The sequence below is a fragment of the Vibrio sp. 10N.247.311.51 genome, assembly GCF_041467855.1.
GTDB lineage: Bacteria > Pseudomonadota > Gammaproteobacteria > Enterobacterales > Vibrionaceae > Vibrio > Vibrio coralliirubri.
In genome coordinates this window covers 56,716-113,877 of the sequence record NZ_JBFSVK010000016.1, presented here as the reverse complement: position 1 = coordinate 113,877, position 57,162 = coordinate 56,716, and the positions used below count along the sequence as shown (strand labels likewise).

The 57,162-nt window shown below is 44.7% G+C and carries 58 protein-coding genes and 1 tRNA gene (2 of these 59 cut by a window edge); 13 read left to right on the top strand and 46 right to left on the bottom strand.

The window, feature by feature from the left end; translation table 11 throughout:
- The 3 genes from AB6E85_RS15490 to fabB all read right to left on the bottom strand — a co-directional run.
- A protein-coding gene (locus tag AB6E85_RS15490; RefSeq protein ID WP_372143164.1) for an aspartate-semialdehyde dehydrogenase crosses the window boundary here: on the bottom strand, window positions 1-696 show its 5' portion. 318 nt of this gene lie to the left of the window's left edge; only the first 696 of its 1,014 coding nucleotides appear in the window; the start codon lies at window positions 694-696; the stop codon falls past the left edge of the window.
- 12 nt (window positions 697-708) lie between these two features.
- The gene (locus AB6E85_RS15485; protein ID WP_048611503.1) at window positions 709-1,842 is read right to left on the bottom strand and encodes a 4-phosphoerythronate dehydrogenase; all 1,134 of its coding nucleotides are present in this window, start codon (window positions 1,840-1,842) and stop codon (window positions 709-711) included.
- A gap of 483 nt (window positions 1,843-2,325) precedes the next feature.
- Window positions 2,326-3,537 carry a beta-ketoacyl-ACP synthase I gene (gene fabB / locus AB6E85_RS15480; protein ID WP_372143163.1) on the bottom strand — a complete coding sequence of 404 codons (1,212 nt, stop codon included), beginning with the start codon at window positions 3,535-3,537 and terminating at the stop codon, window positions 2,326-2,328.
- 128 nt (window positions 3,538-3,665) lie between these two features.
- Between fabB and mnmC the strand changes: the two genes are divergently transcribed.
- Window positions 3,666-5,744, top strand: coding sequence for a bifunctional tRNA (5-methylaminomethyl-2-thiouridine)(34)-methyltransferase MnmD/FAD-dependent 5-carboxymethylaminomethyl-2-thiouridine(34) oxidoreductase MnmC (gene mnmC / locus AB6E85_RS15475; RefSeq protein WP_372143162.1), 2,079 nt, complete (start codon window positions 3,666-3,668; stop codon window positions 5,742-5,744).
- Between the two features lie 178 nt (window positions 5,745-5,922).
- Here the strand turns inward: mnmC and AB6E85_RS15470 are convergent, their stop codons facing one another.
- The 3 genes from AB6E85_RS15470 to AB6E85_RS15460 form a co-directional block, all read right to left on the bottom strand.
- Window positions 5,923-6,444 (bottom strand): NADPH-dependent FMN reductase, encoded by a 522-nt coding sequence (locus AB6E85_RS15470; protein ID WP_017070306.1) that lies wholly within the window; start codon window positions 6,442-6,444, stop codon window positions 5,923-5,925.
- A 176-nt stretch (window positions 6,445-6,620) separates the two neighbouring features.
- The gene (locus AB6E85_RS15465; protein WP_017063425.1) at window positions 6,621-6,884 is read right to left on the bottom strand and encodes a YfcL family protein; all 264 of its coding nucleotides are present in this window, start codon (window positions 6,882-6,884) and stop codon (window positions 6,621-6,623) included.
- Between the two features lie 9 nt (window positions 6,885-6,893).
- Window positions 6,894-7,424 carry an elongation factor P hydroxylase gene (locus AB6E85_RS15460; RefSeq protein ID WP_048611495.1) on the bottom strand — a complete coding sequence of 177 codons (531 nt, stop codon included), beginning with the start codon at window positions 7,422-7,424 and terminating at the stop codon, window positions 6,894-6,896.
- Between the two features lie 299 nt (window positions 7,425-7,723).
- On the opposite strand from AB6E85_RS15460, the gene AB6E85_RS15455 reads away from it, so the two are divergent.
- Complete coding sequence (locus AB6E85_RS15455; protein WP_004734183.1) at window positions 7,724-8,347, top strand: trimeric intracellular cation channel family protein; 624 nt, start codon at window positions 7,724-7,726, stop codon at window positions 8,345-8,347.
- Window positions 8,348-8,460: 113 nt separating this feature from the next.
- Here the strand turns inward: AB6E85_RS15455 and aroC are convergent, their stop codons facing one another.
- From aroC to AB6E85_RS15410, 9 genes are all read right to left on the bottom strand, one after another.
- The gene (aroC, locus tag AB6E85_RS15450) at window positions 8,461-9,546 is read right to left on the bottom strand and encodes a chorismate synthase (RefSeq protein WP_004734182.1); all 1,086 of its coding nucleotides are present in this window, start codon (window positions 9,544-9,546) and stop codon (window positions 8,461-8,463) included.
- A 223-nt stretch (window positions 9,547-9,769) separates the two neighbouring features.
- A complete protein-coding gene (locus AB6E85_RS15445; RefSeq protein ID WP_372143161.1) occupies window positions 9,770-11,992 on the bottom strand; it encodes an Ig domain-containing protein in 2,223 nt (740 codons plus the stop codon).
- 166 nt (window positions 11,993-12,158) lie between these two features.
- Window positions 12,159-12,731, bottom strand: coding sequence for an ECF-type sigma factor (locus tag AB6E85_RS15440; RefSeq protein ID WP_228012695.1), 573 nt, complete (start codon window positions 12,729-12,731; stop codon window positions 12,159-12,161).
- Window positions 12,732-12,767: 36 nt separating this feature from the next.
- Window positions 12,768-14,117: a serine/threonine-protein kinase gene (locus AB6E85_RS15435; RefSeq protein ID WP_372143160.1), complete on the bottom strand. Its 1,350-nt coding sequence runs from the start codon at window positions 14,115-14,117 to the stop codon at window positions 12,768-12,770.
- Between the two features lie 137 nt (window positions 14,118-14,254).
- On the bottom strand, window positions 14,255-14,716 hold the full coding sequence (locus AB6E85_RS15430; protein ID WP_372143159.1) for an IucA/IucC family protein: 462 nt from the start codon (window positions 14,714-14,716) through the stop codon (window positions 14,255-14,257).
- Window positions 14,674-14,985, bottom strand: coding sequence for a hypothetical protein (locus AB6E85_RS15425; RefSeq protein ID WP_372143158.1), 312 nt, complete (start codon window positions 14,983-14,985; stop codon window positions 14,674-14,676). Before AB6E85_RS15425 ends, AB6E85_RS15430 begins: the two co-directional genes overlap by 43 nt.
- Window positions 14,986-15,017: 32 nt before the next feature.
- A complete protein-coding gene (locus tag AB6E85_RS15420) occupies window positions 15,018-15,593 on the bottom strand; it encodes a nitroreductase (RefSeq protein WP_372143157.1) in 576 nt (191 codons plus the stop codon).
- Window positions 15,580-15,882 carry an iron chelate uptake ABC transporter family permease subunit gene (locus tag AB6E85_RS15415; protein WP_372143156.1) on the bottom strand — a complete coding sequence of 101 codons (303 nt, stop codon included), beginning with the start codon at window positions 15,880-15,882 and terminating at the stop codon, window positions 15,580-15,582. The genes AB6E85_RS15420 and AB6E85_RS15415 overlap by 14 nt, the downstream gene beginning before the upstream one ends.
- Entirely contained in the window at window positions 15,882-16,442 is a 561-nt protein-coding gene (locus AB6E85_RS15410) for an iron chelate uptake ABC transporter family permease subunit (protein WP_372143155.1), read from the bottom strand. Before AB6E85_RS15410 ends, AB6E85_RS15415 begins: the two co-directional genes overlap by 1 nt.
- Window positions 16,443-16,469: 27 nt before the next feature.
- Between AB6E85_RS15410 and AB6E85_RS15405 the strand changes: the two genes are divergently transcribed.
- Window positions 16,470-17,078: an IucA/IucC family C-terminal-domain containing protein gene (locus AB6E85_RS15405; RefSeq protein ID WP_372143154.1), complete on the top strand. Its 609-nt coding sequence runs from the start codon at window positions 16,470-16,472 to the stop codon at window positions 17,076-17,078.
- A 207-nt stretch (window positions 17,079-17,285) separates the two neighbouring features.
- Here AB6E85_RS15405 and AB6E85_RS15400 read toward each other — a convergent pair.
- Window positions 17,286-17,362 (bottom strand) — tRNA-Arg (locus AB6E85_RS15400).
- A gap of 211 nt (window positions 17,363-17,573) precedes the next feature.
- Between AB6E85_RS15400 and folD the strand changes: the two genes are divergently transcribed.
- On the top strand, window positions 17,574-18,431 hold the full coding sequence (gene folD / locus AB6E85_RS15395; protein ID WP_017062367.1) for a bifunctional methylenetetrahydrofolate dehydrogenase/methenyltetrahydrofolate cyclohydrolase FolD: 858 nt from the start codon (window positions 17,574-17,576) through the stop codon (window positions 18,429-18,431).
- Between the two features lie 126 nt (window positions 18,432-18,557).
- On the opposite strand, the gene AB6E85_RS15390 is transcribed toward folD, so the two are convergent.
- The 5 genes from AB6E85_RS15390 to AB6E85_RS15370 form a co-directional block, all read right to left on the bottom strand.
- Complete coding sequence (locus AB6E85_RS15390) at window positions 18,558-20,372, bottom strand: cation:proton antiporter (RefSeq protein WP_372143153.1); 1,815 nt, start codon at window positions 20,370-20,372, stop codon at window positions 18,558-18,560.
- A gap of 164 nt (window positions 20,373-20,536) precedes the next feature.
- Window positions 20,537-21,736, bottom strand: a complete 1,200-nt coding sequence (locus AB6E85_RS15385) for a NupC/NupG family nucleoside CNT transporter (protein ID WP_019826134.1) — start codon at window positions 21,734-21,736, stop codon at window positions 20,537-20,539.
- Between the two features lie 205 nt (window positions 21,737-21,941).
- Window positions 21,942-22,862 (bottom strand): LysR family transcriptional regulator, encoded by a 921-nt coding sequence (locus AB6E85_RS15380; protein WP_080967320.1) that lies wholly within the window; start codon window positions 22,860-22,862, stop codon window positions 21,942-21,944.
- A gap of 135 nt (window positions 22,863-22,997) precedes the next feature.
- Entirely contained in the window at window positions 22,998-23,996 is a 999-nt protein-coding gene (locus tag AB6E85_RS15375) for a lytic transglycosylase domain-containing protein (protein WP_372143152.1), read from the bottom strand.
- Window positions 23,997-24,026: 30 nt separating this feature from the next.
- Complete coding sequence (locus tag AB6E85_RS15370; RefSeq protein ID WP_017079488.1) at window positions 24,027-24,317, bottom strand: YcgL domain-containing protein; 291 nt, start codon at window positions 24,315-24,317, stop codon at window positions 24,027-24,029.
- A 221-nt stretch (window positions 24,318-24,538) separates the two neighbouring features.
- On the opposite strand from AB6E85_RS15370, the gene minC reads away from it, so the two are divergent.
- The 3 genes from minC to minE are packed head-to-tail and all read left to right on the top strand — an operon-like array spanning window position 24,539 to window position 26,305.
- A complete protein-coding gene (minC, locus tag AB6E85_RS15365) occupies window positions 24,539-25,201 on the top strand; it encodes a septum site-determining protein MinC (protein WP_017063419.1) in 663 nt (220 codons plus the stop codon).
- A 21-nt stretch (window positions 25,202-25,222) separates the two neighbouring features.
- The gene (minD, locus tag AB6E85_RS15360) at window positions 25,223-26,035 is read left to right on the top strand and encodes a septum site-determining protein MinD (RefSeq protein ID WP_009848498.1); all 813 of its coding nucleotides are present in this window, start codon (window positions 25,223-25,225) and stop codon (window positions 26,033-26,035) included.
- Window positions 26,036-26,041: 6 nt separating this feature from the next.
- Window positions 26,042-26,305 (top strand): cell division topological specificity factor MinE, encoded by a 264-nt coding sequence (gene minE / locus AB6E85_RS15355; protein WP_010436847.1) that lies wholly within the window; start codon window positions 26,042-26,044, stop codon window positions 26,303-26,305.
- Window positions 26,306-26,436: 131 nt separating this feature from the next.
- Here minE and rnd read toward each other — a convergent pair whose 3' ends face one another.
- From rnd to AB6E85_RS15315, 8 genes are all read right to left on the bottom strand, one after another.
- Complete coding sequence (gene rnd, locus AB6E85_RS15350) at window positions 26,437-27,555, bottom strand: ribonuclease D (protein WP_048610438.1); 1,119 nt, start codon at window positions 27,553-27,555, stop codon at window positions 26,437-26,439.
- Between the two features lie 143 nt (window positions 27,556-27,698).
- Window positions 27,699-29,393: a long-chain-fatty-acid--CoA ligase FadD gene (gene fadD, locus AB6E85_RS15345; RefSeq protein ID WP_017062375.1), complete on the bottom strand. Its 1,695-nt coding sequence runs from the start codon at window positions 29,391-29,393 to the stop codon at window positions 27,699-27,701.
- A gap of 106 nt (window positions 29,394-29,499) precedes the next feature.
- Window positions 29,500-30,351, bottom strand: a complete 852-nt coding sequence (locus AB6E85_RS15340; RefSeq protein WP_372143168.1) for an alpha/beta fold hydrolase — start codon at window positions 30,349-30,351, stop codon at window positions 29,500-29,502.
- 49 nt (window positions 30,352-30,400) lie between these two features.
- On the bottom strand, window positions 30,401-30,961 hold the full coding sequence (locus tag AB6E85_RS15335; protein WP_050647371.1) for a Slp family lipoprotein: 561 nt from the start codon (window positions 30,959-30,961) through the stop codon (window positions 30,401-30,403).
- 35 nt (window positions 30,962-30,996) lie between these two features.
- The gene (locus AB6E85_RS15330) at window positions 30,997-31,302 is read right to left on the bottom strand and encodes a chromosome partitioning protein ParA (RefSeq protein WP_372143151.1); all 306 of its coding nucleotides are present in this window, start codon (window positions 31,300-31,302) and stop codon (window positions 30,997-30,999) included.
- Between the two features lie 72 nt (window positions 31,303-31,374).
- Window positions 31,375-32,076, bottom strand: coding sequence for a tRNA (adenosine(37)-N6)-threonylcarbamoyltransferase complex dimerization subunit type 1 TsaB (tsaB, locus tag AB6E85_RS15325; RefSeq protein WP_050052397.1), 702 nt, complete (start codon window positions 32,074-32,076; stop codon window positions 31,375-31,377).
- Between the two features lie 59 nt (window positions 32,077-32,135).
- Window positions 32,136-34,064: an ATP-dependent DNA helicase gene (locus AB6E85_RS15320; protein ID WP_048611472.1), complete on the bottom strand. Its 1,929-nt coding sequence runs from the start codon at window positions 34,062-34,064 to the stop codon at window positions 32,136-32,138.
- A gap of 160 nt (window positions 34,065-34,224) precedes the next feature.
- Window positions 34,225-34,425, bottom strand: a complete 201-nt coding sequence (locus tag AB6E85_RS15315) for a hypothetical protein (RefSeq protein ID WP_048610427.1) — start codon at window positions 34,423-34,425, stop codon at window positions 34,225-34,227.
- Between the two features lie 282 nt (window positions 34,426-34,707).
- Between AB6E85_RS15315 and purU the strand changes: the two genes are divergently transcribed.
- Window positions 34,708-35,541: a formyltetrahydrofolate deformylase gene (purU, locus tag AB6E85_RS15310; RefSeq protein ID WP_048615167.1), complete on the top strand. Its 834-nt coding sequence runs from the start codon at window positions 34,708-34,710 to the stop codon at window positions 35,539-35,541.
- Between the two features lie 316 nt (window positions 35,542-35,857).
- On the opposite strand, the gene AB6E85_RS15305 is transcribed toward purU, so the two are convergent.
- Window positions 35,858-36,454 (bottom strand): VOC family protein, encoded by a 597-nt coding sequence (locus AB6E85_RS15305; RefSeq protein ID WP_050643045.1) that lies wholly within the window; start codon window positions 36,452-36,454, stop codon window positions 35,858-35,860.
- Window positions 36,455-36,801: 347 nt separating this feature from the next.
- Between AB6E85_RS15305 and argS the strand changes: the two genes are divergently transcribed.
- Together argS and AB6E85_RS15295 are read left to right on the top strand one after the other, a co-directional pair.
- Entirely contained in the window at window positions 36,802-38,535 is a 1,734-nt protein-coding gene (argS, locus tag AB6E85_RS15300; RefSeq protein ID WP_017063415.1) for an arginine--tRNA ligase, read from the top strand.
- Between the two features lie 532 nt (window positions 38,536-39,067).
- Entirely contained in the window at window positions 39,068-39,496 is a 429-nt protein-coding gene (locus AB6E85_RS15295) for an HIT domain-containing protein (RefSeq protein ID WP_048610423.1), read from the top strand.
- Between the two features lie 133 nt (window positions 39,497-39,629).
- On the opposite strand, the gene AB6E85_RS15290 is transcribed toward AB6E85_RS15295, so the two are convergent.
- The 5 genes from AB6E85_RS15290 to AB6E85_RS15270 all read right to left on the bottom strand — a co-directional run bounded on the left by AB6E85_RS15290 (window position 39,630) and on the right by AB6E85_RS15270 (window position 44,238).
- Window positions 39,630-39,860: a FeoC-like transcriptional regulator gene (locus AB6E85_RS15290; RefSeq protein WP_017061938.1), complete on the bottom strand. Its 231-nt coding sequence runs from the start codon at window positions 39,858-39,860 to the stop codon at window positions 39,630-39,632.
- A complete protein-coding gene (gene feoB / locus AB6E85_RS15285; RefSeq protein ID WP_048610421.1) occupies window positions 39,857-42,130 on the bottom strand; it encodes a Fe(2+) transporter permease subunit FeoB in 2,274 nt (757 codons plus the stop codon). The genes AB6E85_RS15290 and feoB overlap by 4 nt, the downstream gene beginning before the upstream one ends.
- Window positions 42,131-42,352 (bottom strand): FeoA family protein, encoded by a 222-nt coding sequence (locus AB6E85_RS15280; RefSeq protein ID WP_004734203.1) that lies wholly within the window; start codon window positions 42,350-42,352, stop codon window positions 42,131-42,133.
- A 636-nt stretch (window positions 42,353-42,988) separates the two neighbouring features.
- Complete coding sequence (locus AB6E85_RS15275; RefSeq protein WP_017058875.1) at window positions 42,989-43,483, bottom strand: DUF2780 domain-containing protein; 495 nt, start codon at window positions 43,481-43,483, stop codon at window positions 42,989-42,991.
- A gap of 134 nt (window positions 43,484-43,617) precedes the next feature.
- Window positions 43,618-44,238: an FKBP-type peptidyl-prolyl cis-trans isomerase gene (locus tag AB6E85_RS15270; protein WP_008220519.1), complete on the bottom strand. Its 621-nt coding sequence runs from the start codon at window positions 44,236-44,238 to the stop codon at window positions 43,618-43,620.
- Between the two features lie 213 nt (window positions 44,239-44,451).
- Between AB6E85_RS15270 and AB6E85_RS15265 the strand changes: the two genes are divergently transcribed.
- Window positions 44,452-45,036: a LysM-like peptidoglycan-binding domain-containing protein gene (locus tag AB6E85_RS15265; RefSeq protein ID WP_048605967.1), complete on the top strand. Its 585-nt coding sequence runs from the start codon at window positions 44,452-44,454 to the stop codon at window positions 45,034-45,036.
- Between the two features lie 59 nt (window positions 45,037-45,095).
- Here AB6E85_RS15265 and AB6E85_RS15260 read toward each other — a convergent pair whose 3' ends face one another.
- The 11 genes from AB6E85_RS15260 to AB6E85_RS15210 form a co-directional block, all read right to left on the bottom strand.
- The gene (locus AB6E85_RS15260) at window positions 45,096-45,944 is read right to left on the bottom strand and encodes a DMT family transporter (RefSeq protein ID WP_333010885.1); all 849 of its coding nucleotides are present in this window, start codon (window positions 45,942-45,944) and stop codon (window positions 45,096-45,098) included.
- The gene (locus tag AB6E85_RS15255) at window positions 45,944-46,396 is read right to left on the bottom strand and encodes a GNAT family N-acetyltransferase (RefSeq protein ID WP_248402438.1); all 453 of its coding nucleotides are present in this window, start codon (window positions 46,394-46,396) and stop codon (window positions 45,944-45,946) included. Before AB6E85_RS15255 ends, AB6E85_RS15260 begins: the two co-directional genes overlap by 1 nt.
- Window positions 46,397-46,453: 57 nt before the next feature.
- Window positions 46,454-47,020: a Crp/Fnr family transcriptional regulator gene (locus AB6E85_RS15250; protein ID WP_048605962.1), complete on the bottom strand. Its 567-nt coding sequence runs from the start codon at window positions 47,018-47,020 to the stop codon at window positions 46,454-46,456.
- 71 nt (window positions 47,021-47,091) lie between these two features.
- Window positions 47,092-48,846 (bottom strand): lysophospholipid acyltransferase family protein, encoded by a 1,755-nt coding sequence (locus AB6E85_RS15245; protein ID WP_333010889.1) that lies wholly within the window; start codon window positions 48,844-48,846, stop codon window positions 47,092-47,094.
- A 12-nt stretch (window positions 48,847-48,858) separates the two neighbouring features.
- Complete coding sequence (locus tag AB6E85_RS15240) at window positions 48,859-49,302, bottom strand: hypothetical protein (RefSeq protein ID WP_017096575.1); 444 nt, start codon at window positions 49,300-49,302, stop codon at window positions 48,859-48,861.
- A 10-nt stretch (window positions 49,303-49,312) separates the two neighbouring features.
- Entirely contained in the window at window positions 49,313-49,750 is a 438-nt protein-coding gene (locus tag AB6E85_RS15235) for a YHS domain-containing (seleno)protein (RefSeq protein ID WP_248402442.1), read from the bottom strand.
- Between the two features lie 12 nt (window positions 49,751-49,762).
- Window positions 49,763-50,512 carry an NRDE family protein gene (locus AB6E85_RS15230; protein WP_122082847.1) on the bottom strand — a complete coding sequence of 250 codons (750 nt, stop codon included), beginning with the start codon at window positions 50,510-50,512 and terminating at the stop codon, window positions 49,763-49,765.
- Window positions 50,513-50,514: 2 nt separating this feature from the next.
- On the bottom strand, window positions 50,515-51,057 hold the full coding sequence (locus AB6E85_RS15225; protein WP_048618622.1) for a hypothetical protein: 543 nt from the start codon (window positions 51,055-51,057) through the stop codon (window positions 50,515-50,517).
- Between the two features lie 19 nt (window positions 51,058-51,076).
- Window positions 51,077-52,210, bottom strand: coding sequence for an ATP-grasp domain-containing protein (locus AB6E85_RS15220; RefSeq protein ID WP_248402443.1), 1,134 nt, complete (start codon window positions 52,208-52,210; stop codon window positions 51,077-51,079).
- Entirely contained in the window at window positions 52,207-52,794 is a 588-nt protein-coding gene (locus AB6E85_RS15215; RefSeq protein ID WP_193842473.1) for a DedA family protein, read from the bottom strand. The genes AB6E85_RS15220 and AB6E85_RS15215 overlap by 4 nt, the downstream gene beginning before the upstream one ends.
- A 284-nt stretch (window positions 52,795-53,078) precedes the next feature.
- Window positions 53,079-55,055, bottom strand: a complete 1,977-nt coding sequence (locus AB6E85_RS15210) for a bifunctional 2',3'-cyclic-nucleotide 2'-phosphodiesterase/3'-nucleotidase (RefSeq protein ID WP_048618628.1) — start codon at window positions 55,053-55,055, stop codon at window positions 53,079-53,081.
- Window positions 55,056-55,469: 414 nt separating this feature from the next.
- Between AB6E85_RS15210 and cysD the strand changes: the two genes are divergently transcribed.
- Window positions 55,470-56,414 (top strand): sulfate adenylyltransferase subunit CysD, encoded by a 945-nt coding sequence (gene cysD / locus AB6E85_RS15205; protein ID WP_258954156.1) that lies wholly within the window; start codon window positions 55,470-55,472, stop codon window positions 56,412-56,414.
- Between the two features lie 18 nt (window positions 56,415-56,432).
- Window positions 56,433-57,162: the 5' portion of a sulfate adenylyltransferase subunit CysN gene (cysN, locus tag AB6E85_RS15200; RefSeq protein WP_017058887.1), read on the top strand. 701 nt of this gene lie beyond the right edge of the window; the window shows 730 of its 1,431 coding nt (coding positions 1-730); it begins with the start codon at window positions 56,433-56,435; the stop codon falls past the right edge of the window.

Here is a 57,162-nt window from a genome sequence, read left to right as displayed (position 1 = left end):
CACTGTGATTGAAGAGTCAGCAAAGATTTTTTGAGTTTCCCAAACCATCTTCATCTCTTCACGCGTGTAGCCGTTCTCTGTAAATTCATCGATTTGAGGAATACAGTTGAAAGCGATCTGTTGTGAGAACGCTGAGTTTTCAGCTGGCATGCCGTTAAGAAGCTTAGCCGTTTGACCCGCTAGCTCATCGATACCTGGCTTACCTGCACCAGACACTGATTGGTAAGTTGAAACGTTAATACGCTCAAGGCCCACTTCATCGTGAATTGGTTTTAGTGCTACAACCATTTGGATAGTAGAACAGTTAGGGTTCGCAATGATGTTGCGATTACGGAATTCAGCAATCGCTTCAGGGTTTACTTCTGGCACAACCAAAGGAACATCGTATTCGTAGCGGAAGCGTGATGTGTTATCGATAACAACCACACCTTCATCCGCAGCAATTGGAGCCCAACGCTCAGAAAGCTCGCTACCAGCAGAGAAAAACGCAATATGTACTTGAGACCAATCGAAGTCTTCTACGTTTTGTACTTGTATTGTTTTGCCGTTAAAACGGGAAGTTTTGCCTTCACTACGTTCACTTGCTAGTAAGTGCAGTTCACCGACAGGGAATTTACGCTCTTTAAGTACTTCAAGAATGGTTTCACCAACCGCACCAGTAGCACCTAAAATAGCAATATTAAATTCTTGGCTCATTGTTTCTCTCTTTTATAAAGTTGGCTTTACCATAAAACCGAGTTTAGATAACGGCGTTAAATTACAAGATTCGTCGCCCGTTAACTCGACAGCACTGTACTCTCTGCGGTCCCAATATTCTTTACGCATCTTGTCAAAAGAACCCGGCGTAGCGATATTGCGACGGAATAAGGCGTCGTCTTTGCGCACATCATAGATCAACTGAGTCAAATTGTGCAGTGTTGCTTCATCCCAAGCTCTATCTAATTTCATTTGAGGTACAGGCGCTGTCGGCAATAAGTCGCTTGCATACGCACGCTGTTCAGTACCTAAAAACTCACAATAACTGTTGAAGATCATCGTGGTACCACGCGCTTTACCCTCTAAACCGTAGCCCGCTACGTGAGGAGTCGCAAAAGCAAGAAGTGGAAGAAGCTCAAAGTCGACTTCAGGTTCAAACTCAAACACATCAAGCACTGCGGTAAAACCATCGGCTTTTTGCAGGCGAGCTTTTAGCGCTTGGTTATCAACCACAGGACCGCGAGCTGCATTAATCAAGATTTGATCAGCACGTAAGTTGTTCAGCACTTGCTCATTGATCAAGTGATGCGTTGGAAACTCCCCCGTCTTAGTGATCGGTGTATGCAATGTAATAACGTCTGATTGCTCAAGCAGAGTCTCTAGCTCAGTAAATTCGCGAGTATCACCTTCTTGCTGTTTTAGAGGATCGTTCAGCAGAACTTTAATACCGATGCCTTCTAGGCACTTCGCTAAGTAACTGCCCACTTGACCACAGCCGATAATACCAACCGTTTTATCAAAAACAGAGAAGCCTTGTTGCTGCGCAAGCACCATCATCGCACTGAACGCGTACTCAGCAACACCCACCTTGTTACAGCCAGGCGCCGCAGTAAAGAAAATGCCACGCTCTTTCATCAATTCTTGGTCAACATGATCCATACCAGCCGTCGCAGTACCGACAAACTTCAGCTTATTGGCTTTGCTGATCAATGACTCGTTTACCTTAGTAACAGAGCGAATCATCAATGCGTCTACGTCAACTAGGTCGTCAGCTGTTAATGTGCGACCAGACTTCATTGTCACTTCCCCTAGCTGGCTAAAAAGCGCTTCAGCATAAGGCATATTTTCGTCGATTAAGATTTTCATTTGGCGAGTACTTTTGTTGGGGTCTATCGACCTAAATGTGAATTGAAATGATTGTGCAAAATTCCACACACGGTGTCGAGTAGCAATTGGAATACATTATAAATAAAGGGCTGAATCACTGAGTCTGCACAAACAACAGGCATAAGATTCCATACCCAAATATCAAACGGCTAAAACGAAAAATGCCCGATTGAATAAACAATCGGGCAAACATCCAGAACAAAAGGATCCTATCTCGCTCTCCAGGAGACAGAGTCTTGCGTCTGTTCAACCAGTACTAACCAAGGTCAGTACTGGTCAAGCTCTGGAAACCTTTCAATCTCTAAACCCAGATTTAAAAACTATGTTTAAAAAACACGTTTACAAACCTACGTCTAAAAACTTTGTTCTGATGGTCATTATTACTGGGTGACCTGTGCGTGTTGAATCTGCACTAGCGCAACCCTTTAACGATTAACCTTGTCTCTGTAACTCAAGCCTAAGTTAAGCTTGGTACTTTTTGATTACTAGCGTTGCGTTCGTACCGCCGAAACCAAAGCTGTTAGACATAACCGTTGTTAGCTCTTGATCACGAGCTTCAGTTACGATGTCTAGGCCAGCAGCAGCTTCGTCTAGGTTAGAAACGTTAATGCTTGGAGCGATAAAGCCGTTGTCTAGCATTAGCGTTGAGTAAATTGCTTCGTGTACGCCAGCAGCACCTAGAGCGTGACCTGTCATCGCTTTAGTTGCAGAAATTGCTGGGCTGTTGCCACCAAATACTTCTTGGATAGCGCCTAGCTCTTTCACGTCGCCAACTGGAGTTGAAGTACCGTGAGTGTTCACGTAATCAACGCCATCAACGTTTTGCATCGCCATCTTCATGCAACGAACCGCACCTTCACCAGAAGGAGCAACCATATCGTAGCCATCTGACGTTGCGCCGTAACCTACGATTTCACCGTAGATTTTTGCGCCACGAGCAACAGCGTGCTCAAGTTCTTCGATAACTAGCATGCCGCCGCCACCAGAGATAACGAAACCATCACGGTCTGTATCGTAGGTACGAGAAGCCAGTTCTGGCGTGTCGTTATACTTAGTAGAAAGTGCGCCCATTGCGTCGAACATCATAGTCAGAGACCAATCCAGTTCTTCACCGCCACCAGCGAATACAACGTCTTGCTTACCAAGTTGGATAAGCTCCATTGCGTGACCAATACAGTGTGCAGATGTCGCACATGCAGAGCTCATAGAGTAGTTCACACCACGGATTTTGAAAGGAGTTGCTAGACAAGCAGAAACCGTAGAAGCCATTGTACGTGGAACCATGTATGGACCAACGCGCTTCACGCCTTTCTCACGGATGATGTCTACCGCGTTTACTTGGTTTAGAGATGAAGCACCACCTGAACCCGCAACGATACCCGTGCGGTCATTAGATACTTGATCTTCAGTTAAACCAGAATCAGCAATTGCTTGCTCCATTGAAAGATAAGCGAATGCCGCTGCATCACCCATAAAGCGCATTTTTTTGCGATCGATATGGTCAGCAGGGTTCATTTTTAGGTTACCCCATACTTGAGAGCGCAAGCCATTTTCCTTGAACTGCTCTGAAGCGGTAATACCAGATTTACCCTCTTTCAGTGATGCTAAAACTTCTTCGACGTTGTTACCGATACTTGAAACAATACCCATACCGGTGATTACGACTCGTTTCATGTGACATTCCTATAATTCTAAATTCAGCTAGATGATAACTAAGAAGCCTAACAAAAGTGGTCAGCTTTCCTAGAAATTCGTACAATCCCTACCAACATATCGCTTCAAATCACAAAATGATAGATTTTATGACTTCAATTACTAATGCAGAACTGGAATGGAATGAGTCTGGCACGCCAGTTTCAGACCAATTTGACGACGTTTACTTCTCCAATGTTAACGGTTTAGAAGAAACTCGCTACGTCTTTTTAAAGCAAAACCACCTTCCAGAGCGTTGGCTTGAACATGAACAACGCCGCTTTGTGATTGCTGAAACCGGCTTTGGCACAGGTTTGAACTTTCTTGCAGTTTGGCAATGGTTCGATGCTTTTCTTAAAGATAACCCACAAGCGATGACCAAAGAGTTACATTTCATCAGTTTTGAAAAATATCCTTTAAATAATGAGGATCTCATCAAAGCACACCAATCGTGGCCAGAATTAGCCGAGTATGCGACGCAACTCCAAGAACACTACCCTATCGCTCTACCTGAGTGTCACCGCATTGTGCTGGGCGACGGTGCAATCACGCTTGATTTGTGGTTTGGCGATATTAAAGATTGCATGCCTAACGTACCAACCCCACGTGAAGGTTTGGTTGATGCTTGGTTCTTAGATGGTTTTGCTCCGAGCAAGAACCCTGAGATGTGGAATCAAAACCTGTTCAACGGCATGGCCAAGCTAGCAAAACAAGATTGTAGCTGCGCCACCTTCACCGCTGCTGGCTTTGTTCGCCGTGGCTTAATTGAAGCTGGCTTTGAAATGAAAAAGGTCAAAGGCTTTGGTACTAAGCGAGAAATGATTGCCGGCCGACTTGGCGAAAAGCAGGCTCATACCAACATCAAACCTTGGTATGGCCTTTCTAAACACAGTGAATCACAAGACATTGCGATTATTGGTGGTGGCGTAGCCAGTGCTGCATTAGCCAAAACGCTAAGCCGTCGTGGTAAAAATATCACCCTTTATTGTGAACACCCACAAGCTGCGGGCAATGCCTCGGGTAACAACCAAGGTGCGATTTACCCGTTGTTGAGTGAAGCGACCTCGAACGTGTCTCGCGTGTTTGGCCCAGGGTTACTGTTTGCTCGTCAATTTATTAATCAAGCGGCTCAGTCTATACAATTTGATCACAGCTGGTGTGGCGTGAACATCTTGATGTGGGATCAAGGCTCCACTAAAAAGCTCAACCGCATGTTGGAAGGCAACTTCCACACCGACCTAATTCAGCGTTTATCGCCAGAGCAAGCCAACGAAAAGATTGGCTTGCCGGTCGATAAAGAGAGTGTTTACTTTCCGCTGGGTGGTTGGTTAAGCCCTCTTCAACTGACTCAAGGCTTGATTGGCAAGTTAGAAGAGAACAGCCAAGTGTGCGCACACTATCAACATCAAGTAACGCAACTTGAGTGGCTCAAAGTTGAACAACAATGGTTACTGACGATTGAGACACCTCAAGGTGAGATGCAAACCAAGCACGACCAAGTAGTTGTCGCGAATGGGCACAAGTTCACTCAGTTTGAACAAACTCAGCCAGTACCACTGACTCCGGTTAAAGGCCAAGTGAGCCATATTCCGACCACGGAAAATCTCAGTAAACTAAAAACCGTATTGTGCTTTGATGGCTACCTGACGCCACAGAACCCAAACAATGGTCACCACTGTATTGGTGCGAACTACGACAAAACTAATATCGACCAAGAGTTTGATATTGAGGTTCAGCAGCACAATGGCGAGCGCCTACATGGGTCGCTACCAGACCAAGCATGGACAAAAGATGTCGACACCAGTGACAACTTAGCGCGCCAAGGTATCCGAAGCGTAAGCCGTGACCACCTTCCGTTTGTCGGAAACGTTGGTGACTTTGAAGCCATTAAGGAACAGTATCAAGATCTCCACAACTTCAACCCACAGCGTGACTCGGTTGAGGATGTTCAGACGGTAACAAGCTTCCCTAACCTTTATTGCTTTATCGGGCTAGGCTCACGTGGTTTGAGCTCTGCACCATTATTGGCTGAAGTATTAGCATCACAGATCTGTGGCGATCCGCTGCCCTTGCCTGTTGATGTGCTTGAGGCGATTCACCCAAGTCGAATGTGGGTACGCAGACTGCGTAAAGGCAAGGCATTAACGGCTGGATGGGTTGCTGACAAGCATTCTAAATCAAACCCGTAGTTTCTAGTCCAGCTATTCTGAACATCTGAACATCTGAAATTTCTGAATATCTGAATATCTGAATATCTGAATATCTGAAACTAAAAAGTTAAAAGCTAAAAAGCCCGAGCGACATTATGTCCCTCGGGCTTTTTGTTGTTCGTGTTGCTCTAAACTGATGCTCTAAACGAAGCTGTATTTACAGCTTAGCAACCGCGTCTTTAATCTGTAGAGCGATCTCTTCGTTGCTGATAGAACCAGATTCAAAATCAAAGTTATCGTAGAAGCTTGGTACTGAAACTGACGCTTGCACGTTGCCACCGAAGTAAGGTGCAGAACCTGTTGCTGCGCCAAGTACCGTTTGTGCGCCGCCAGGGCCCGGTGAAGTCGCTAGGTAAACCGCCGGCTTCTCGCCAAATACTGAACGCTCAATGCGTGTCGCCCAATCAAATAGGTTTTTATACGCTGCTGGGTAGTGACCATTGTGTTCTGCGAACGAGATAACAAACGCATCAGCTTCAGCTAGGTCGCGTAAGAATGCTTGAGCGCCTTCAGCTTGGCCGATCTCTTTTTCAGTGTCTTCACTGAACATAGGAACATTGTAATCGTTGATGTCTAGGACTTTAACTTCAGCACCTTCAATCAAGTTTGCTGCGTAAGTTGCTAGTGTTTTGTTGATTGAGGTAGAACTTGTGCTTGCGCCAAATGCGATAACTTTCATGATGTGACCTTTTCTGTAATTCCGTTAAGTGGGATTAGAATAACGTAGTAAGAAAATGTAACCATCACAAGAAATGAACGGACTCATTCAAAAATTTCGAACGAGTCTCAAATAAACCAGTTCGCTCAGCAAAATGGAAAGGAAGGGACTGAGCGGATAGTATTAATATATCGAGATTAAGCTTGGTTTTGTAGCTCAACCCAAAGGTCATTAACGATAGTGCGGTCTGCTGGTGTTAGTTCAGAGCGAGCGTCGTCTAGGCTCTGTTCAATACGAGCTTTTACTTCTGCCACATCTTCAATGCCTTCTTCTTCACATGAAGCCACAGAAAGAGAAATATGACCACGTAAGTAACCACCAGCAAACAGTTCATCGTCTGATGCGTTTTCAATGCGAGCATCAATTACTTCAAGTAGTTTTTCTTCAAATTCGATAATCATAATATTCTCTTATTTCACAATAAATTGGCTAGTACATAAAGGTTCTACATCGTAGAAGCTGCGTAATGCTTCAGAGAGCATTTTCACGCGAGGCGGAAGACCAGCTTCAAAGATACCCATGACTTCACTGTGTACTTTATTCATAAAGGCCAAACGATCTGGCTCAAAATCGCCGTGTAGATTGTCACAGCTGACATTAAAAGGAAAGCCCGCACTCATCGCAATGATCCATTCATACGCTTGTGGGCGAATTTCTACTTTTTCAAACTCAGCTTGAACCGCCTCAGTTCGACCATCAGGTTCATACCAATAGCCAAAATCTTCCAACAAACGACGTTCAGGCCCAGCAACACACCAGTGTGCTATTTCGTGAAGGGCTGACGCGTAAAAGCCGCGAGCAAAAACGATACGGTGATGAGAAATCTGTTCGTCGGCTGGCAGGTAAATAGGCTCGTCTGCACCCAGTTCGAGCTTGGTATTGTAGCTCTCGAAAAAGGTTTGATTGAAAATATCGATGATGTCTGAGTATTGGTGCGTCATAAAATCAAATTTAAGTAAAAAGAACTGGGGCATTTTGCGTTTTTTTCAGCGATCGGTAAAGCCCTATCACAAGCAATGGCATTGGGTTGACCCCAATACTTTACCGTGACAATCGATTGCAGATCCCAGATTACACTACTTTGAGGTGAATGATTAGTTTAGCTAATCTGAAATGCCTATTCACGGTACAAATATTCATTCGTCAATAAGCGTTTTTACTACTACACTCGCGCTTCATTTTTATATCCCTAAGGCCTATAAGACTCCAATTTATAGACCTATATTATAGAGCTACAGCAATGCTACTAAGTGTTTTGTATATCATTGGCATCACGGCAGAAGCCATGACCGGCGCTCTCAGTGCTGGCAAACAAAAAATGGATTGGTTTGGTGTAATGCTGGTTGCCAGTGCAACGGCAATTGGCGGCGGTACAGTACGAGATATCCTACTTGGCCATTACCCTTTAGGTTGGGTTGAGAACCCGCAGTATCTGGCAATCACCTGTATCGCAGGTGTTATCACTACAGGACTGGCTAAATGGGTAATCAAGCTCAAAGGGCTATTCATTCGTTTGGATGCACTAGGGCTTATCGTGTTCAGTATCATTGGTACTAAGGTAGCTATGACCATGGGTCTTCACCCTATGATCTGCATGGTATCTGCGCTAGTCACTGGCGTCTTTGGTGGTTTGCTGCGCGATCTTATCTGTCGTCAAACACCATTGGTATTGCATGAAGAGCTGTATGCGTCTGTCGCACTTGTCGCTTCAGGTTTATACCTAGGTTTGCTTGAGCTTGGCATCAACGACGTAACCGCGACGATTGTTACGCTTGTGGTTGGTTACTTGCTGCGCATGGCGGCCGTGCGATTCAAGTGGCGTTTACCTTCGTTCCAGCTTGATCCGGAAAGCTCGGTACATTAGATAATATATTCTCAATTACGCACAATATAAAAAGGGTTGCTTCATTACGAAGCAACCCTTTTTTGTTTCTATCAAAACAGTTTCAAATCTGTTCTGAATAAAACGAAGCAGAACTAGATTTTTGGCGTTTCAGTTGTCACACCAAAGTTTTGACCACGGTGACGTAGCAAGTGGTCAAGCAATACAATCGCTAACATTGCTTCTGCGATCGGCACAGCACGGATACCCACACATGGATCATGACGACCTTTAGTGATTAGCTGCGTTGCTTCACCGTCTTTAGTGATCGTGTCACCAGGAACGGTAATGCTTGATGTTGGTTTAAGCGCAATGCTTGCCACAATATCTTGGCCAGTAGAAATACCACCTAAGATACCGCCAGCGTGGTTGCTGCTGAAACCTTCCGGAGTTAATGGGTCACGGTGTTCACTACCGCGTTGATTAACCACATCAAAGCCATCACCAATCTCAACACCTTTCACCGCATTGATGCTCATTAGAGCGTGCGCGATGTCTGCATCTAGACGATCAAAGATTGGCTCACCAAGGCCTACAGGCACTTTAGTCGCAACCACTTGAATCTTCGCACCGATCGAGTTGCCTTCTTTTAGCAAGTCACGAATCAATTGGTCAAATTCCGGTACTTTGTCGGCATCTGGGCAGAAGAAAGCGTTGTTTTCAATCTCGTTCCAATCCACTTTATCAATTGAGATATCACCCATTTGAGAAAGGTAAGCTTGGATCTCAACACCAAATTCTTGTTTTAGGTATTTCTTCGCAATTGCACCTGCCGCTACACGCATTGCAGTTTCACGAGCTGAAGAACGACCACCACCTCGGTAATCACGCACACCGTACTTTTGATGGTACGTATAGTCAGCGTGTCCAGGGCGGAACTTGTCTTTAATTTCGGAATAGTCTTTAGAGCGTTGGTCTGTATTTTCAATCAATAGACCAATAGAAGTGCCCGTAGTTTGGCCTTCAAATACACCTGATAAGATTTTCACTTCATCCGCTTCACGACGAGCCGTTGTATAGCGAGAAGTACCAGGGCGACGACGATCCAAATCTCTTTGAAGGTCTGCTTCGGTAATTTCTAATCCTGGTGGGCACCCATCTACGATACATCCTAGTGCGATACCGTGACTTTCTCCGAACGTGGTCACGCGGAAATGTTGTCCGATACTGTTTCCTGCCATTACTTCCTCTAAATCAGCTATTGAGCAGAAGGTTTGATTCCTAAACCGACTGGCTAATAGCTTTACTTGTCTATTCTTCGTGAATTCATAGTGGCTTTATTACCAAATGATGTAAACCCCAAAAAACGAACAATTGTCAGTTTATCGAAAAATAAAAAAGGAAGCCCTATCGTGGGCTCCCTTTCAATCTATTAAGGTATGACTCAATAATGATAAACGTGAATTAGTTATTTTCGCCTTTCCACGTCATATTGAACTTAATTTCTTCTAGGTGTTGGAGTTCAGAAAACTGCATAATGCCGACAAAACTATACACATTCCCAACTTTTAAATTTTCATCAATATCAAAGTCGATACCTGCATAATTGACGCCATTTTCTTGTTTATCGTAACACTCGAAGCCGCCGTCCCAGCTATTGCCAGAATATGAATAAAAACGGTTACCTGACTCATCATAGCCACTGATGTAAAACTGTTTATAGAACTCTCTTAAGTCATCACAAGTAATATTATGCCCAGGGATATCAAAGAATATATCCGCATCATACTGGCCTTGATCACTTGAATTAGGTAACCCCATAGACATAGAAACATAGCCTAGCTCATACTGACCATCCTCAATACCTGGTAAGTACATTGGGAAATCATTGTCACCATCGTGAGTATCAGATTCAAGGTTGATACGAGCTTCAGCTAAAGACTTATTGCTGTACCAAGCAAGTCTTTGATGCTCTTCGTCTTCTTCAACAAATGACATCAACACCATTTTTGTACCTGAGCCCATTGTTGCATCAGCATCTTCAACAATTTTAAGGTGTATAATCTCTGATAGGATGCCGTCTTCTTCATCCTCCCAGCTCATTGTAAGTTCAACGATATCTTCTTTGATAACGTAAGAGCTTTCACTTTCTAAAGTATCCGCTTCACCACATGATTGCAGGTTATCTAAGCTGCGTTGATTAAAGTAAACTTTGCCATCACTTAAACGAATTGAATCACACCAGACTCTATCGATTTCATTAACACCGCTGTCTGTACCATCGTCTGAACCCCACTCTAAAAAGTGCCAAGTTTGGTTTTCTAACGGGTGACCATCTGCGGGTGGAGTGTAAGACTCATCGATAAGTGGGAAGCTTAACGTTGCCGAAACCCAATCACTATTTACGCCATCATTGACTGAGACAATCAGTGTTTCTGCACCCGCCGCAGCTGGACGCGGAATCAGGCCAGTAAAGCTCACTCTACCCTCATCATCCACTAAGGCATTAAAACCAGTGCGAGTGGCTGTCGATAGTGTAGTTTCTACTTTGTATTTAAGGTCATCTTCGTCGTTGAACAGCGTACTTACTTCCAGCGTATCCGTCAGCAACTCGCCTTCGGTTAGCATCCATGCATTCATCGTCGACTGCAGATTTGCAAGCTCGTCCTCATCCACAACTGGAGGCTCATTGTCAGTTAACACTGTCACTTCAAACGTCAGTGGATATGAACGTGCGTCGTACTCATCGGTTGCAAAGATATGGTAAACAAAGCTACCTGCCAGTTCTGGCTCGCCAGTGATGAGGCCCGTTAACGAGTCGATAGACAGGCCATTATTATCTTCAACATTACCATCACCATCAACTTCAACGGCTACCATAGTGAAAGTCATTTGATGACCTTCTGCATCCTCGAATTTGTTGCCAATATTGTTTGGTCGCCATGCTTCACCTAGCGTCAGTTTGACAGGTTCAGCAACTCCCACAACTTTAGGGCGCGTATTTGGCGTCACGCTAATGTCTCCACCACCCGATGGAATATCAATAATTGGCGAGTAATCATCAAGCGAGTCTCCAGCCTCAATCATCTCTTGTGTTGCCTCCGCCATCGCCTGTGCTAGTTTTAGCTTGGTGTCGATATCTTGGTCGGATTTATCAACCAGCACTTCACCAATCAAATTAAGTGCTTCTGCTTGCTCTGAGATATCTGCAATGTAGTCACCAAAGATAAGTGCTTGTGACACCTCAAGACCTTCGTCACCGGTAATCGCGGTAACCACTTGCTCCTCTGCCTCAGCCAAAGTGAGTTCAGAGTCTGCAGCTAGCAGTTTGTTCACCATATTAGTCATTGGGTTGATGATTGCGCCACTGCCCGCATTAGCCAGTGTGAAGCCGTCTTGAACCAGACCACGGTTGCTGTCTACAGTTTGCCCTTTGACCGCATCTATACATACTACAGCATTTCGATATTCCAAGCTTAAGTTTGCTTGGCCTTTATCGTCAGTCTTACCTTGAGGTAAGTCACACTCGCCATCTTGATTACTGTCTACCAATACATTAGCATTTGCTAAATAACCATCAATAGCCGTGATCGAAAACGTCGTTGGGTTGCTCGACGAATCGCTGTCTGAACCACACCCAACCAGAGCCATTGCAATTGACGCTGCGAGCAAGCCTTGCTTTTTCATTATTATTCCTTATTAAACCTATTCAATGAGTCTTCATACAGCCAACTTCAGTAGGCTGTAACAATTAAAACATCACTATTTTTAGAGGTTTACTTGGAACTCGCAAGGCACAGGGAATAATGGGAAACTCGTAAAATAAATTCTGATTTTTTCCAATTATGCGAAGTTAAGCCGCCAACTTATCATGGAGCCAACTCTTAGCAAATTTGAGGTCTTTATCAATCAGGCTGTTGCTGCAACCTAATAATTCACTGATCTCTTGATGCTTTAAACCAATGTAGTATTTTAGTTTTAATACATTGGATTGACGGGGGTAGTGATGAGTGAAGTCCATCAAGGATTTTTCTAGCTCTACACGCTTATCAAGAGATAAATACTCGATTGACAATGCGTTTTCAGCGAAGATTAAATTGTCTTCCTGGCGTTTATCAGCCTTCAACGCCCAAGAGTCGTTAATGAGAATATGCTGCATCGCTTTAACTGCCATTAAAAAAAAATCACGCGTACCTTCTATTTCACCTTTTCTTATAGACCCCACCTTTAAATACGCTTCATGAGTCAATATGGTCGCCGTACAGCTTGTATCATCAAGAGGCTTGTTAAATACCTTTGCGCTTTTATAACGACGTAATTGAGCCAACTCTTTGAGCCTAGAGTATGCCAATCGATACAGTTCAGCTTCAGACTCTTTACAACCATGTTGCCATTGAGAAATGAGTTCAGTAAGACCTTTTTGCATCTGCGGGTTGTTTGATTTCGACACAATTAATCACCTTTAAACAATCGGAGGATAAGTAACAACTAGAGACCCTATGGGTTCAATATCACCTGTTGCAATCCAAGAGTCGTATAATGTCTCATTAAACAACTCCCTATTAACTTCGGAGTTAATCCCTTCACCATAAACATCTACATCGACGACAATGTTATTTCGCGATCGAATAATTTCATCCCAATCCAGTAAAGAATTATTCAACGGATAAACCATCGATGTTGCGTCATATATGATCGAATCAAGCTGTAACTTCTGACTAATAATATTTTTAGCCTCGATTGAAAGAGCGACTAAGGCTGTAGTCAAAATTGCAATAAAAAAAGAGACATAAACAGTGCTGGCGGGATAACGTTGAATAAACTTAGTTGCCCTATAAACGCAATATTGGTTGCGATAATTTAATGGATAGCAGCACCTTACATTCTCTATATCACTGGCTAGGTCACGAACACTTTGATATCGACGAGTACGGTTCAAGTTGGTGGCATATTGATATACTCGGACTAAATCTCTAGGTGCTGTATCGTTTGGAAACATCTCTTGTAAAATTCGGCCTAAAGAGAAGACATCAGATCTTTCATCCAAGCTTTCACTTACAATTTGTTCTGGACTAGCATAAGTTCGACTTGCAGCGCGGAAAGAGTTACCCAAGGGCTCACTAGAACATCTAAGAGTTTGAGTTAAATTAAAATCGATAATCTTGGGAATCCCATGACTATTTATGAGTATATTTTCTGGCTTTAAGTCAGCATGTAGAACTTTCAGTTCATGCGCATACTCGATAGCAGAGCAAATATCTCGAAACAAAATGAGCTTTTGATCAAAAGAAAGGGGAGTGCTTGACAGGTATTCATCGAGTAAACAACCATCCACGTATTCCATTACAATATAAGCAAACCCTTTATGAAGGCCAGCGTCATAAACCTTAGTAATGTTAGAATGACTGAGATTTGCCATTATCTGAGCTTCAGTGAACAACGTTTCTTCACCTAAAATATCAAATGCTTCGGCGTTGAAAAACTTGACCGCGTAGTTATGTTCGAATAAATGATCACATCTAGAAGCAAAATAAACTACTCCAAAACCACCTTTACCTAACTCATGGCCAATCAAGTAGCGACCGTCAACGAGGTCATTTTCAAATGACTGAATCGTGAACGTTGAGGAAGATAAATGGACATCTAACAATTCACTCAAACATTGCTGATCATGAGCCACAAGTAGATCGGATACCCTTTGAGCGACTTCTGGGGAACCTTGGTTTAATTCCGAGAGCATTGAACGCCAATTTTTCGGATCCATATCAATCATTTGATAAAAAATTTTGGTACTACCGAGGTCTATATTCATTTTTGATGCCAGTAATAATCGCTACTCATATTATTATAATACAATATAAACCTGCTCACATAGCCTAGAAATGAATTGATACAGTTTTCGATGATTAGACACTAATAAACAATATATACATTGAAGGTGTCGATATTTCAGGTGTTAACGTATAGCACCTCAATAAGAAGATTAGATTGCCCTGAAATGCAAAAAACCTGACAATTTGCTTGTGCTTTTCGCCACTCTCTTGCTTGGAGCGGATGCATGGGAACTGGCATCCACTCTACATCTGGTAATGAAGAAGCACCTTGAGCGTGACAGCTCAGAAACATTTCTTTTAGTTCATATTTCAAACTCCCGGAAACGTATTCGCCAGCAAGCTTATCTTCTTTTACGGCAAACCATTCCACGGCGCATTCAGGTAAGTGCACTTCTTGCTCTAGTTGGTTCAGAGGCTCATTACACTTAGGTGCTGGATGCATACTGTGTCCACCACTAAGTGCCTGTTCTGATGTGATAAAACCTTGCAAATCATGTTTAGATTGACGCAAAGCCAATGCGGAAGATGCCCGCGTTACATTATCATTTGAGTTTTCAACACGTTGTAAAAACAGCATTTTTTATCTTTATCAACGTCAGGGAAGTAACGATCAACCAACAAAGAAGCAGCTCGAGAAAACGGTATTTGTGATAATTTATCTAGCTCTCGAAGCCGTACTTTTCCACTATATCGATGACGACCTGAGGCTGATACATAGGTAAGAGGAATCTCTAATTGCCCATGACTGTTCAAATCAACATGAATACTGTTGTCCTTAATTTGATAATCAGATGTTTCTAGCAGCAAGCTATTTAGGAAGTGCTGCATCGTAAGTAAATGCGTCATTTAACTCTATCTCTTAGGATTCATTTCATTATTTAATAGGTCGTCTGTGGCGACCATTTTGACGTCAGTGGTTTTGCGCACCATCTACGCTTTTTACGTGTTTCTGCAGGAGTACCTAGTACCAAGAAACCCACAGGAACATGACTCTCATTAAGGTGCAGATGTTCTTTCACATTTTGTAGATCCACGGCTTCCGTCGAATACCAAACGCTACCGTAACCACTGGCATCCGCTGCTAGGAGTATCATTTGGCATGCTGCAGCCGCCGAAAGGATCTGATCTTGTTGTGAGATCTCTTTGTGTGGTTTGATCTCTGCAGAGACCAACACCAGCATCGGAGCTTGGCGTAAATAACTTGATAGTCGTTTGACTTGCCCTTTATCTACATTCACATCAGACGCAACCCATGCGGCACTCAATAGTTCAACCAGAGCTTCAACTTGTTCATGCTCTATCACCAGAAAATGCCAAGGGTTAAGATTCACATGATCTGGAGTACTCATTGCGGTTTGCAATATGGTCTCTAAATCACACCCAGCCGGAGCTGGTAGAGATAACTCATGAACATGATAAGAGACACGTTGTTGAAGAAATTTAATCAATTCCATGACGTTGTTTTCGATATCCGATTAGTAGTAAAAGTAAGAAGTAAAGGCTTCCTAAAATAGACACGACCAAGCCAGCAGCTATTTCAGAAGGGGGCATAAGACTGCGTCCTATTCCGTCAACCCAAATTAAAAGAGACGCACCAGTAAGACCCGCGGCGGGGATCAGGTGAACATGACGATATAAACCCAATAGACGTGCGCAATGTGGCGCTAGCAAGCCAACAAAGCTAATCGCACCAACAGTTGATATTGCAACCGCCGTTAATAGAGCAGCAACCCCGAGCAGCACTAAGGGGTAAGAGCAACCCCCACGACTTGAGGAATCACTTCTCCTAAAGGCATGATGTCTAGGCTTCGTAGAATAGGAACCATAACAATGAGTGACAAAGCGAGCGTAATAGCCAAAGGCATAATGCTTTCAGCAGACGCGCCATAAGTTGTACCAGACAGCCACATGAGAGTGACCGTTGATGTTGTGCTACCGAAAGTCAACAAGATGTGAGTGGCAGTGCCAGTAAATGCAGAAATGACAATCCCAAACAGCGCGAGTTGAGAGACACTAAGTTGTGATTTGAGCCTCCAAAAAAGGAGTGCTATAACAGCGAGAGCACCGGTTAAACCGGCTAATACGATCATGTTGTGACTGGCTCCCGGGAAAACCACCAGCAGACAAGCGATCATTAAGACTGAACTGGTACTGACCCCTGAAATATCAGGGCTTGCTAACGGATTTCTGAATAGTGTTTGTAGCAAAGTCCCTCCGCAAGCCAATGCAAAGCCTGCAAGTCCTGCTAAAACAATCTGAGGTGCATTTGGGGTGAGCGTGCTGAGCACATCATTGCAGAACATAAACGTCCAATCACTATGGCAGCTTTGATGCAAGAAGACCTCAACGGAAAGCCTTTAATTGGCTCTCTAATCGATGCATCAGGTATCACTATTGAGCAGTGGCTAGAAAAACTGTTTAGCCATGTCGTCGTTCCACTCTACCATTTGATGTGCAAGTATGGCGTTGGTCTTGTTGCACATGGACAAAACATCACTCTAGTTCTAGAAGACAATATACCTTGTGGTTGTATTATCAAGGATTTCCATGGCGACTTAAGAATCGTCAATCAAGAATTTCCCGAGTTAAATTCGCTTGATGGATCTATCAAAGAAACCCTCACACGATTACCGCCACACTATTTGATCCACGACTTATTAACTGGTCACTTTGTTACGGTGTTAAGGTTTATTTCTCCGAAAATAGCGGCGTTGGGCTTCGAAGAGGTAGACTTCTATCGCTTATTACGTCGTGTCATTCAGGTGTATAAAGAACAACATTCACACCTTGAAGAGAGGTTTAATCAATTTGATTTGATGACTCCACAAATCGATAAAATTTGCATAAATCGAGTCAGATTTAAGATTGGTTATGGGGATACGAACGAAAGACCACTGCCCGACATTGGAAAGCCAATTAATAACCCACTCATGCAATAGCTTATGTTTTGGTAGCCAGAGGAGCTATCGCAAACTTTGAAGCGACAAGTTAAGATTTATTTGCCCACTTAATTGACCTCTGATCGTGGGCTTTTTTCACTTTGCCATACCGGTAGATTCATCGTTACTTGGCCATATACTTAACTACAAATGCCAGAAACGACAAAGGCCTGACAACTTAAAAAGTTATCAGGCCTTATAGAATAATGGCACGCCCTGAAGGATTCGAACCTTCGACCACCTCCTTAGAAGGGAGGTGCTCTATCCAGCTGAGCTAAGGGCGCGCTACAGGAACGAATTATACGAATTCGAATCAGTAAAGCAACGGCTTTATGTAACATTCTGATCTAAGTGGGTAAAAAAAGGCCAACAAACATATAAGTGTTGGAAAATAGACCAAAGCAAACGTTTGCTTGATGGTAATCAAAAAGATTTTCTGGAATAATGCGCCAAAAACATCAGCCACTAACTTGAATATCAATACTAAGGAAATTCATGACTGCTCAAAATATTGATGGAAAGCTAATTTCTCAAACGGTTCGCTCCGAAGTTGCTGCACGTGTAAAAGCTCGTACTGAAGCTGGATTACGCGCTCCGGGCCTAGCGGTTGTTTTAGTGGGTGAAGACCCTGCTTCTCAGGTTTACGTTGGAAGTAAGCGTAAAGCGTGTGAAGAAGTTGGCTTCGTATCTAAATCTTACGACTTGCCAGCCACTGCGACAGAAGACGAATTGTTAACACTGGTAGATCAACTGAACGACGATCCAGAGATCGACGGTATTCTTGTTCAACTGCCTCTACCAGCTGGCATTGATAGCACTCACGTTCTTGAGCGCATCACACCAGAGAAAGACGTTGATGGCTTCCACCCATACAATGTCGGCCGTTTGGCTCAGCGCATGCCTAAGCTTCGCTCTTGTACGCCAAAAGGCATCATCACGCTGCTTGACCGTTACAACATCGACTTACGTGGTAAACACGCGGTTGTGGTTGGCGCATCAAACATCGTAGGTCGCCCAATGACGCTAGAACTTCTTCTAGCAGGTTGTACGACGACAACATGTCACCGCTTCACCAAAGACCTTGAAGGCCACGTGCGTCAAGCAGACGTGGTTGTAGTTGCCGTAGGTAAGCCTAACTTCATTCCTGGCGCTTGGATTAAGAAAGGCGCTGTTGTGGTCGATGTTGGTATCAACCGTTTAGAATCTGGCAAACTAGTGGGTGACGTTGAATACGACGTAGCGAAAGAAAGCGCAAGCTTCATCACACCTGTACCGGGTGGTGTTGGCCCAATGACGGTGGCGAGCCTAATCGAAAACACCATGATCGCTTGTGAGCAATTTCACTCGAAGTAGTCCGCAGCGCATATAAATAAAATCCGAAAGCCGCAACGTGATGAACGTTGCGGCTTTTTTGATGCTTTGGTACTTAGCTATTCGTTTTTACAACGGGGTGACTCGCTTTTGATGAAGTGCTCGTTGCTACTTATCTGGAGTCTCGACTTTTTCCGTCTGTTCAGAAGGCGGTAATAAACTAATAAGCTCACACTCCGTTGATATGAGTTTTTCCAACTCAGATCCTTGTGTAATTAAACGGAAATCACCGCCATTAATCACCCCAAGAGGAATGGCTTTAGGATACAAAGCGTTAAACTCTTTTAAATCAAATGCCTCGGTCAAACCTGTACTTTTAATTTGGCTACCCTGAGCCATCAGTGAGTTAAGCTTAGAATAGGTAATCCCTTCCGAAAACAGACTTCTATTGCCATTGCGGCTCACTTGGTGCCTTTCATGTTTATTCTCTGAGGATTCAAGCTCAAACACCTTATTCTCACCAAACTCGTCTTGATAGTGCATGCTAACTAACGGGTTGGTTTGACGATAAGGCGACACGATCATCGCACGCCCTATTCCATCCAATTCCAGATTATTTTCAGCGTGGCTCGAAGCTGGGTTACCAAAATAAACATTCAAGTTTTCCATACGCGCTAAACGAATGCTCTCCCAGTTGGTATCGGCAAGCACACTGTTGATGTTGTGTGTGGCTAGCACTTTAGCAAACTGGCGTGAAAATTGAGTCGCACCAAAAAAGATAACGCCTTGCGCCTTCTCTTGAGTCACACCTAGCCTTCTCGCCCACCAACTCGCGGTAAGGCTCTGAATCACTACCGTACCAATGATGACCAAAAACACCATTGGCACCAGTAAATCTGCCCCGTCAATCAATTGCTTCTCTTGAAGTTTGATCGCAAACAGAGAAGAAACCGCGGCAGCCACGATCCCGCGCGGCGCCATCCAGCTCAAAAACCATTTTTCCGCAGAAGTAAGATCCGTACCGATCCCGCTGAACCACACGCTCAAAGGACGCGCCACCAGCATCACTATCGCTAACAGGCCAACCCCACCCCAACCTATCGAGAGGAAAGTTCCTGAATCGAGCCTGCTCGCTAACAGAATAAACAACGCAGAAATAAGCAACACGGTTAAGGTTTCTTTGAATTCGATGATGTCTTCGATATCCAAGCCCTTCACGTTGGCAAGCCAGATCCCCATGATGGTCACGGTTAATAAACCAGACTCTTCACTCAGATCATTGGAAAACGAGAACGCCGCCAACATTAGCGTCAGCACAGCCACATTACGTAAATAATGCGGTACCCAATGCCCTTGCAGCATCTTGGCAATCAAATGGCCACCGATGATCCCTAAGCCTAAACCTATAACTAACGTAAGGCCTAGAGCTGACAGAACGTGTCCGGTAGGGTCGGCAGAAGAAACAATGTACTCGTAGACGAGAACCGCAAACAGAGCGCCAATCGGATCAATCACTATCCCTTCCCATCGCAAGATACTGCCTAACGAAGATTTAGGCTGAATACTGCGAAGCATGGGCACGATCACGGTCGGGCCAGTTACCACGACTAATGCACCAAACAGTGCGGCTAACGGCCAACTGAAGTCCACAAAGTAGTATGCCCCCACCACGATACACGCCCATGTAATCAACATGCCGAAACTCACGAGGTGAGTCACCATCCGGCCATGGCCTCTGATTTCTTTGAAATTTAAGGTCAATGCTCCTTCAAACAAGATGATGGCAACACCTAAGGAGATCATAGGAAACAGCACATCACCGAAAATGGCATCGGGATTTAGAATATTCAGGCCAGGACCTAACAACAGGCCAACGATAAGGAGAGGAAGAATAGCGGGAAGACGTAAACGCCAGCCGAGCAGCTGACAAGCCAAAGACAAGAGTCCAATTAACGCCAAAGAAGAAGTAATCGACAAATCCATTTGTGCCCCTAAAAGGTTTGCACCACACCCTGTGGTACAAACTATTCAATGAAATAAGAAAGCCTACGTTCTTACACTATAGGCTCTCTTTTTCACGCTAACCGAATATTATTGTGATTAATCAGTCACTTTACTATAGGGGGAGTAAAGTCATGATCAGTTAGCTATAGAGAAAGTACAACACCAGCAATAGCGGCACTCATTAGGTTAGCAAACACACCTGCACAAATTGCTTTGAAGCCATATTGTGAGATGAAAGAGCGACGCTCTGGAACTAAGCTGCCCAAACCACCGATAAGAATCGCCATGGTAGAGATGTTAGCAAAGCCACATAGAGCAAAAGTTACGATCGCTTGTGAGTGCTCACTTAGCGCCTCTTTAGCATCCATTAGTTGGATGAAAGCCACGAACTCGTTCACGACAATCTTGTTACCGATCAATGAGCCCGCAACCACAGCCTCAGACCATGGTACACCGATCAGCCATGCAACGGGTGCAAACACATAACCTAGGATAAGTTCGAAGCTTAGGTTTACGCCAAACCAACCGCCAACGATACCTAGCAAGCCATTCAGCATTGCAATCACACTGATAAAGGCAAGAAGTGTTGCACCCACCGCAACGGCAATACGAAGTCCAGACATAGCCCCATCTGCCATTGCCTCAACGACGTTTGTTGCTCGTGGAATTTCTACATCAGACTCAATATTTTCTTGAGCGTCATCTGGGCTGCCAGGTACTAAGATTTTAGCCATCAATAGACCGGCTGGTGCAGACATGAATGCCGCAGCGATCAGGAAGTTTAGGTCAACGCCAAGCGATGCATAACCCACTAGCGTACCACCAGCTACAGACGCCAAACCACACACCATCACAGCAAACAGTTGTGAATCTGTCATGTGTTTTAAGTAAGGCTTAACCACCAATGGCGCTTCAATCATGCCGACAAAGATGTTGGCAGTCGCAGACAGTGATTCCGCACGACCTGTGCCCAAGAACTTCTGCAGTGCACCACCAATAAGGTTGATCACCTTTGGCATAAAGCCGATGTGGTACAAACCTGAAATCAGTGCAGAGAAAAAGATAATGATGCCAAGAACATTAATCGCGAAAACAAATCCGTTATTCGTTAGGCCACCAAATAGGAAGTTAATCCCCTCTTGACCGTAGTTGATCAAGCTAGATACCGCACCCGTGGCTGCATTCAACGCTTCTTTACCCATTGGTACATACAGAACCAACAGCGCGAATGAGATTTGTAATAAGAAAGCCAAAGAGACTGTTCTTAGTGGAATATTTTTTCTGTCCGTAGATAGTAACCAAGCGGCAACTAAAATAGTGATAATTCCAAGTAGCGAAGCCATGTGCGTCAACCTAAAAGTTGTAGATAGGAAAGGCGACGCATTCTATAGAGGAAATCGTTTGCGGCAAGCTGAGGTTGTTAACGTGATGTTGGGGTAATCAAGATTTAACTATGAGTATAATTAAGCTATTGAATTTTAATAACTAACTTTGATTAAAAAGCATACTTTTTCCATATGGAAATTATATTTATAGATTAGGAAACAGTTAGCGATGCAGTTCAACACAAGTTTTGAGGTTTTTGTCCCAATACGTCGGCGACCCTATATGATCTTTAATGAACTCAATCACCGCTGAAAGCTTCTTCGGCATGTTCTTTCTGCTTGGGTAAACAGCATAGAATGGCATCAGCTGACTGGCTCTCCACTCTGGTAATACTTGAATCAACTTGCCCGTTCTAAACTCTTCTTTGACTAAGTAGGTGGCTAAGTAAGCCACGCCCCACCCTGATACGGCTGCGTCTCGAACTGCCTCAGCCAAATCAACTGAGTAATCACCCGCGACTTTGACACTGAGGTTTTCTTGTCCGTTATCAAACGCCCACGATGTGTAATCTCGCTCTCGGCTGCGATAGATAAGGCAATTGTGGTCAATCAGATCAGAAGGCACATGTGGCGTCCCGGCCTTAATCAGGTAATCGGGCGATGCGGCCACCACAAACTGGCTGTCGGCTAATCGCTGCGCAATGTAACCTTCAGGCAAGTCTTCATTGTTGGTGATCCAGAGATCCAAACGCTCTTCAATCATATCCACCTTATAATCGAACAAGTGGACCTCGATTCTCAGCTGTGGGTAAAGCTGTCTGAGTTGGTCGATCGCGGGAATGATATGCAGCGTGCCAAATGACTGCGACAAACCGACGCGCAGTATTCCAGAGATATCATCGCGCTGGCTGTCCATATCCATCTGAGCTGATTTCACCGTGTTAAACAGCTGCTCACAGTGTTGATAGAACACGTCTCCCGCTTCGGTAAGCGTGAGGCTTCGTGTCGTCCTTTGCACCAGCTTGATTCCTATCGAGTCTTCAAGCAAAGCGACTTGCTTGCTGATATGAGACACTGAAACATTTAAGCTTTTTGCAGCACTGGTAAAACCTTCGTGCTTGATCAGCGCATGGAATATCACCATCTGTGCAGCTCTATCTGTTAGCACAAGACCACCTTCTTAACTCTCTGAAATATAAAATCAAAAAGGACTCCGAAGAGTCCTTTAGTTCGTTCTGCCTATGGTAGGCCAAGTGCTATTCAAAGCGACTTAGGTCTGTTAATCAAACTTAATTCTGTCGGCTAGATGGCTTACTGCCAAAGCAAAGTAGTAAGAACGATTCCACTTCATTAACACATTGTAGTTGTTGTAAATGAGGTACGAACGACCCGCTTCGTCATCTGGCATTATCAACCAAGCTTTAATGTCTTCATCAAGCGTTGGCAGTGGGCGATCGTCATAGCGTTTAATACCGAGTTCAGACCACTCTTTTAAGTATTTCGCTTTGTCTTCATCTCGACCTTGTAAATCGATCGACACAGTTGACGGAACATGAACCTGACGACCCCAAGTATATTTGTCATCCCACCCTGATTGGCTGAGATAATTGGCCGCTGAAGCAAATACGTCTTCTTCAGTGCCCCAAATGTCTTTCTTACCGTCGCCACTGCCATCAGCGGCATACGCTAAGAATGAACTTGGCATAAACTGAGGCTGACCCATCGCACCAGCCCAAGAGCCTTTCATCTCTTTTGGTGCAATATGGCCTTGATCAAGAATCTTCAATGCCGCCATCGCTTCGCTACGGAAGAAAGCTTCTCTGCGGCCTTCATAAGCCATGGTCGTTAGGGCGTCGATAACGCTGTAATTGCCCGTGAACTTACCAAAATTACTCTCAACCCCCCATAGCGCGACAATGAACCTTGGTTGAACACCATATTCATCACCAATACGCTTTAACGCGGTGTAGTGTTCCTTATAGAGTGACCTTGCCTGCTTCACTTTCCAATCTGGAACCGCTCGTGGAATGTATTCATCCAGAGTCAGTTTTTTCTCAGGTTGGTTTTTGTCGGCTTTTACCGCACGTGGCTTAAACGTTACACCATCAAAGGCTTCATCAATGATCGCTTCAGAAATACCTTCTTCACGACCTTGTTGCTTTAGTTTTTCTACATATTGCTCAAAGCTAAGCTCTTCAGCTTGAACTGAGCCAATGGTCAGGCTATTACCCAATAGTAATGCCGACACAGCCAATATGGTTTTCGAAAATTTACTCAACGATCACTCCTCCTTGAATTGAGGTGGCTATCACTCTTCGTCTTGACCTTTATTTTGAGCTTTACGCTCTTTATGAAGCTCAAGTTCGTTAACTGGTGGTGGCGGAACCTGCAAAAAGAAACCATCGGTGTTCAGTGATTCTCTCACTTTATCGATGTTCACTTGAGCAAGTTTACGGCCGTCCATTTTAATTACCATTACAAAACTAGGTTTACCAAACATTTGCATCAATGCGTCAGGAACTTGTGAAAAATCATCCTTCTTAGGGATATAAAGGTATGTTCCTTCTTTCTTTGAACTTTTATATATAGAACACAGCATGACAAACCTTTTTTAAATGTTTATGACTACAAAACTCTCACTTGCGAGATCAATAGTTTATGTTAGGGAAATATTGGGAACAAAACGTTCATTTGACAACAAGATTACTTGCTGTGCTTGGTTTGGGAATATAACATGATAAACCTAGTTTCAGGCAATGCCCTTTATTTTATTGATAAAGAAATTGTACCAATCCGCTATTGAGGTCCTGTAGTTTTTCGATGTCTAGTAACCCAGATCTAAAAGGTAGCAGCTTTACGCTATCTGTTTTGCACTTATCCGATGATCAAGTCGAAAATGCAGTGTCTTTTCTTCAAGAGAAGGTAGACCAGGCACCCACTTTTTTCGCAGCTGCGCCTGTTGTTATCAACATTAGCAAAGTCGCGGGCGATATAGATTTCGTGCAACTGAAAAATGGTATATCTCAAGCGGGCATGATCCCGGTTGGTGTGGCTGGCTGCTCTGATAAGCGAATGCAAAACCTCGCTAAAGAAGCCGGTTTTGCAGTGATGACGGCAAGCAAGTCGCCATCTCAAGCTCCAGCGAAGATGGCCCCGATAAAGGTGATTAGAACCCCGATTCGTTCTGGTCAGCAGGTTTATGCGAAAGATGGCGATCTATTGATTCTCAGCCATGTGAGTGCAGGCGCGGAAGTGATTGCCGATGGCAGCATCCATATTCATGGCACTTTACGCGGTCGTGCAATTGCAGGTGCAAGTGGTCAAACTGAAGCAAAAATAATTTGTAATGATTTACAAGCCGAGCTGGTTTCCATTGCAGGAAATTACTGGCTCAGCGATCAAATTGAAAGCGAGTACTGGCAGAAGAAAACCATGTTCAGTATGGCAAACGATGTATTACACGTTGATGTCCTCGCAATATAAGAGAAATAAAAGGAAAACAGAATGGCACGCATTATCGTTGTAACGTCAGGTAAAGGCGGGGTAGGCAAAACGACCTCCAGTGCAGCTATTGCCTCGGGTCTGGCTTTAAAAGGAAAGAAAACCGCAGTTATCGACTTTGATATCGGTCTGCGTAATCTAGATTTAATCATGGGTTGTGAGCGTCGTGTTGTGTACGACTTCGTTAACGTTATCAATGGTGAAGCGACGCTGAACCAAGCGATGATCAAAGACAAGCGCACAGAGAACCTGTTCATTCTTCCTGCTTCTCAAACTCGTGATAAAGACGCACTAACAAAAGATGGTGTTCGTCGTGTATTTGATGAACTGGATGAAATGGGCTTTGATTTCATCATCTGTGATTCTCCTGCGGGTATCGAACAAGGCGCTCTGATGGCGTTGTACTTCGCTGATGAAGCGATTGTAACCACCAACCCAGAAGTCTCTTCAGTACGCGATTCAGACCGTATTCTAGGTATTCTTGACTCTAAATCTCGTCGTTCAGAAGACGGCTTAGAGCCAGTGAAAACACACCTTCTACTGACTCGCTACAATCCAGCACGTGTAACTCAAGGTGAGATGCTCAGTGTGGAAGACGTTGAAGAAATCCTGCACATCTCTCTACTGGGTGTAATTCCAGAGAGCCAAGCGGTACTCAATGCATCGAACAAGGGTGTTCCCGTTATCTTTGACGAAGCAACCGACGCAGGTATGGCTTACAATGATACTGTAGAGCGACTACTGGGTAGCCAAGTTGACTTCCGCTTCTTAACGGAACAGAAGAAAGGCATCTTCAAACGACTGTTCGGGGGCTAATACACAATGTCATTATTAGAGTTTTTTAGACCACAGAAAAAGACAACCGCAAACCTAGCCAAAGAACGTTTGCAGATCATTGTTGCAGAGCGACGCAGCCATGACGACCCAGCGCCGTCTTACCTGCCGCAACTGAAAGAAGACATCTTGAAGTGTATTGCCAAGTACGTTGAGGTCGATCCATCAATGGTTGATCTGACTTTTGAACACAAAGATGACGACATCTCAGTGTTAGAGTTGAATGTTAAGCTTCCAGAAGAAGATCGATAATCTTTCTGCACAAAATCGACAGGTAATACACTTGCTTGTATTGATTGAATAAAAAAAGAGAGCCTAGGCTCTCTTTTTTGTATCTGCAGTTTTATAGCTGTCACTAAGTTAGGCTTTAAAGCAGCAAGCGGTTATTTGATCGCTTTGCTCAGCTTTTCGCCAACCACATCTAAACGCCAGCCTTGCATAACATCAGGCAGCTTCTCTGGGTTACGATCGTGCTTCCACACCCAGCTTAACACTTGGTTAAGCTGCTTCTTCGATGCCAAGAATTCCGTCGCTAAACCGCTGTGTTGTGATGCTGTTTTCACTTCATCTTTCAGCACTTTGAACAGTTGCTTGTAGCCAGGGAAGTCCATTAGACGTTCTACTGGTGCTGGGTACTCTTCTTCTGGTGTATGTTCCGCTAACTTAACAATTGAGCTGATCTTCGCACCATGTCGGCGTACAGAGCGGTAATCAAAACCCTCTTGCTCCATGTGCTTAGGATCTTTCATCGCAAAACGCGCCACAGCCCATAGGTCTTGTTCTTTGAAGACAAAATTCAGCGCTAAATCGCGCTTGATTGCTTCTTTTAGACGCCAAGTTGCTAGAGGTCGTAAGATCGCTAGCTGCTTAGGTTTAAGCTGCCACGCCCCTTTAATATCAAGGTAGGCTGTATCTGGGTTTACTTTACGAATGCGCTTGGCAACTTGTAAATCAGACTCTTGTTGAGCCGCTTCCCACCAGCCAGCTTCCATCACTTTTTCTAGAAGCTTGTTGTACATTGGCATTAGGTAATGCACGTCTGCCGCTGCGTAGTCCAATTGCTTTTGAGAAAGCGGACGCGCCAGCCAGTCGGTACGAGATTCACTCTTATCGAGATCGACACCGACAAACTCTGAAACCAGAGCAGCAAAGCCCGTTGATAAACCATGACCTAAGAAAGCTGCCATGATCTGGGTATCAACCATTGGTGTTGGTGTACAACCAAATGTGTTTTGGAACACTTCCAAATCTTCACCACAAGCGTGCAGCACTTTCAGAACAGAAGCGTCTTTCAACAATCCAACAAATGGTGTCATTTCACCAAGAGCAATAGGGTCAATCAGTGACAGCGTTTCACCATCAAATAACTGAATTAAGCCTAATTGAGGGTAATAGGTTCTTGTACGAACAAACTCCGTATCAAGCATAACGACATCGGCTTCACGTGCTTGTTGGCAAACTCGCTCAAGGTCTTTCAATTGGGTAATGATTTGATAATCCACAAAAACTCTCACAGGTTTCTATTTGATCGCCGGATACAAAAATGCCGACATTAACTGTCGGCATTCTAACACCATTTTTCAGCGCTCGCTTAGATTAAGCGCCTCAATGGTTTTGGTGCAGTGCTTTCTCGTAAACGGGCTAGTTATTCGCTAGCGCGTTTCGCAAGTTCTGCATCGTTTTCTTCACGCAGTACTCGGCGTAAGATCTTACCTACGTTAGTCTTTGGAAGATCATCTCTGAACTCGACTAATTTAGGGATCTTGTAACCCGTTAGGTGCTCACGACAGTGCGCGATAATGTCTTCTTTGGTCAGGCTAGGGTCACGCTTAACTACGTAGATCTTAACCAGCTCACCAGATACTTCGTGAGGTTGGCCGATAGCTGCTACTTCAAGCACTTTGCCGTGCAGAGCCACTACGTCTTCAATCTCGTTCGGGTAAACGTTGAAGCCTGATACAAGAATCATATCTTTCTTACGGTCAACGATGTACAACAAGCCTTCGTCATCAAACTTAACGATGTCACCTGTCGATAACCAACCGTCTTGATCGATCACTTCTTTGGTCGCTTCAGGGCGCTGCCAGTAACCTTGCATCACCTGAGGACCACGAACTTGTAGCTCGCCTACTTGGTCATTAGCAATAACCTTGCCTTCATCATCAACAATACGAACTTCTGTCGATGGTACAGGTAGGCCAATAGCACCTGTGTAGTCTTTAAGGTCGTATGGGTTACCTGTTACCAGTGGTGAACACTCAGTTAAGCCATAGCCTTCCAATAGGTGAATGCCTGTCGCTTTCTTCCATTGCTCAGCAACAGCGCGTTGAACCGCCATGCCGCCGCCAACAGATAGGCGTAGGTTACTGAAATCCAACTCGTGGAAATCTTCGTTATTAACTAGTGCGTTAAACAAGGTGTTTACGCCGGTAATTGCGGTAAACGGAACCTTTTGCAGCTCTTTAATAAAGCCAGGAATGTCACGAGGGTTAGTAATTAGAAGGTTACGACCACCCATCTCAACAAACAGTAAGCAGTTCACCGTCAGTGCAAATACGTGGTAAAGCGGTAATGCCGTTACAACTAACTCGCGGCCTTCTTGCAGAACAGGACCGTAAGCTCCTTTCGCTTGAAGTACGTTCGCGATCATATTGCGGTGCGTTAGGATTGCGCCCTTCGCTACACCCGTAGTACCACCTGTGTACTGTAGGAACGCGATGTCATCACCCGCCATGAACGGCTTCACATATTGAAGACGACGGCCTTTGTGCAGCGCTTTTCTGAATGAGATAGCACCCGGCAGATCATACTTAGGCACCATGCCTTTTACGTATTTCACTACGAAGTCGACAATTGTCCCTTTCGCGCGTGGCAGCATTTGCCCTAGGCTAGTTAGAACTACGTGTTTAACCGGCGTGTTATCAACGACTTTCTCTAGCGTGCTCGCAAAGTTAGATACGATAACAATCGCCTTTGCACCAGAATCGTTCAGTTGATGTTCAAGCTCACGAGGTGTGTACAGTGGGTTGACGTTCACTGCAATCATACCGGCACGCAATACACCAAATAGTGCAATTGGGTATTGCAGTAGGTTTGGCATCATTAGCGCGACGCGATCGCCCTTCTTCAGTTTCAAGTCATTCTGCAAGTAAGCGGCAAAAGCACGGCTGCGCTCTTCAAGCTTACGGAATGTCATAATCGAGCCCATGTTCTCGAATGCAGGTTGGTCCGCGTACTTCTGTACCGACTGTTCAAACATTTCTACAAGAGATGGGTACTGATCTGGGTTGATCGTTTCTGGTACGTCACTTGGATAACGTGAAAGCCAAGGTTTATCCACGATGTTACTCCTCGTTTATCAGCTGACGACTGCTTCGCCGCTTTTTATCATTGCGGTATTACAGCACAGCTTTAGTGCATGAGCACTAAAAGGCTCAAACACTTGTTTAAATTTTGTTAACTACACCAAGAATTAGCTCTGAAACTAGCTCTGGGCTCTCTAAATGACAATGATGTCCGCCAGGAACAGTCTCTATATGCAGAGGACTATGCACTGATTTGTAGCGATTATGCTGCAAATGTCGGAATCCATCATTCCCTAGGATTATTAATTGAGGGCATTCAATAGCCGCCATAATCGCTTCAGCGTGCGCCTGTGACATTCGATATAACGAGTCACATTTTAGATTAGGGTCGCATCGCCATTGCCAAGAGTTCGAGAACTCGACAATACCTCGCTCAACAATAGGAGCGATTAATTCAGCATTAATTTGGTTGGCGTGAGCTCTCAGCTTAATAGCATCCTCAAGGCTTGCCAGAGGACGTGAAGGCTTTCTTCGCTGTCGAAGACGACTGAGTACCCCATCCCTCAAGCGAGAGACTGTTTCGTGGGGAGCTTCAGAAAGAGGTCCGTGACCTTCAATTTGAATTAATCCTGACACCTTTTCAGGAAAGGCGGCACTATAGCAACTTGCTATCAATGCACCAAGTGAATGTCCTACCAGTACCAGTCTGTTTGGCGATAATTTAGTCACCAACTGATGCAAGTCATCAATATAATCATGAAATGGGTAGTAACTTCCCGATTTGTGCGACGAGAAGCCGTGTCCGAAGAGGTCGATAGCTACAAGGTGAGCATTGGGAGCAAGCTTGGCGACTTGCTGCATAACCTGGTTAAAACTGGACGAATTGTCCAACCACCCATGAATAAAAACGACCGTCGTTGCGGTCGTTTGTGGGTTGCCAATCTGTTGTGTTGCAAGCGTCCCGCTCGCGAGGGAGTATGACTTTTCAATCATCAAACATTTAGTTCCATCTGTTTGCGCAATCAACGTCGAATAAAGTTAACTACTCTACGTCCTGTATCACTCGACCTTGTCTTGGCATCGTTTGAAAACTGCGACAATGTAAACTTCTGCACGAGTAGTAAGTTGGTGCAAAATCGTTAACAACAACGCGCTCAGTAATGTTCCACAGTCGTTGGTTATCCACTTTCATCACAGGGAAGGTGTAAGGGTATTCCCCTATTTTTCCATCTTCACTCCCGCTTGACTGGCCTACTAACGTAATCAGACGACCTTCAGCAAAACTTAGAGGCTCAACGTACCCTTCAATATAACCAACAAAACGTCCGCTTGGCTCTGCATCTAGATCAGGCTTACCGCTACTCGAAATCGGCATATTAGCGACTTCGATTCGAGTCCTGTCTTTCAAGTTGGTCACTTTAGAGATAACACCACCTAATCGAACACTTTTCGCGTCCGGTAGTTGGTCGACCCATTGTTGGTAATCGCTAATCACAGGCTCTGATTTTGCTTCAAGCTCGCTAGGAAGTGATGAACACCCGGCAAGTACCAAGACACCAAGAGAAAAGGCTATTAAGCGTAATTTAGAGAGATAATTTGACATGGTTCTGGTCCTTAAACAGGCATTAATAAGAAGCTCTAGATGTAGATATCGACACCGATAAGCTTTGCAAGTTCTTCTTTCTTCGCCTGATTCATTACGTCCATATACTCTTCCATAGCCTTACGTCCTCGGCCTTCTGGAAGATCATACTGGATTTGAGCCTTGTGTAGTTCAGACTCTTTAACTTGACGAATAGAGTGAGAAACAGCATTAGCCACCTTAGTCGGTTGCCCAACAGCAGTGCTAGCATCAGATTTTTTTGCCTGCTCCTTCTTTTTGATTCGATTCGGCTTAGACGTGCTGCCTGTCGAAGAAGGAGGTAAGTTGTTAATTGATACCATGACTAAATATCTGCCCTCTCAAATCTAAATAATACGCATTTAGACCTAATTTGCATCAGAACCTTGTAAAAATTATTCGCGACCTGGCAGTTTCTTCCAAGTCACTTTGTCACGAAGATAAACTGGCTCAGACTCTTCTGCTGCAACCGCTTTACCTTCTGCATAAGCGAATTGAGCAAGGAACGCCATATCTTGAGCTTCTGGGAATAGCACTTCACACGCTTTGGTGTTGATCGCTAGTGTATCCATATGCTCAGAGTAAGCTTCCCAACCGGTACCGACTTTCGCCCATGTTTCAGAATCTGCTTCTAACTGCGCAGCCAATTCACTTGGTGGCGTTACACATTCGGCATCAATCGCAGTCCAACGACCGTCTTGTTCGCGGCTGTAACGCGCCCAGTACACTTCGCTCATACGCGCATCAATTGCTGTCGCAACATGAGTTTCACCAAATTTACGGTAGCTGCCTTGCGCCATCGCTGCCAGTGTAGAGACACCGATCATCGGTAAATCAGCACCAAAAGCTAAGCCTTGAGCAATACCAATACCAATACGTACACCCGTGAAACTGCCTGGGCCTTGGCCAAACGCGATAGCATCGATATCGGTTAAAGCGACATTCGCTTCTTTCAGTACTTCATCCACCATAGGTAGAATTTTTTTCGTATGGTCTCGAGGAGCCTCTTCGCTACGTGCGAACACCTGGTCACCCATTACTAATGCAACTGAACAGTTTTCAGTTGCGGTATCTACTGCAAGAATTTTCGCGCTCATTTGTGTCTCAAATATCTGTTATCTAATCTAAAAATAATGGCTAAACTCAACAATGCCAATTAATCAGCAGCGGTTGAATGGTCTTTAGCTAAGAATTCTTTAATGACCCCTAAGTCACGGGTACGTGGGATAGGCGGTAAACTCGCCAAAAATATGCCACCGTAATCGCGAGTCACCAATCGGTTATCGCAAATAATCAAAGCGCCATTATCGCGCTTGTCACGTATCAATCGGCCGACACCCTGTTTCAAGGTAATCACGGCGTCTGGCAACTGTACCTGTGCAAAAGGATCACCCCCTTTTAACTTACAGTCCTCGATTCGAGCCTTAAGTAAAGGGTCATCAGGGGCCGTAAAGGGCAATTTATCGATGATAACACAGCTTAATGCGTCGCCCCTAACATCTATCCCCTCCCAGAAAGCACCAGTAGCCACCAGCAATGCGTTACCTAATTCCATGAATTCGGCTAAGGTTTTTTGCTTACTTGTCTCACCTTGCAGCAGAACTGGAACCGAGAGGGTTTCACGGAATCGCTCCCCCAACTCTTTCATCATGCTGTGTGAAGTACATAAGAAGAAACAGCGACCTTGGTTTTGCTCAATCACTGGGGTCAGCATTCTTACTAACTTATCGGCTAAGCCTGGGCTATTCGGTTCAGGAAGATAACGAGGTACACATAAGCGCGCCTGATTCGGATAGTCAAACGGGCTTGGCAGTGAAAACTGTGCCGACGGTTTTAGTCCCAAGCGTGAGGTGAAATGGTCGAAATCGTCCGATACCGCCAAGGTTGCAGAGGTAAACACCCAAGCGCCCGGTTTCAGCTCAATCTGTTCGTGGAATTTATCGGCGACGGAAAGCGGTGTGATGTGCAAAGCAAAGTGGCGCGGTGTAGTGTCATACCAATACGAATAGCCAGTGATCGACACATCGCACACACGCTCAATACGTGACTTAATCATGTTTGCGCGTTCGAAAGCCGTGTCTAACAGCTGGCTTCGCCCAAGTGCTAACTTCAATACATCAACCGCAAGTTGCAGCGCATCTTGCAAACGAACCAACTCTCGTGCAATCGACTCGGATTTCAAGGCTTCACGCCAGTTACCGCGAAAGCCGGTATCACCAAGCACAATACGCAGGTCGGCTGACGATTGAACGAGCCTATCCCCTACTTTCTGTAGCTGACGCATGTCTTTGGCTTCAGTTCGGTAAGCGATTTCAATGTCTTTGGCTAACTCTTGGATCTGTCGACTGGAAACCGATTGTCCGAAGTACTGGCTGGCGATGTCAGGAAGTTGATGCGCTTCATCGAAAATAAACACATCAGCTTCAGGAATCAGCTCACCAAATCCGGTCTCTTTAATCGCCAAATCCGCTAAGAACAAGTGGTGGTTTACCACAACCACATCAGAGTCCATCGCTTTTTTACGCGCTTTCAGCACGAAGCAATCGGTGTAGCTTGGGCACTCTTTACCTAAGCAGTTGTCATTGGTCGAGGTAATCGTCGGGATAACCGGGCTGTCTTCGGCAATATCATCACAATCCCCCAAATCACCCGTTTGAGTGGATGACGACCAACTACGCACTTTGACTAACTGAGCCAGCAGTGTTGGGTCGGTATGAGCACCATGACTCTCGATCATTTGACGGCTGAGCCTATCCAAACACAAATAGTTTGAACGCCCTTTGAGTAACGCAACTTGACCATAAAAGCCAAGCGCATCGACCATCAAGGGTAAATCTCGGTGAAACAGCTGTTCTTGAAGGTTTTTAGACCCCGTACTAATGATGGTTTTCTTACCACTCAGCAGCGCTGGCACTAAGTAAGCAAAGGTCTTACCGGTACCCGTTCCCGCTTCAACAACTAATTGGCTCTGTTTCTCAATCGCTTGTGAAACCGCTTCAGCCATGTCTAGCTGAGCTTGTCGTGGTTGAAACCCGGGGATCGCTTTACCCAGAGCACCATCAGCAGAAAACGTTTTAGATATCATAGAGTACGAAGTTTAGAAAAATAGAAGGCGAATTATGGCAGGTTTAGTGAGCCGGCGCGAATCAAGAATGACTTCGCACCGGAGGTGTTGGGTTTAGTTTGACGTGACTTAAGTTACCGCGAAGGTAAGAATTGAAGAAGTAGGAATTAGAGAATCGTTTTTATTTTCGACCTAGATAACGTGACAACCATGGAGCACCTTCAAAATGGTTATCACCGGGCTGTATGGCTTTCGCTGCATCGGTTGGTGAGGTCTTACTTTCCCACATTTCATCTAGAACATGGCCATCTAACTCGGTACCTCTTGCCAATGAATTCACTCGCTTGCAGTACAGTTTTTTAGCTAGTAACTCTTTATCCATAAGTATCACCTCTATTTTTGGCCAAGGCGTAAATGCCTCGGTTGAAGTTCAAATGCGTACTACGGTCAAAACTTTTAAAAATGAAGCTTCTGCCTGTTTTTCTATCTAAAAACTGATATTTCTATATCAAACAATTTATCAAAGCGATAAATCAGCAGCAGAATTTGTTGAAACCAACTTGATAATAGATTAATTATAACGGTGATATTGCGGCTCAGTTCACCGTTCGACGGCCTGCATTTAATTTGAAGAATAAAAATATTTCATGGAAGTAAGATGCAAATGGAAAGAAAAACTTTACTAACACATTGTACTGATGCCCCGGGCCTCATCTCTAAGATCACCAACATTTGTTATAAGCACCAACTCAATATTATTCACAACAATGAGTTCGTAGATAACACAAGTGGCCACTTCTTTATGCGCACCGAGCTTGAAGGGTATTTCAATGATGAAACCTTGCTTGCCGATTTAGACCAAGCCCTGCCAGCAAACACGAAACGTAAGCTTGTTGATTCATCTCGCAAGCGTGTTGTGATACTCGTGACCAAGGAAGCACATTGCCTTGGCGACATTCTAATGAAGAACTTCGATGGCAGCTTAGACGTTGAAATCGCGGCCGTTGTCGGTAACTACGACATTCTACAAAGCCTAACCGAGCGTTTTGACATCCCTTACCACCATGTTTCTCACGAAGGGCTAAACCGTGAAGAGCATGAGAAGAAGATGCTAGAAGTGATTGATCAATACGAGGCGGATTACCTTGTTTTGGCTAAGTACATGCGAGTGCTGACTCCAGGATTTGTTGAAAAGTACAACCACAAGATCATTAATATCCACCACAGCTTCTTACCAGCATTTATTGGCGCAAAGCCATACCAACAAGCGTATGAGCGCGGCGTAAAGATCATTGGTGCTACAGCGCACTTTGTGACTAATGACTTGGATGAAGGTCCAATCATCAAGCAAGATGTTATCCCTGTGGATCACAACTTCAGCGCGAAAGACATGGCGCAAGCCGGTCGTGACGTAGAGAAAAATGTATTAAGTAAGGCGTTAAACAAGGTGATCAATGATCATGTATTTGTTTACGGTAACAAGACTGTGATTCTGTAAGTCGGATATTCGATTTCCGGTAAGACTTCCAATTAGAACTCAATAAAAAACGCGCAATAGGGACAGCCCATCGCGCGTTTTTTTGTATCTGATGATCAGACTCGCTTTACGAGATTCCCAATTACGCTCCTTCGTCGCTATCGGGAATGACGAACTCGGTGACGAATCTTCTAGCTATAAGCTCTAACATACGCCCTCGAACGCTCAGTCTGTCAGTATCCAAAGAGAGACTCTGGCAAACACCATCGAATACCCCGTCATTCCGACGAGCCTAGGCGAGATCAGGAATCTCTTTCCTAGCAACTCTCTGCTCAAATTACGCCTGTTCTGATTCCACAATCTTCTTCAAAGAGTGTGGATGTAGCTTGATGCAAATCCCTTGATGTTTAAAAGCCACTGTTGGGTTATTCAAACGTTCACCCTCGCCTTTCGGGCTAGAAAGTTTGATCTTAACGCCTTGCTCAGCCAGCGTTTCAAAGTTAGCAGCGAACTGCGGGTAAGTTTCTTTAAGATCCGCTAAGTACTCATCAGCCGTTTGAGCATGAGACGGAATCACAAACTCTACATGTTCCCAATCTTGGCTTGGGTAAATCTTACCTTCTGCTGGATATGGCAGCTCTAAACATTCAATGCTCCAGCCAAGGCTTTGCAAGGGTTCATCGAAAGCCAACACCACAATTGGACGACCATTGATCATCGCCTCTGAAATCGTAGAGCCGTACTCAGACCACGCTTGATGGGCTGATTTCGCTAGCTCAGTTTCATTGATTCGAAGAGCAATATGATCGGCTTGAGCAAAGCTTAAATCCAAACCCAATGTATTTCCTAGGTTCTCGATTTTTGCCATAAAGGTATCAAGGCGGGCGATCATTTGTTGTGGTTCTAGTTCAGCTTGCTTCAGGCTCATCATCATTGTCTGTGTTCTCCAAATAATGGCTGCATGTTATCAGTTTTGCCTTTTGCAACAAGCGTTGCTTTTACAAAAAATACTCAATAACTATGTTCTTTTCGCTCCTTAAACATGCAAACGCGTCTTGCTAAAAGTCGATTGTCAAAAACCACTCAGGAAATGTTAATTTTCTATCAATTCGACCTATAAGAAACCCCACAAAATTGGTATGATTAACGCCATTTTTGTGAACTTAAACAGTGTCTGTTGTTCATTTCGGCATTAAATCGTTAACTAGACGCATAATTAACCAATTTAATGACCTCGAAATAACGGCCACTCTTATCATCCTTGAATTGAAGGAAACGCGTGTGAATATCCAAGCACTTATTAATGACAAAGTATCTCAGGCTCTAGAAGCCGCTGGCGCACCTGCAGGCTCTCCTGCGGCTGTTCGCCAATCTGCAAAACCACAATTTGGTGACTACCAAGCAAACGGCGTTATGGGCGTTGCTAAGCGACTAGGCACTAATCCTCGAGAGTTTGCTCAAAAAGTATTGGACGTTCTAAACCTAGACGGTATCGCTTCTAAAGTAGAAATCGCAGGCCCAGGTTTCCTTAACATCTTCTTAGATGAAGCTTTCCTAGCTCAACAAGCAGACGCAGCATTGGCTGATTCTCGCCTTGGTGTTGCAGTAGCAGAAACACAAACAATTGTTGCGGATTACTCTGCACCAAACGTTGCGAAAGAGATGCACGTTGGTCACCTACGTTCAACGATCATCGGTGATGCGGTAGTTCGTACTCTTGAATTCCTAGGCCACAACGTTATCCGTGCTAACCACATCGGCGACTGGGGTACTCAATTTGGTATGCTTATCGCAAACCTTGAGCGCGTTCAGGCTGAGTCTGGCGAAGTTTCAATGGAACTTGCTGACCTTGAAGGCTTCTACCGTGAATCTAAAAAGCTTTACGATGAAGACGAAGAGTTCGCAGTTAAAGCACGTGGCTACGTTGTTAAACTGCAAAGCGGCGACGAGTTCTGCGCAGAGATGTGGAAGAAGCTTGTTGACGTTACAATGATTCAAAACCAACGCAACTACGATCGTCTAAACGTTTCTCTAACACGTGATGACGTAATGGGCGAAAGCATGTACAACCACATGCTTCCAACTATCGTTGCTGACCTAAAAGAGCAAGGTCTTGCTAAAGAAGATGACGGCGCACAGGTTGTATTCCTAGACGAATACAAAAACAAAGATGGCGACCCAATGGGCGTTATCATCCAGAAACGTGACGGCGGCTTCCTTTACACAACAACAGATATCGCTTGTGCAAAATACCGTTTTGAAGAACTAGGCGCAGACCGCGTACTTTACTTCATCGACTCACGTCAGCACCAACACCTAATGCAAGCTTGGACTATCGTTCGTAAAGCAGGTTACATCCCAGAATCTGTTTCTCTTGAGCACCACGCATTCGGCATGATGCTAGGTAAAGATGGTAAGCCATTCAAGACTCGTGCAGGCGGTACTGTTCGTCTTGCTGATCTTCTTGATGAAGCCGAAGTTCGTGCAGCGCAGCTAATCGAATCTAAGAACCCAGAACTAGCAGAAGACGAGAAGAAAGCGATCGCCAACACAGTTGCTATGGCAGCCGTTAAGTACGCAGACCTTTCTAAGCACCGTACAACTGACTACGTGTTCGATTGGGACAACATGCTTGCATTCGAAGGCAACACAGCACCGTACATGCAGTACGCATACACTCGTGTTGCTTCTGTATTTGCTAAAGCTGGTATTTCTATGGACTCTCTCGAAGGTGAAATCAAAATCACTGAAGAGAAAGAGAAAGCACTTATCGCGAAACTTCTACAATTCGAAGAAGCAGTTCAGTCTGTTGCTCGTGAAGGTCAACCACACATCATGTGTAGCTACCTGTTCGAACTAGCTGGTCAATTCTCTAGCTTCTACGAAGCGTGCCCTATCCTAGTTGCTGAAGACGAAGCTGTTAAGCAGAGCCGTCTGAAGCTTGCTGCACTAACAGCGAAAACGATCAAACAAGGTCTATCGCTTCTAGGTATCGACACTCTAGAGCGCATGTAAGCGGTTCGAGAATCGAGAAAATTAAAAAGGTTGGCGTGAAAGCGTCAACCTTTTGTTTTATCTGGAGGTTTGTTTACTCGATTATTTATACGATTAGCTAACCGACACAGCACGAGATCTCCTATTACGCTCCTTCGTCGCTCTAGGAGATGACGAGAATAGGTTTAGTAATTCCAAGACAGCATCAATAATGCGCCATCAAGTCACACCAAATCGTTATTACTTTCCCCAAACGTCATTCCCTACAGTGAGGCACGAACGTGATAGGGAGTCCCCTAAAACACGTAACAACAGAAAACCAATTCGTTATCACTCTCTCCAATCGTCACTTCCTTTAGTGAAGAACCAACGTCATTGAGAATCCACCTCTAGGCGCGTAACACTAGCAAAGCAATACACCATCACTTCCCCAAACGTCATTCCCTACAGTGAGGCACGAACGTGATAGGGAATCTGCTTATTGAGAACGTAAGCCCTAGCCACATTCAAACTCCGCCCTTATACTCATGTAAAACAATTAATTGGAAAGATCATGAGCTTCGAACTTCACCCGCAACTTGCGAAAGACACCACACTTATCGGCGAATTTCCACTGAGCTTAGCCCTGCTACACAAAGATAACGCAGTGCCTTGGGTTATCTTGGTACCAAAACGTGCCAACCTAAAAGAGTTGCACCACTTACCAATGAAAGAGCAACAGCAGTTCCTGCATGAATCTCAGGCGGTAAGCCAAGCACTAGAAGCCACGTTCCAACCAGACAAATTGAACCTTGGTGCGCTGGGTAACATGGTGCCACAACTGCACATTCACCATATTGCACGCTTTAAAGACGACATTGCTTGGCCTGGCCCAGTATGGGGAAATACCAAAGGTGAACAGCGCAATGAAGAAGATCAAGCTGCTATCCTGACTCGTATCCAAAACGTTCTGTCACTGAGCTCTATCTTCAAGAAAGCATAATTCGACTTGATTTCGTTGAGCTTAAAAGCAAAACACTTCAGAAAAGACACATAACAAAAAGCCGCTCATCTTAGATAAGCGGCCTTGTCATTTTCTAATCTCGCCTTTTTCAACGAGAGTTTGAAGATCTGAACTACATCATCACGTTAAGCGACAAACCATCTTGCTTGCTGATGGTGTAGCGAATACGCGTTGTATGACCATGCTTATTCGTATCGACCAAGCGAGAAACTTTCCCTTTCTTGACCCACACACTCAGCATCGCATCGACGCCATCTTCACTCATGCCAAACTTTGCAGCGAGCTCTTTACGAGCCGCAACGCCGTGGCTATCAATGTATTGATGAAGTTCAGTTAAAATCATACTACTTGCACCTCTAGTGCTTTCTGCTTACTACCCACTTTTTTGAAGACGCGATACGTCACCACAAAACCACCAGCAATCGCCACCATCCATACTGCACTTGTCACAGGATGCGCAGCAAAGTTTGCCGCTTGGTAGTAGAAAGTCGCACCAAAGTAACCAAGAGCCATCGTCCAAACCGCGATGAAGCGTGCAAACGTCTGACCAAATTCACGAACATAAGCACCCATCGCGGCCACACAAGGCGTGTAAAGCAGGATAAGAATCAAGTAAGCGAACGCCGCATGACCAGATACAAACTTGTCTTTCAAGTTACCAAAGATAGAGGTATCGACTTCTTGGTCAGCTGCTACAGAATTAGAATCAGACAAGTCGCCAACTTCAATACCTAATGGATCTGAGTAGCTCAAACCGGCTAGGTTTTCAGGGATTGTCATTACCGCTTCTTGCAGGCTTGCTGCTAAGTCAAACTCAGCCGCTTCTTCATCAGAAGGCGTTGTGTATAGGCTATTTAATGTACCTACAACAGCTTCTTTAGCGAAAATACCTGTGATGATACCAACCGTTGCAGGCCAGTTCTCTTCAGTAATACCAATTGGTTGGAATACAGGTGTTACAACCTGAGCCGCTTTAGACAGTACTGAGTTTTCGCTGTCTTCGTTACCAAAGCTACCGTCCATACCTAGAGAGTTTAGGAAGCTTAGAATAGCCACAACCATCACGATTGTTTTACCTGCACCAAGTACGAAACGCTTCAGCTTCTGCCAAGTTTTTAGCATTACGTTTTGCACTGTCGGCAATTCGTAATCTGGCATTTCCATCACTAAGCTATCGCTACTACCTGGGTAGATCGTGTTTTTCAGGAAAAGGCCCGTAAACACAGAAGCAACGATACCCATGATGTACAGAGCGAATACTACGTTTTGTCCTGCACCAGGGAAGAACGCCGCTGCGAACAGTGCGTATACCGGCAAACGAGCACCACATGACATAAACGGCGCCATTGATGCTGCCAGTTTACGTTCGCGCTCTTGGTCAAGAGTACGAGTTGCCATGATTGAAGGCACGTTACAACCAAAGCCCAGTACAAGTGGGACAAATGCTTTACCCGGTAAACCAATCTTCTGCATCACTTTATCAAGTACGAATGCAGCACGAGCCATATAGCCTGAGCTTTCTAGTACCGCTAAGAATAGATAAAGCGCAGCGATAACAGGAATAAAGGTCGCAACTGTTTGGATACCACCGCCAATACCATCAGCAAGTACAGTGACTAACCAAACTGGTAAATGGCCATCTAATAAGTGGTGTCCACCATCAACTAATATTGCCCCAACACCAATATCGAAGAAATCGATAAACGCACTACCGATATTGATAGAGAACATGAACATTAGGTACATGATGACGAAGAAGAAAGGAATACCGACCCATTTGTTCAAAATGAATTGGTCTGCTTTCTCTGTAAAGTTACGGCTTAGTTTGCCTTCGCTGCGACGAACACGTTTACAAAGGTCATGTAAGAAAGTGTATTTAGCGTCAGCAACAGCAAGGTCAATATCGAAATCGGCACCAAGACGCACGCTATCAATTTGAGTGCGAGTTTGTGGAGCCAGTCCATTCAATACCAAGTAATCATTTTCTAAAGCACGAATCGCGAGCGCTCGGTGAGATACGTCAGCATCATCAAATTGTGACTCAACAGAAGGGATAAGAGCTTCTAACGCGGCATCGTAATCAATTAAGATAGGGTCAAGGCTCACACCTTGAACAAGCAGTTTATGCAGACGCTCTTTAAAGCGAACCACTTGACCTTTGTCGTTTGCAGACAAGCTTAGAACTGGGCAACCTAGCTCTTTCTCTAGCGCTTTAAGGTTAATCACCTGACGTTCGCGCTTCAATACATCCATTTTGTTCAACACAACGATCATTGGGCGACCCAACTCACGTAGTTGTAATGTCATGTATAAGCTTCGTTCTAGACAGCTAGCGTCGACAACATTGATGATCACATCTGCTGGGTGAGTTAAAACAGCGCGAGACGCGATAGATTCATCGATGCTGTTCGCATCATTACCACTGTCTAGTGCATAGATACCCGGTAAATCCGTTAGTTGAAACTGATCACCTGCGTGCGAGTATAAACCCGTCTTCTTTTCGACAGTAACACCAACCCAGTTACCAACGTGCTGCTTGGCACCAGTCAGTGCGTTGAACAGTGTTGTTTTACCACTATTCGGGTTACCAACGGTAAGAACTTGATAATCCATTTAGATAACCTCGATTTGTTCTGCAATGCTTTCACGAATGGCGATAGAAACACCTCTCACTTCAACTTGAAGCGGGTCACCCATCGGTGCACGGCGGATAAGCGTCACCTCGGTTTTTGGCAACATACCCATGACCATAAGTTTCTTCCTTACGTCTGGTGTTAAACCTGTTAGTGCAACAATAGAAGCCGCCTTTCCTTGCTCTAGCTGTGAGAGTTTCATAAGTACCCAATTCGTGACTGATAATGAGAAAGATTGTTATTAACGCTATGATACACATACATGCCCACAATTCTATTGTGTGAAATCAATGTTTTCGAAAATACATACTCGTAAATTTCGTTAAAAACGTTTACGTCAAAAACGTTTACGTCAAAAACGTTACTTTCAACAACTAGCGAGAACTACCTCACTAGTACAAACCCTCCCAACCAACAACAAATCATTAACTATCAATCACTTAAAATAATGTCGGTTTTCTCATAGGCATCTGTCGTTAATTTTATAAGTAAAATAAGTACCTGGACGTATAGTTACTCCATCGAAGAGAAACTACTTCTCTTTAATTTTATTCCAGAGGTGATATGGCTTTGCTATATCACTCCGGCAGCAAGCGAAGGTGTCATTGGCACCCGTGGTATAGTCCCCCCGGCTATGCCACGATATTTTTTTTCTTCCCTTTGTATTACCCCAACAACCTTTTTAAACTCCCCATTTATCTCGTATCTCGTATCTCGTATCTCGTATCTCGTATCTCGTATCTCGTATCTCGTATCTCAAATATCTTTTCTTCCACGCAAAAAAAAAGAGCACCGAAGTGCCCTTATCAAATTTTAAGCTAGCTATTAATACTAACGATTATTGCCATATAGCTGAAAGTGAATCCATCAGGCCGCTCGTTGCACCTTGTGACTGCAGTGCTTGAAGAATAATTGGCGCAAATGTTGTAACCATTGATGGATCCATACCTAATCCAGAAAATGCACTTTCAACGGCACCTTGTGAGCTTAGTAGCGATGATAGACCCGTAGACTCAAGGCTCGACATACCCGGAATTAGTGTCGCGAGTTCTTTGTTGTCGGCTGTGCCAAGTGAGTTTTGTGCAAGGGCCAACATTGAACCAATACCGCCAACTGCTTGGTCGCTGGTAACAGAAGCTTGGTCAGCTACCGTATCCACTAGTGGCGTTGTTTCGTTCTGCTGAGACCACATATTCACTGCTGCCATTAGTGCAGTTTGTGATAGTTGGGAATAGTTGGTATCTGATGATGAACTGGTTTGTTCAGAGTCGCTAGTGCTAGCGCAAGAAACAACAGCTAGGCTGCTTAAAACTGTGATGAGTACTTTCTTCATTATTCGTCCTTAAGTAATAAAGTAATTTACTCTTTCACTATAAACGAAAAACGGCGATGTAGTGACATCGCCGTTGGATTATTTCAATTTTATTTGCCTATAGTATTTTGTTTTACTAAAGGTTTTTATAAAAATTAAAGAATTGCTAGAAGTTCTACTTCAAATACTAGAGCAGCAAATGGTGGGATTGCAGCACCTGCGCCACGCTCACCGTATGCTAGATCTTGAGGGATGTATAGCTTCCACTTAGAGCCAACAGGCATCATTTGTAGAGCTTGTACCCAACCTTGAATTACGCCAGTTACTGGGAATTCAGCAGGTTGACCGCGAGATACAGAGCTGTCGAAAACAGTACCGTCAGTTAGTTCGCCGTGGTAGTGAACACGTACTTGCTTGTCTGCAGTTGGGATTTCGCCAGTACCTTCAGTTAGTACTTCGTACTGAAGACCAGACTCAAGAACCGTTACTTCTGAACGAAGAGCGTTGTCAGCTAGGAAAGCTTCGCCGTCAGCAGCAGCAGCTTTAGCTAGTTCTTGACGTGCAGCTTCACCACGAGTGTGTAGCTCTTGTAGTGCGTTGTTGATTTCGTCAACTTCGATAGCTGGCATGTCGCCAACTAGAGCTGTTGCGATACCAGCAGCGATTGCGTCAACGTTTAGGCCTTCAAGACCAGAACCAGCAAGTTGTTGGCCCATTTGTAGACCGATACCGTAGCTAGCTTTTTGCTCTACAGTTTCAAATTTTACTTCAGACATGAAAAGTCACTCTTTTTGTCAGTACGAAAAGGGTAAGAATACCAGTATTAGCAGCGTGAAGAAACGGCTAGTCCCTGATCACTTGCGCTTTACCGTGCCCAAATCACAGCCATGTCAATTTTCTCGCTTTGGGCCTTGTTGTGACGGAAAGATCTATACTGTTGGTACTTTGGTTTTTATACTGTAGTTATTCAATGTATAGGACGCAGTGGTATGAATCGTCGTCAAAAGAAAAAACAGAAAGTTGACCACTTAGCAGAATTCAAGGATCGACTGAATCAGGTCAAAGAGAAATTGAGTTCGATCGATGTGAAGAAAATGAAAACCTCGACAGCGCAAACTTGGGGTTCATTGCCGAAGTTACACCAAAGACTGTTGATGGTGATTTCTCCGATCGTACTGATATTACTTTTTGTGCCACTACCAGAACCTAAAGTAGACACAGCTCCAACAACATCGCGCGTTGAGCTTGAAATAAACACCGTCGGCTTAAGCGAACAGCAAAATGCCAAGAGCAGTTCATCAGAACCGAGTAACAAAAATTGGCAGGAGTACCTTGTTAAGCAAGGGGATACGTTAGCGCAGGTTTTTCGAAACAACGATTTGCCATTGTCTGACTTGAATGCGTTAGTGCGTATTGAAGGTGCAGATAAGCCACTTAGTCAGATTCGTAAAGGCCAGCTGGTTCGTTTCAAACTTGCTGAAACTGGGCAGTTGGACATTCTTCAGCTAGAGAAAGGCGACACTTCGGTGATGTTCTTCCGCTTATCCGATGGTGGCTTTGGTCGCAGTAAGTAGATGAATAGTGAGCCTGAGTTAAAGCGCTTCACCAGACACAGATAAACGATAGAAAAGAGCTAAGCATTAGCTCTTTTTTTTGGTCGCTTGAAAGGGGCGAGTGGCAAGATGATAAGCATGATTCCGATAAAGGTTAATGTATCCGGAATCTCATCGAACCATATTGCACCTATTAGCGCGACAAACACCAATCCTGAATACTCAGCCAAGGCAACTTGGCTAGAGTGTGCTTTTTGATAGGCAGCAACCGCAAGGCCGTTGTAGCTTAAGATTAGCGTCGCACTTAATGCTATGTATCCCAAATGCTCCACAGATACCGGCTGCCAGTATAAGAAGCACAGTACTAATGAGGCTGGAATAGAGAATAAGGTTGTCCACCACAGCGTAGTGACCACCGTTTGCTCACTAGGAAGCTTTCTTACCAATACATTGAATAGTGCGAGGGTGAGTGCTGTCCCCAAAGCAAACAGTGCTGCCCAATGAAATTGTGATGGCCTCAAAACAATCAATGCGCCAATAAAACCTATGGTTGTGGCGATAACCTTTCCGAGTGCCGGTTGCTCTTTCAATAGCAACATTGAGAGCGGCAACATCAGTAAAGGCGCGACATAAAATACTGCGTTGGCGGTTGCTAAAGACAAGTGAGTGATCGCGACCACCATACATCCACTGCCGATCAGAATTAACTGACCTCGAATGAAGGTTACCTTAGCCTGCTGTAAGCGTCGTTGTTCTTTTTTCTGCTGAAGCCACAAAGGGGTGATGATGAGCAGAGATATCAACTGTCGGAAAAAAATATACTGCAAGGGCGGTACTTCGCCATTTAACAGCTTTACCGCTACGTCGGAAAGTGAGGCAAACAAGTTACCTGCAACCAACAATAGAATACCGGCAGTGATATTCGTCATTATTTTTCTAATCTCATGTCTATATGAGGAATGTCATCTTCGAGGTACATAGCCGAGATGGTCTTGAAGCCGTGGCTCGCATAGAAGTTTTCTAGGTGTTGCTGCGCGCCAATATCAATGGCCGTATTTGGCCAAAGAGCCTCGCAGCGTGTTAATGCTTCTTTGATTAATTGATGTCCCAAGCCATCACCTCTTGCTGATTGCTTGGTTGCGACTCGGCCGATGCTGGTGTTGTCGTAAGAGGTACCTGGTGGTAATAAACGTGCACACGCTACCAACTCTTCATCAGAATAGCCAAGCAGGTGCTCAACACCTGCGAGTGTATCTTTACCGTCGAGTTCTGGATAAGGACAAGTTTGCTCCACCACAAATACATCGACTCTTAATTTAAGTAGTTGATAAAGCTGTTGTGTTGAGAGTTCAGAAAAGGGAATTGAGTGCCAAGTGATCATGTTTACATCCAGAGATTATCGATGCTCTGAATGTACTATGCGCGATGATTGTTGGCATTAACTATTGTTAATTCGACCTTTAATTCTGCTCAGGCTGATTGCGGTTATTCCTAGGTAGGCTGCAATTTGATTGTCATTCAAGCGCTGCTCAAGGTCGGGATAGTGCTCGCAGAACAGCTGATAGCGTTGCTCTGGTGTATAGAGCAGCATGAAGCGTTCTTTGTTTTCCTTATGCATCAGTTGTGTTTCTAACAGCTTTAAATACAAAGGATTATTTGATGCACGCCACTCGATAACCGCATTCATTGGCAGCTCTAACATGGTGATGGGAGTCAGCGTTTCTAATAGGTAAGGGGACGCTTGGCTTTTTATCAGACTCTCAAAGCCGATGATCCAATCTTGTTCCCAATAGAACTCTTTGCTGTATTGCTTACCGTCATTGGTCAAGTAGCAGGCGTGGCACAAGCCTTCAAGTACAAAGTAGATTGAACTCGCCATCTCACCTTGATTGATCAAGATGTGTCTTGTTGGCAGTTCAAGTGGCTTGGCGACAGCAACTAGAGATTCAATCTGGCTTTCTGAGAAGTCGAAGCTTTGTAGTTGTTCGATAAAAGAGGTGTGCATGAAAATAACCTAACCCAAATAAGTGTCGAAATCATCGCACTTATTTGAGTGTAGGTACAGAGTAGGCGAAATCAGCGTTGAGCATGTTGCTCTAGATAGTCTTGAGCAAGCTCTCTGCCCATGTATTTACCCAGAGTCTTCAGTGGTACCTTTTTAAGGTTCACCACAATCAAGCCATCCAAGGCATCATTAAATGATGGGTCGACATTAAAACACACCAGTTTACCGTTCATCCCTAGATATTGGCGCAGCAGCACCGGCAGGCCTTTACCTTGCTCCATGCGTGCTAACACTTTAGAGAGCAGAGGCACACTCGCCAGTGAAGAGAGCAGGTGATTCTGCCAGAACACATGACTGCTGGTATTGAGTGGTGATGAAGGTGAAACCAAATTCGCCTTTTCCTCGTCGTAGTGATGGATTGATAAGGTGGTCGCGATCAACAGACGCGCATTGTGGCTGTAATCATTACTGATACTGACAGGGCCGAACAGATGGGTGTATTGAGGGTGACGAGACACAAAGGTCGCGATGCCTTTCCACAATAGTAACAGTGAGTTCAGGCTCTTTTGGTAAGGCTTACTTACCACTGATCGCCCAAGCTCAATGCTGTTTTCTAGAGTATCAATGAATTCTTGGTTGTAGTTAAACAGGCTACGAGAGTAGAGCTGATCAAGCCCGTGCTCAGCGATGAGTTTGTCGACCATACCGAGTCGATACGCGCCAACCAGTTCTGCCTTGGTTTTATTCCACACAAACAGTTGATGGTAGTAAAGGTCATACTCATCTAAATCACAGGCCAGCCCGCTGCCTTCGCCGACTTCTCTAAAGCTTTCTTCTCTTACTCGACCAATCTCGCGCATCAAGTTAGGAATAGATTGGCTAGGCGTGCAGTAGACCTCGAAGTCGCCTTGTTCGAGTAGCTTCATCTCTTCAGGAAGTGAGCCTATCTCTATTGCCAATACATCTGGTGATATTGGCGCTATCACTTGGGTATCGAAAGAGGGCGCGTGGATGGGCGTGCTCGGGCTGTCTTGTTGACTCATTAGGTAGGTATTGAGTCGTAGATAGTTGACGATATCCATCTCTTTTTCAAACGATTTGATCTCTGAATATGGAATCGAAGAGCCAATCGAGATAGAGATAGTCGTTGACTGTTTATTAAGAAGTTCACGGCCGAGTAGAGCGGTTCTTAATAGTGGATGAACCCGTCCTGCTTGGTAGAAAAGCTCGCTGTTTTTACCATTAATAAAGATAGGAACAGTGGTGGCTTGATGACGTTTTACGAATTTCGCTACCGACTTGCTCCACTCGATGTCTGTCAGTGTTTTTGCCCCTTTACGGTAGCTCGATACTTCACCTGCTGGGAATACAACCAATAGCCCACCATCAGCCAAATGACGATTGGCATCTCGAATAGCTTTGGCATTGGTGCGTTTCGATTCTTTACTGTTAAAGACATCGACACCGATGAAAAGATCATCCAGTTCAGGCAGGCGTTTAAGTAGTTCATTCGCCAGCACCTTCACATCCTTCCTTACGGATCCTACGAGATCGGCAAGGATCACACCTTCAATAGCACCAAGTGGATGGTTAGCCACAATCACCACTGGCCCTTCTTCCGGGATATTCTCTGTGGTGCCAGATGAAACCGAGTAGTCGATATTGAGCGCTGACAGGGTGTGATGCATGAATTCAAAGCTAGATAACTCGTTTGGTCGATCTTGATAGAGTCGGTCTAGCTTAGATAGCCCAGTTGCCCACTCGACAACAGACTCACCTAAACCAAAAGGCGTGTAACGTGGTAAACGAAAAGGACTATCAATCATAATGAAGCTACCTTATTGACTAAAGTTGTTTAGGAAACCGTCTTGATTCTTGAAATCTTTCACACTTAAAAACGCACCGCATAACCAGACTAGGCATGCCATGCCAAACAATAATCCGCCGTCGTAACCGACAATTTCACCCGCTGCATTGAACTCAGGCATCTGAATACCGAGCGGTGTAAACAGGTGGAAAAATATCGCGCCGCTCATGATCCCCACGCTCATGATGGCACCCAAACCATGCCAACGGGTGAACAGCAAAATGGCTGCAATTAGTTCAGCGAATCCAATCAAGTAACCGCCAAACGAGCCGAACCAACTGAGCCCTGACCATGTCGCGAGCGTGCCAAAGATATGCTCTGTCTCGTATGAGCCGGTGAACTTAAAGAACAACGACTGAATAAACACAAACGCGATAAATGCCGCAGGGATATGTTTGGCTGGAGTGAATGTCATCGTTATTCCCTTACTTAATCAGTTGCGGCCAAACTTTATCGGCTTGTTGGATATGCTGTGCTTGGTCTTGTTCCCAGCGCTGCTTAATCTCTTGGTCGTAGTTGAGGTAAAGCTTGTTATCAACAATCGTCCATTGATGTGGGTCACCCGGTGCAAAGTCACTCTTCGCTGATACTGCCCAAGCGCAATAGCCACCATATTGAGGGGCATATTTTTCAGGATTATTAACAAATAAAGTCAGATTCTTTTCAGAAGAGAAATACCAATCCGCTCCTTTGTACTCAGTGCTGAATTTTTTACTGCCTTCAATGGGCTTACCGGAAGTGAAATACGCGACGGTATCGTAGCCATCGAGCGCCTTACTGCTAAAGAAACCAGTGTAGATTTCATCGGCAGCAAATACGTACGGGCTAACAAGTAGCATGACCATGGTGATTAGTTTTCTCATGATGGACTCCATCTATAGATTGATTGCGGGTGATAAATCAAAGGTAAAGCGCTGCTGATTTATCTGGCATGGTTTTATGGGTTCGCATGGTGAGCCGGGTGCATAAAACATAGAGGCTTGGCCATGCAGATTACGTAAGTGTGTAAAGCTCACTGTATGTGCGTCTTCGCGATGCATACAGGTTGCTAAATGAGGTTGTTCGTTGTGATGGTGAGAGTGAAACTTAAGTAAGTTCTGTTGATTCTTACCTGTTGCCATAAGCTGATCGTATTTTGCTTGTCTGTAAGCTTGCACTCGCTCTAAATCAACACCGGATGAGAACAGTGGAGAATCTGTGTCGACTATTTGCTGTTGAATACCATCCCACATGTAGGCGATAACCAGACCATTGTGTTGGGTTAGATTGGGCGCGAAAGCCAGTAAGGTAAATGGGGCAAAAGAGTGTAGGTCTAGCTTGTGAAATGCTTCAGAGAGCTGACTGATATTACGACTCGATGATAGATTTTTAAGTAGCAAACCGCGGCTTACTAAAGGCCCAACAGGTACTGAGCCTTGATAGTTATTGAGTAGGCACAGCGAAAGCCCGAACTCATTAATACTTATCCAGCTACCGCCGCCAGTTGGGTCGAGTGGCATAATGATATCGACACCGTTGACTCGATATTGTCTGGGTGGCATTGCCAGTGCTCGTGTTTTTTGTTCATCACGATTAAAAAAGACCTGATAACCATTCTCTTCAAGCAGCCAAGATACTGAACACATGATTATTGCTCCCTCAGATAGCTGTTGGTGGTTGGGGCATAACCAAAGGTGTTGCAGGTCTCGACGTCTAGGAAGGTGGTGATCACCTTGATCATCGCGTAATGATGATTGGCATGCAGTGCGGCAAAGGTGACCTCTCTTTCGAGCGTTGAAGGCAGGCTTGCGAACACTTGAGCGTCCATCGAAACTTCGGTTTGGATCATGATAGGCGCTTCGAGATCTCGACGGTCTAATCGTTCAAGCCAGTTGATCACATAGTGGATCTCTTTGACTGCAATAGAGCGGTCGTATTCGACGGGATGACCACGACGACGAGTGTTGTAATCAACGGTCTCATCCTCTTTTAAAATCAAGGCGTGAAAAAGATCCAGTGTGTGACGAGTATGTTCACCGATAGAGCTTGTAACGTGTGGCTTTGCTCGTGTTAGGTAATCGCTGTCAGAAATCGCTAACAAAAACTCTAGACCCTGATTCAATATCTCTACCGCTCCCTTGATGCTAGGAGAGAAAGAAGTAAGGGCGCTCGGTTGGGCTATGGGGTTCATTCATGATCCTCGTGCAAAGTTAGTCGGTAGTCGGATATTGTTGAACAAGACGTCGCTCTTCTTGCCACGCCGCAAATAAGCTCTTGAAAGGAGGGGATTGGTGACCTCGTTGTTTTTGCTGAGCGCCAATATCAAAAAGAATGCGGTATTGCAGGAGTAGCGTAGAAAATATCTCTCGTAATGGGGTGTCGCGATCCCAGATATGTCCAGCCTCACTGCTTGCGCCATTGACCTCAAGAATCGTGAAATCCTCACCGTTCATTAGGCTGTACATGTCTTTAAACTTGACGTCGAGTCGACCAAAGTGAAAGCCATCGAAGTCGTCGAATATCTCATCTAAGCGTTCGGTTAAAGCCTGAGTGATGTATTGATTACCATCTCGGAAGATACAACCACGGCTATGGCTGCCTGCAAACGCGAGTTGGAACTCTTCGTCCTCTGCGAGCACTTGATCCAATTTATCTTCATGCCTTGGTAGATACAGGTGACTAAGCTGCCCAGCACGCGGGCTATTTTCAATTAACTGTTTAAGTGTCGACTTGCCATCACCCATCACCATTGGCGCATATTTGAGTGTGATCGAGATGATCTCACCTTGCTTTTTGTTTGGGTAACGAACGTAGAAAACACCCGCTTCGGCTTGATAAGGCGCCTTTTTCTGCAGTAGAAAGCGAGCATTATTTGGGAAAGATTCAACATACTGCTCAAGTTGATCTTGTGTGTTGATCAGCTTAACACCAACACCTCGACAGCCAAGATCCGGCTTTGCCACGATTGGGAAATCAAGATCCGATTGTATGAGTGCGCTGCGTGCATCTTCGGCTTGTTTTTTACTGCTGAGATCCGTTTTGGTTAGGGTAATAAACGGGGAGATCCAACGCTGACTTGAAGATCCGGCAAGGCTCAATATCTCATGTTTTGATTCGCCTACCATGCCACTTAACTTAATGCTTGGATTGGCGATGAGCGGAAGTGCCCAGTCAAAGTGCCGTAACCCTTGCATCAGGCTTTGAATGACCACTGGCGTGTAGAAGAACCAAGTCGGAAGAAACTCATAAGGAGAGACACTGCGCACGGTATCTTTTTCAAGCAGAGGCATACCTGCATTAATTTGATGTGCGGGAATGATGCGAATATCTTGCGGTGAACTCATGATAGCCCTCTAGAGTAGGTTTTATTCATTAATCGATTGCCGATAAACAGCAAAACGATGGCACACGGAATGACGATCCATTGATATTCAGAGGCTTGCAGCCACGCTGATGTCCCTAAATAGTAGATGGCAGAGAAGACAATGCCAGTCCAGAGCGCAGTTGCGCTGATGACGGCAAATAAGAAAGTAGGCAGTGGGATGGCGAAAAAGCCACTCAGGGTAAAACCAACGGTGCGTAGCCCAGGAATAAAGCGGATAACAAAAAGGCTGCTGAATGCGTTTTGGCGTAATTTGGTACGAAGCGAACGAAAGTACTTATTGGTGAGGGCTTTATATCGAACGCCTCGGAAGTAACGTCCTGATTTTCCAAGGTAGTAGAGGCCCAAGTCACCTGTGGCAATACCGATGAAAATGGCAAGCAGCGCATATTGAGGAGGAATGAGCCCTTGAGTGGCTAAACCGGCAGCGGTAACAATCGCAAGATCTTCAAGCAGGTAAGAAAGCGCGATAATGCCAAGCATCAGCCATAGCAGCGACTCCTCCCCTGAATGTAACCATGCTTGAATGCTCTCGACCGTGCTCATCAAATGTCCTTTTCTATCCTATAGATGAATGGCTTAATGACCATTCATTGAGTGTAGTAAATTAAATAGACACGAGGAGCAGAGAAAAACTTACAGACAATTAGCGCTTTTTTGTGCTGATTGAATGCAATGAGTGGTTTGAGGTATGCGGTTTCGGTGCAGCATCAGAGGATGTTAAAGGGTTAGAAACGTAAGGTTTTGGAGTGAATATTGAGAAGAAAAGAAAAAGGCTGAGTCGTTAAACTCAGCCTTTTAGAAGGTTAACTATGGATTACTGAAGCAATCTATTTAGTTAGATCAATCTGGTAAACAGCGAAACCAACATCGTCAGTCGCAACACGTTTCATCGGGTATTGACCCTTCTCTTTGATGAACTCTGCTGCTTTCTCGCTTGGCGACGTTTCAAAGCGGATATCTAGTTTGTTATCTGTTTTGATTGGTGCAAATGACCAGTTGTTGTCAGCCGTTGGGCTTACTTGACCTTGCTCTTTGCTTACGCGAGAGATGTAGTTTGCAAGAACAGTACGGTTCTCATCTGGTGCATCAAATGCGATGAAATCTTCACCTGTACCTGGGAATTTAGCACTGTATGCACGGTAGTTGTTGGTTGCGATCAGGAAGTCTTGCTTCATGTCGATTGGCTTACCTTGGTAAGTTAGGCCAACAATACGCTGTGAATCAGGGTTAACCACTTTACAGTTTGCATCGTATTTCGCAGGTTGAGTTACGTCGATTTGGTAATCAACACCGTCGATAACATCGAAGTTGTAAGTACGGAAGTTATCCCACTCGATCAACTGTTGTGGTGCCGTTGAGTTAACATCCACTTGGTTGAACTGACCAGCAGAACACTCAAGCCACTCTTTTACTTCGTGACCTGTTACCTTCATTGCAACTAGCGTGTTCGGGTAAAGATACAAGTCAGCTGCGTTACGGAATGTCAGTTGGCCAGATTCAACTTCAGTGAAGTTCGCTGGGTCATTCTTACGACCACCCGCTTTGAATGGTGCAGCGGCTGAAAGTACTGGCGTACCATCTAGGTCAGGGTCACCTTGGATGAACTGCTCAACGTAATCTTTCTGTGCAAGGTTAACGATTTGAACTGTTGGATCGTCTTGTACTAGAGACAGGAAGCTGTACATCACGTCGTCTGCTTTACCAATCGGTTGGTTAACAAACTCACGAGTACCTGCGTGGTCTTTTTCTAGTGCTGTTACGATGCCTTCATCAGCTGCAGCAAGCGATTTCTTCTCGATCTTGTCGTAGATAGGGCGCGCTTCTGATTGGCCTTTCACCACTTCCCATTTACCGTCTTTTTGTGCAAGTGTTAGATCCATAACACCAACGTGGCTACCCCAACGACCTGGCATTACTGCCGCAACGCCGTTCATTGTACCCGTTTCGTTGTCGATGCCTTGGATGTCATCAAAACCTTTACCTGGGAACACGGCGTGAGAGTGGCCGAATGCGATTGCATCGATGCCGTCTACTTCAGATAGGTAGAACGTTGAGTTCTCTTCGCCATTTTTGTATGGGTCCGTTGATACACCTGAGTGAGGGATAGCAACGATAACTTCAGCGCCTTCCGCTTTCATTTGAGGCACTAACTCGTTAGCTGTCTCAATGATATCGCGAGCGATTACTTTACCTTCAAGGTTCTTCTTATCCCACGTCATGATTTGTGGTGGAACGAAACCGATGTAGCCGACTTTTACTTCATGCTCTACGCCTGCAGTATCTTCAAACGTGTGCGTCTTGATGATGTAAGGCGTGAAGTAGTGTTCTTTGGTTTTTGCGTCGTAAACATTAGCACTGATGTACGGGAAATCAGCATCGTTGATTGACTCTTCTAAGAACTCAAGACCGTAGTTGAATTCGTGGTTACCTAGGTTTGCAGCGTCGTAGCTTAGCTGGTTCATAGCTTTGTATGCAGGGTGAACCTCACCAGCTTCGATGCCTTTGTCTGCCATGTAGTCACCCATTGGGCTACCTTGCAGCAAGTCACCGTTATCAACTAATACGCTGTTGGTTACTTCGTTTTGAGCTTCTTTTACTAGAGTTGCAGTACGTGCTAAGCCGATTTTTTTCGATGGCTTGTCTTTGTAGTAATCGTAATCCATTAGGTTGGTATGGATGTCCGTTGTCTCTACGACACGTAGTTTAATCACTTCATCGGTATCTGGTGTTGTTGTACAGCCTGCTAGAGTCAAACCAAGACCTGCAAGTACAGCCAATGACAAAGGTTTCATTGCAACTTTCATTTTGTAGCTCCAAAGTGGATAGTAGAAAATTCGTTGCGTAATGTAACAAAATGGAATGAAACAATGATTACAACGAATGTGAATTCGTGACTTAGATCGATTACTTTATGGTGTTCTGCAAGACGCCTCCCAAACCTGCTTAATCGATGCGCAACTGATATCGATAATATTAGTCCATTCATTTCACCTGCTTATCGATAAATTAAATCCCTTATCAGCTTTTCGAATAAAAAATGAAATTTTAGAATTTCCAGTAATATGAGAGGCTCGTCATAATGCTTATATCAAGGACGTATCAGGCAGACGAATAGCAAGGATAGCTCAACACGAAGCTTCTGTTTTCTTCTAGTGCCAATACTCCCATTCACTCAAGTGGATGAGTTAAATCCCATGCTTGGCAAGACCAAGTAATGAATTGCTCGTAACGCGAGCCTTAAAGGAAGCACTGAAATGGACCAAGAACGTTTAACCCACCTAAAACAGCTCGAAGCGGAAAGTATTCATATTATCCGTGAAGTGGCGGCTGAGTTTGATAACCCAGTGATGATGTACTCCATCGGTAAAGATTCTTCTGTGATGCTTCATTTAGCTCGCAAAGCGTTTTACCCAGGCAAGATTCCATTCCCACTATTACACGTTGATACAGATTGGAAATTCCGCGAGATGATTGAGTTTCGTGACCGCACTGCAGAAAAGTACGGTTTTGACCTTTTGGTACATAAGAACCCTGAAGGTATCGAGATGGGTTGTAGCCCATTCGTACATGGTTCTTCGAAACACACTGACATCATGAAAACTCAGGGCCTTAAGCAGGCGTTAAACAAGTATGGGTTCGATGCGGCTTTCGGTGGCGCGCGTCGTGATGAAGAGAAATCTCGAGCGAAAGAGCGTGTTTACTCTTTCCGCGATAAGAACCACACATGGGATCCAAAAAACCAACGTCCAGAGTTGTGGCACACCTACAACGGTCAGGTGAATAAGGGCGAAAGTATTCGTGTATTCCCTTTATCAAACTGGACTGAACTGGATATTTGGCAATACATCTATCTAGAGAGCATCGATATTGTTCCGCTTTACCTTTCTGATAAACGCCCAGTTGTTGAGCGTGATGGCATGCTGATCATGGTTGATGATGACCGCATGGAGCTGCAAGAAGGTGAAGTGATTGAAGAGAAAAGCGTTCGTTTTCGTACTTTAGGCTGTTACCCACTAACCGGAGCGGTTGAATCTGAGGCGAATACGCTAACAGGCATTATTGAAGAGATGCTGGTGGCGACGTCTAGTGAGCGTCAAGGTCGAGCGATTGACCATGATCAGTCGGGCTCTATGGAGCTGAAAAAGCGCCAAGGTTATTTCTAAGAATCTAAGGAAAGAAAAATGAATAGTGCAGTAGAAGCCGAATTGGCTGAACTAGGGATTGAAGGTTATCTAAGTCAGCATCAGCATAAATCTATGCTTAGATTTTTAACTTGTGGCTCGGTAGATGATGGTAAAAGTACGCTGATCGGTCGCTTGCTCCATGATACAAAACAGATTTATGAAGATCAGCTAGCTGCGGTTCACTCGGATAGCCAACGAGTGGGAACGACAGGTGAGAAGCCTGATTTGGCACTGCTTGTTGATGGCTTGCAGGCTGAGCGTGAGCAAGGCATCACGATCGATGTGGCTTATCGCTACTTCTCGACGCAAAAACGTAAGTTCATTATTGCTGATACCCCAGGGCATGAGCAGTACACGCGCAACATGGCAACAGGCGCTTCAACGTGTGATCTAGCGGTGATCTTGATTGATGCTCGTAAGGGCGTTCTGGATCAAACCCGTCGTCACTCGTTTATTTCTAACCTGCTTGGTTTGAAGCATTTCATCGTCGCTGTAAATAAGATGGATCTGGTGGATTACGCGCAAGATCGTTTTGAAGAAATTCGCGATGAATACCTAGAGTTTGCAGAAAACCTAGAAGGCGAAACCAATATTCAGATCTTGCCAGTATCGGCGCTTGAAGGCATCAACGTTGCTGCACCAAGTAAAGAGCTTGCATGGTTCGAAGGCCCATCTCTGCTAGAAGTGTTAGAGAACGTCGACATCGATCAAAAGCGTTCTGCGGGTG

Bases quoted from the DNA above. Each gene is read 5' to 3' on its own strand.
- AB6E85_RS15255 (WP_248402438.1), bottom strand. From the start codon at position 46,396: ATGATCACTTGGCACTCAATTCCCTTTTCTGAACTCTCAACACAACAG.
- AB6E85_RS15420 (WP_372143157.1), bottom strand. From the start codon at position 15,593: ATGGAATTGATTAAATTTCTTCAACAACGTGTCTCTTATCATGTTCAT.
- AB6E85_RS15280 (WP_004734203.1), bottom strand. From the start codon at position 42,352: ATGAAACTCTCACAGCTAGAGCAAGGAAAGGCGGCTTCTATTGTTGCA.
- AB6E85_RS15385 (WP_019826134.1), bottom strand. From the start codon at position 21,736: ATGGCTTCGCTACTTGGAATTATCACTATTTTAGTTGCCGCTTGGTTA.
- AB6E85_RS15370 (WP_017079488.1), bottom strand. From the start codon at position 24,317: ATGCTGTGTTCTATATATAAAAGTTCAAAGAAAGAAGGAACATACCTT.
- tsaB (WP_050052397.1), bottom strand. From the start codon at position 32,076: ATGAGCGCGAAAATTCTTGCAGTAGATACCGCAACTGAAAACTGTTCA.
- AB6E85_RS15305 (WP_050643045.1), bottom strand. From the start codon at position 36,454: ATGATGATGAGCCTGAAGCAAGCTGAACTAGAACCACAACAAATGATC.
- folD (WP_017062367.1), top strand. From the start codon at position 17,574: ATGACTGCTCAAAATATTGATGGAAAGCTAATTTCTCAAACGGTTCGC.
- mnmC (WP_372143162.1), top strand. From the start codon at position 3,666: ATGACTTCAATTACTAATGCAGAACTGGAATGGAATGAGTCTGGCACG.
- AB6E85_RS15260 (WP_333010885.1), bottom strand. From the start codon at position 45,944: ATGACGAATATCACTGCCGGTATTCTATTGTTGGTTGCAGGTAACTTG.
- feoB (WP_048610421.1), bottom strand. From the start codon at position 42,130: ATGGATTATCAAGTTCTTACCGTTGGTAACCCGAATAGTGGTAAAACA.
- AB6E85_RS15330 (WP_372143151.1), bottom strand. From the start codon at position 31,302: ATGGTATCAATTAACAACTTACCTCCTTCTTCGACAGGCAGCACGTCT.
- AB6E85_RS15410 (WP_372143155.1), bottom strand. From the start codon at position 16,442: ATGTTCTGCAATGATGTGCTCAGCACGCTCACCCCAAATGCACCTCAG.
- AB6E85_RS15270 (WP_008220519.1), bottom strand. From the start codon at position 44,238: ATGTCTGAAGTAAAATTTGAAACTGTAGAGCAAAAAGCTAGCTACGGT.
- AB6E85_RS15465 (WP_017063425.1), bottom strand. From the start codon at position 6,884: ATGATTATCGAATTTGAAGAAAAACTACTTGAAGTAATTGATGCTCGC.
- minD (WP_009848498.1), top strand. From the start codon at position 25,223: ATGGCACGCATTATCGTTGTAACGTCAGGTAAAGGCGGGGTAGGCAAA.
- AB6E85_RS15440 (WP_228012695.1), bottom strand. From the start codon at position 12,731: ATGCAAAAAGGTCTTACTGAACTCATTTCTCAATGGCAACATGGTTGT.
- AB6E85_RS15455 (WP_004734183.1), top strand. From the start codon at position 7,724: ATGCTACTAAGTGTTTTGTATATCATTGGCATCACGGCAGAAGCCATG.
- AB6E85_RS15340 (WP_372143168.1), bottom strand. From the start codon at position 30,351: ATGATTGAAAAGTCATACTCCCTCGCGAGCGGGACGCTTGCAACACAA.
- AB6E85_RS15230 (WP_122082847.1), bottom strand. From the start codon at position 50,512: ATGTGTTCAGTATCTTGGCTGCTTGAAGAGAATGGTTATCAGGTCTTT.
- AB6E85_RS15250 (WP_048605962.1), bottom strand. From the start codon at position 47,020: ATGCACACCTCTTTTATCGAACAACTACAAAGCTTCGACTTCTCAGAA.
- AB6E85_RS15470 (WP_017070306.1), bottom strand. From the start codon at position 6,444: ATGAAAGTTATCGCATTTGGCGCAAGCACAAGTTCTACCTCAATCAAC.
- AB6E85_RS15390 (WP_372143153.1), bottom strand. From the start codon at position 20,372: ATGGATTTGTCGATTACTTCTTCTTTGGCGTTAATTGGACTCTTGTCT.
- AB6E85_RS15380 (WP_080967320.1), bottom strand. From the start codon at position 22,862: ATGGTGATATTCCATGCGCTGATCAAGCACGAAGGTTTTACCAGTGCT.
- AB6E85_RS15295 (WP_048610423.1), top strand. From the start codon at position 39,068: ATGAGCTTCGAACTTCACCCGCAACTTGCGAAAGACACCACACTTATC.
- AB6E85_RS15235 (WP_248402442.1), bottom strand. From the start codon at position 49,750: ATGAGAAAACTAATCACCATGGTCATGCTACTTGTTAGCCCGTACGTA.
- AB6E85_RS15320 (WP_048611472.1), bottom strand. From the start codon at position 34,064: ATGATATCTAAAACGTTTTCTGCTGATGGTGCTCTGGGTAAAGCGATC.
- AB6E85_RS15220 (WP_248402443.1), bottom strand. From the start codon at position 52,210: ATGAGTTCACCGCAAGATATTCGCATCATTCCCGCACATCAAATTAAT.
- AB6E85_RS15215 (WP_193842473.1), bottom strand. From the start codon at position 52,794: ATGAGCACGGTCGAGAGCATTCAAGCATGGTTACATTCAGGGGAGGAG.
- AB6E85_RS15275 (WP_017058875.1), bottom strand. From the start codon at position 43,483: ATGAAGAAAGTACTCATCACAGTTTTAAGCAGCCTAGCTGTTGTTTCT.
- AB6E85_RS15315 (WP_048610427.1), bottom strand. From the start codon at position 34,425: ATGGATAAAGAGTTACTAGCTAAAAAACTGTACTGCAAGCGAGTGAAT.
- minE (WP_010436847.1), top strand. From the start codon at position 26,042: ATGTCATTATTAGAGTTTTTTAGACCACAGAAAAAGACAACCGCAAAC.
- AB6E85_RS15265 (WP_048605967.1), top strand. From the start codon at position 44,452: ATGAATCGTCGTCAAAAGAAAAAACAGAAAGTTGACCACTTAGCAGAA.
- AB6E85_RS15435 (WP_372143160.1), bottom strand. From the start codon at position 14,117: ATGAATATAGACCTCGGTAGTACCAAAATTTTTTATCAAATGATTGAT.
- purU (WP_048615167.1), top strand. From the start codon at position 34,708: ATGGAAAGAAAAACTTTACTAACACATTGTACTGATGCCCCGGGCCTC.
- AB6E85_RS15335 (WP_050647371.1), bottom strand. From the start codon at position 30,961: ATGTCAAATTATCTCTCTAAATTACGCTTAATAGCCTTTTCTCTTGGT.
- aroC (WP_004734182.1), bottom strand. From the start codon at position 9,546: ATGGCAGGAAACAGTATCGGACAACATTTCCGCGTGACCACGTTCGGA.
- AB6E85_RS15210 (WP_048618628.1), bottom strand. From the start codon at position 55,055: ATGAAAGTTGCAATGAAACCTTTGTCATTGGCTGTACTTGCAGGTCTT.
- AB6E85_RS15485 (WP_048611503.1), bottom strand. From the start codon at position 1,842: ATGAAAATCTTAATCGACGAAAATATGCCTTATGCTGAAGCGCTTTTT.
- minC (WP_017063419.1), top strand. From the start codon at position 24,539: ATGTCTAGTAACCCAGATCTAAAAGGTAGCAGCTTTACGCTATCTGTT.
- AB6E85_RS15460 (WP_048611495.1), bottom strand. From the start codon at position 7,424: ATGACGCACCAATACTCAGACATCATCGATATTTTCAATCAAACCTTT.
- AB6E85_RS15225 (WP_048618622.1), bottom strand. From the start codon at position 51,057: ATGAACCCCATAGCCCAACCGAGCGCCCTTACTTCTTTCTCTCCTAGC.
- AB6E85_RS15240 (WP_017096575.1), bottom strand. From the start codon at position 49,302: ATGACATTCACTCCAGCCAAACATATCCCTGCGGCATTTATCGCGTTT.
- fabB (WP_372143163.1), bottom strand. From the start codon at position 3,537: ATGAAACGAGTCGTAATCACCGGTATGGGTATTGTTTCAAGTATCGGT.
- AB6E85_RS15290 (WP_017061938.1), bottom strand. From the start codon at position 39,860: ATGATTTTAACTGAACTTCATCAATACATTGATAGCCACGGCGTTGCG.
- AB6E85_RS15445 (WP_372143161.1), bottom strand. From the start codon at position 11,992: ATGAAAAAGCAAGGCTTGCTCGCAGCGTCAATTGCAATGGCTCTGGTT.
- AB6E85_RS15430 (WP_372143159.1), bottom strand. From the start codon at position 14,716: ATGCTGTTTTTACAACGTGTTGAAAACTCAAATGATAATGTAACGCGG.
- AB6E85_RS15245 (WP_333010889.1), bottom strand. From the start codon at position 48,846: ATGATTGATAGTCCTTTTCGTTTACCACGTTACACGCCTTTTGGTTTA.
- AB6E85_RS15405 (WP_372143154.1), top strand. From the start codon at position 16,470: ATGCAAGAAGACCTCAACGGAAAGCCTTTAATTGGCTCTCTAATCGAT.
- AB6E85_RS15425 (WP_372143158.1), bottom strand. From the start codon at position 14,985: ATGACGCATTTACTTACGATGCAGCACTTCCTAAATAGCTTGCTGCTA.